The 57,020-nt window shown below is 70.4% G+C and carries 49 protein-coding genes and 6 pseudogenes (1 of these 55 running past the window's edge); 24 read left to right on the top strand and 31 right to left on the bottom strand.

Going from position 1 to position 57,020, the window contains the following annotated elements; translation table 11 throughout:
* Positions 1-764 carry the 3' portion of an amidase domain-containing protein gene (locus ACZ49B_RS12645; RefSeq protein ID WP_468304120.1) on the top strand. Its footprint begins 376 nt before the window's first position, so only the last 764 of its 1,140 coding nucleotides appear in the window; the start codon falls outside the window, past its left edge; the stop codon is at positions 762-764.
* Positions 765-832: 68 nt separating this feature from the next.
* On the opposite strand, the gene ACZ49B_RS12640 is transcribed toward ACZ49B_RS12645, so the two are convergent.
* The 7 genes from ACZ49B_RS12640 to ACZ49B_RS12610 all read right to left on the bottom strand — a co-directional run bounded on the left by ACZ49B_RS12640 (position 833) and on the right by ACZ49B_RS12610 (position 8,060).
* Positions 833-2,080, bottom strand: a complete 1,248-nt coding sequence (locus ACZ49B_RS12640; protein ID WP_468304117.1) for a serine hydrolase domain-containing protein — start codon at positions 2,078-2,080, stop codon at positions 833-835.
* Positions 2,081-2,491: 411 nt separating this feature from the next.
* The gene (locus ACZ49B_RS12635) at positions 2,492-2,653 is read right to left on the bottom strand and encodes a hypothetical protein (protein ID WP_468304114.1); all 162 of its coding nucleotides are present in this window, start codon (positions 2,651-2,653) and stop codon (positions 2,492-2,494) included.
* A gap of 49 nt (positions 2,654-2,702) precedes the next feature.
* Positions 2,703-4,535: a glycoside hydrolase family 15 protein gene (locus tag ACZ49B_RS12630; protein ID WP_468304111.1), complete on the bottom strand. Its 1,833-nt coding sequence runs from the start codon at positions 4,533-4,535 to the stop codon at positions 2,703-2,705.
* 198 nt (positions 4,536-4,733) lie between these two features.
* The gene (locus ACZ49B_RS12625; RefSeq protein ID WP_468304109.1) at positions 4,734-5,081 is read right to left on the bottom strand and encodes a hypothetical protein; all 348 of its coding nucleotides are present in this window, start codon (positions 5,079-5,081) and stop codon (positions 4,734-4,736) included.
* Positions 5,082-5,095: 14 nt separating this feature from the next.
* Positions 5,096-5,710, bottom strand: a complete 615-nt coding sequence (locus ACZ49B_RS12620; protein WP_468304106.1) for an RNA polymerase sigma factor — start codon at positions 5,708-5,710, stop codon at positions 5,096-5,098.
* A gap of 363 nt (positions 5,711-6,073) precedes the next feature.
* Complete coding sequence (locus ACZ49B_RS12615) at positions 6,074-6,847, bottom strand: alpha-ketoglutarate-dependent dioxygenase AlkB (protein WP_468304103.1); 774 nt, start codon at positions 6,845-6,847, stop codon at positions 6,074-6,076.
* Complete coding sequence (locus tag ACZ49B_RS12610; protein ID WP_468304101.1) at positions 6,831-8,060, bottom strand: hypothetical protein; 1,230 nt, start codon at positions 8,058-8,060, stop codon at positions 6,831-6,833. The genes ACZ49B_RS12615 and ACZ49B_RS12610 overlap by 17 nt, the downstream gene beginning before the upstream one ends.
* 249 nt (positions 8,061-8,309) lie before the next feature.
* Here ACZ49B_RS12610 and ACZ49B_RS12605 point away from each other — a divergent pair, with 249 nt between their 5' ends.
* The 3 genes from ACZ49B_RS12605 to ACZ49B_RS12595 all read left to right on the top strand — a co-directional run bounded on the left by ACZ49B_RS12605 (position 8,310) and on the right by ACZ49B_RS12595 (position 11,094).
* A complete protein-coding gene (locus ACZ49B_RS12605; protein WP_468304098.1) occupies positions 8,310-8,873 on the top strand; it encodes a DinB family protein in 564 nt (187 codons plus the stop codon).
* A gap of 311 nt (positions 8,874-9,184) precedes the next feature.
* Complete coding sequence (locus tag ACZ49B_RS12600) at positions 9,185-10,198, top strand: SPFH domain-containing protein (protein WP_468304095.1); 1,014 nt, start codon at positions 9,185-9,187, stop codon at positions 10,196-10,198.
* Positions 10,195-11,094: a hypothetical protein gene (locus tag ACZ49B_RS12595; RefSeq protein ID WP_468304092.1), complete on the top strand. Its 900-nt coding sequence runs from the start codon at positions 10,195-10,197 to the stop codon at positions 11,092-11,094. Before ACZ49B_RS12600 ends, ACZ49B_RS12595 begins: the two co-directional genes overlap by 4 nt.
* 154 nt (positions 11,095-11,248) lie before the next feature.
* Here the strand turns inward: ACZ49B_RS12595 and ACZ49B_RS12590 are convergent, their stop codons facing one another.
* Positions 11,249-11,590, bottom strand: coding sequence for a PRC-barrel domain containing protein (locus ACZ49B_RS12590; protein ID WP_327360613.1), 342 nt, complete (start codon positions 11,588-11,590; stop codon positions 11,249-11,251).
* A 288-nt stretch (positions 11,591-11,878) separates the two neighbouring features.
* On the opposite strand from ACZ49B_RS12590, the gene ACZ49B_RS12585 reads away from it, so the two are divergent.
* On the top strand, positions 11,879-13,297 hold the full coding sequence (locus ACZ49B_RS12585) for a cellulase family glycosylhydrolase (RefSeq protein ID WP_468304089.1): 1,419 nt from the start codon (positions 11,879-11,881) through the stop codon (positions 13,295-13,297).
* A gap of 353 nt (positions 13,298-13,650) precedes the next feature.
* Complete coding sequence (locus tag ACZ49B_RS12580; RefSeq protein ID WP_406375847.1) at positions 13,651-14,286, top strand: VOC family protein; 636 nt, start codon at positions 13,651-13,653, stop codon at positions 14,284-14,286.
* Here the strand turns inward: ACZ49B_RS12580 and ACZ49B_RS12575 are convergent.
* On the bottom strand, positions 14,276-14,422 hold the full coding sequence (locus ACZ49B_RS12575) for a GNAT family N-acetyltransferase (protein ID WP_468304085.1): 147 nt from the start codon (positions 14,420-14,422) through the stop codon (positions 14,276-14,278). The two genes, ACZ49B_RS12580 and ACZ49B_RS12575, sit on opposite strands and share 11 nt — an antisense overlap.
* A 55-nt stretch (positions 14,423-14,477) precedes the next feature.
* Entirely contained in the window at positions 14,478-15,617 is a 1,140-nt protein-coding gene (locus tag ACZ49B_RS12570) for a PucR-like N-terminal domain-containing protein (RefSeq protein WP_468304083.1), read from the bottom strand.
* Positions 15,618-15,703: 86 nt separating this feature from the next.
* Here ACZ49B_RS12570 and ACZ49B_RS12565 point away from each other — a divergent pair, with 86 nt between their 5' ends.
* From ACZ49B_RS12565 to ACZ49B_RS12540, 6 genes and pseudogenes are all read left to right on the top strand, one after another.
* The gene (locus ACZ49B_RS12565; protein ID WP_468304080.1) at positions 15,704-16,759 is read left to right on the top strand and encodes a ferredoxin reductase; all 1,056 of its coding nucleotides are present in this window, start codon (positions 15,704-15,706) and stop codon (positions 16,757-16,759) included.
* A 7-nt stretch (positions 16,760-16,766) separates the two neighbouring features.
* Positions 16,767-17,885, top strand: a complete 1,119-nt coding sequence (locus ACZ49B_RS12560; protein WP_468304077.1) for a fatty acid desaturase family protein — start codon at positions 16,767-16,769, stop codon at positions 17,883-17,885.
* A gap of 58 nt (positions 17,886-17,943) precedes the next feature.
* On the top strand, positions 17,944-18,108 hold the full coding sequence (locus tag ACZ49B_RS12555) for a DUF6207 family protein (RefSeq protein WP_468304837.1): 165 nt from the start codon (positions 17,944-17,946) through the stop codon (positions 18,106-18,108).
* A gap of 42 nt (positions 18,109-18,150) precedes the next feature.
* A pseudogene (locus tag ACZ49B_RS12550) lies at positions 18,151-18,594 on the top strand (aldo/keto reductase); the annotation flags it as partial.
* A gap of 153 nt (positions 18,595-18,747) precedes the next feature.
* Positions 18,748-19,068: pseudogene (locus tag ACZ49B_RS12545) on the top strand (transposase family protein); the annotation flags it as partial.
* Complete coding sequence (locus tag ACZ49B_RS12540) at positions 19,045-19,587, top strand: phosphate-starvation-inducible PsiE family protein (RefSeq protein WP_468304834.1); 543 nt, start codon at positions 19,045-19,047, stop codon at positions 19,585-19,587. The pseudogene ACZ49B_RS12545 and the gene ACZ49B_RS12540, both read left to right, overlap by 24 nt.
* Here ACZ49B_RS12540 and ACZ49B_RS12535 read toward each other — a convergent pair.
* From ACZ49B_RS12535 to ACZ49B_RS12485, 11 genes are all read right to left on the bottom strand, one after another.
* Positions 19,561-21,735 carry an FUSC family protein gene (locus tag ACZ49B_RS12535; RefSeq protein WP_468304074.1) on the bottom strand — a complete coding sequence of 725 codons (2,175 nt, stop codon included), beginning with the start codon at positions 21,733-21,735 and terminating at the stop codon, positions 19,561-19,563. The genes ACZ49B_RS12540 and ACZ49B_RS12535 overlap by 27 nt on opposite strands.
* A 157-nt stretch (positions 21,736-21,892) precedes the next feature.
* On the bottom strand, positions 21,893-23,026 hold the full coding sequence (locus ACZ49B_RS12530; RefSeq protein ID WP_468304071.1) for a hypothetical protein: 1,134 nt from the start codon (positions 23,024-23,026) through the stop codon (positions 21,893-21,895).
* Between the two features lie 131 nt (positions 23,027-23,157).
* Positions 23,158-24,909: an FAD-dependent oxidoreductase gene (locus tag ACZ49B_RS12525; protein ID WP_468304068.1), complete on the bottom strand. Its 1,752-nt coding sequence runs from the start codon at positions 24,907-24,909 to the stop codon at positions 23,158-23,160.
* On the bottom strand, positions 24,909-25,172 hold the full coding sequence (locus ACZ49B_RS12520; RefSeq protein ID WP_189733877.1) for a UBP-type zinc finger domain-containing protein: 264 nt from the start codon (positions 25,170-25,172) through the stop codon (positions 24,909-24,911). Before ACZ49B_RS12520 ends, ACZ49B_RS12525 begins: the two co-directional genes overlap by 1 nt.
* Before the next feature lie 64 nt (positions 25,173-25,236).
* Positions 25,237-25,695: a thioredoxin gene (gene trxA, locus ACZ49B_RS12515; RefSeq protein ID WP_468304064.1), complete on the bottom strand. Its 459-nt coding sequence runs from the start codon at positions 25,693-25,695 to the stop codon at positions 25,237-25,239.
* Positions 25,692-28,331, bottom strand: coding sequence for an ATP-dependent chaperone ClpB (gene clpB / locus ACZ49B_RS12510; RefSeq protein WP_468304061.1), 2,640 nt, complete (start codon positions 28,329-28,331; stop codon positions 25,692-25,694). The genes trxA and clpB overlap by 4 nt, the downstream gene beginning before the upstream one ends.
* A complete protein-coding gene (locus tag ACZ49B_RS12505; RefSeq protein WP_468304058.1) occupies positions 28,322-28,729 on the bottom strand; it encodes a chaperone modulator CbpM in 408 nt (135 codons plus the stop codon). The genes clpB and ACZ49B_RS12505 overlap by 10 nt, the downstream gene beginning before the upstream one ends.
* Positions 28,729-29,676: a DnaJ C-terminal domain-containing protein gene (locus ACZ49B_RS12500; protein ID WP_468304056.1), complete on the bottom strand. Its 948-nt coding sequence runs from the start codon at positions 29,674-29,676 to the stop codon at positions 28,729-28,731. The genes ACZ49B_RS12505 and ACZ49B_RS12500 overlap by 1 nt, the downstream gene beginning before the upstream one ends.
* A gap of 6 nt (positions 29,677-29,682) precedes the next feature.
* Positions 29,683-30,291: a nucleotide exchange factor GrpE gene (locus ACZ49B_RS12495; protein ID WP_468304054.1), complete on the bottom strand. Its 609-nt coding sequence runs from the start codon at positions 30,289-30,291 to the stop codon at positions 29,683-29,685.
* An 8-nt stretch (positions 30,292-30,299) separates the two neighbouring features.
* Positions 30,300-32,201 carry a molecular chaperone DnaK gene (gene dnaK, locus ACZ49B_RS12490; RefSeq protein WP_468304053.1) on the bottom strand — a complete coding sequence of 634 codons (1,902 nt, stop codon included), beginning with the start codon at positions 32,199-32,201 and terminating at the stop codon, positions 30,300-30,302.
* Positions 32,202-32,253: 52 nt separating this feature from the next.
* Positions 32,254-32,445 (bottom strand): hypothetical protein, encoded by a 192-nt coding sequence (locus ACZ49B_RS12485; RefSeq protein WP_468304050.1) that lies wholly within the window; start codon positions 32,443-32,445, stop codon positions 32,254-32,256.
* Between the two features lie 359 nt (positions 32,446-32,804).
* On the opposite strand from ACZ49B_RS12485, the pseudogene ACZ49B_RS12480 reads away from it, so the two are divergent.
* A pseudogene (locus tag ACZ49B_RS12480) lies at positions 32,805-34,579 on the top strand (PucR family transcriptional regulator).
* Positions 34,580-34,598: 19 nt separating this feature from the next.
* Here the strand turns inward: ACZ49B_RS12480 and uvrA are convergent.
* Entirely contained in the window at positions 34,599-37,067 is a 2,469-nt protein-coding gene (gene uvrA / locus ACZ49B_RS12475; RefSeq protein ID WP_468304047.1) for an excinuclease ABC subunit UvrA, read from the bottom strand.
* Positions 37,068-37,161: 94 nt separating this feature from the next.
* Here uvrA and ACZ49B_RS12470 point away from each other — a divergent pair, with 94 nt between their 5' ends.
* From ACZ49B_RS12470 to ACZ49B_RS12460, 3 genes and pseudogenes are all read left to right on the top strand, one after another.
* Positions 37,162-37,677 (top strand): terpene synthase family protein, encoded by a 516-nt coding sequence (locus ACZ49B_RS12470; RefSeq protein WP_468304044.1) that lies wholly within the window; start codon positions 37,162-37,164, stop codon positions 37,675-37,677.
* Positions 37,678-38,934: 1,257 nt separating this feature from the next.
* A pseudogene (locus ACZ49B_RS12465) lies at positions 38,935-39,102 on the top strand (methyltransferase domain-containing protein); the annotation flags it as partial.
* A 59-nt stretch (positions 39,103-39,161) separates the two neighbouring features.
* On the top strand, positions 39,162-39,338 hold the full coding sequence (locus ACZ49B_RS12460; protein ID WP_468304041.1) for a hypothetical protein: 177 nt from the start codon (positions 39,162-39,164) through the stop codon (positions 39,336-39,338).
* Positions 39,339-39,525: 187 nt separating this feature from the next.
* On the opposite strand, the pseudogene ACZ49B_RS12455 reads toward ACZ49B_RS12460, so the two are convergent.
* The 4 genes and pseudogenes from ACZ49B_RS12455 to ACZ49B_RS12440 all read right to left on the bottom strand — a co-directional run.
* Positions 39,526-39,825: pseudogene (locus tag ACZ49B_RS12455) on the bottom strand (SCO5918 family protein); the annotation flags it as partial.
* Between the two features lie 49 nt (positions 39,826-39,874).
* Entirely contained in the window at positions 39,875-40,279 is a 405-nt protein-coding gene (locus tag ACZ49B_RS12450) for a CBS domain-containing protein (protein ID WP_468304831.1), read from the bottom strand.
* 46 nt (positions 40,280-40,325) lie between these two features.
* Positions 40,326-41,809, bottom strand: a pseudogene (locus ACZ49B_RS12445) (DEAD/DEAH box helicase).
* A gap of 368 nt (positions 41,810-42,177) precedes the next feature.
* Positions 42,178-42,381 (bottom strand): cold-shock protein, encoded by a 204-nt coding sequence (locus ACZ49B_RS12440; protein WP_134068503.1) that lies wholly within the window; start codon positions 42,379-42,381, stop codon positions 42,178-42,180.
* A gap of 305 nt (positions 42,382-42,686) precedes the next feature.
* On the opposite strand from ACZ49B_RS12440, the gene ACZ49B_RS12435 reads away from it, so the two are divergent.
* The 4 genes from ACZ49B_RS12435 to ACZ49B_RS12420 all read left to right on the top strand — a co-directional run bounded on the left by ACZ49B_RS12435 (position 42,687) and on the right by ACZ49B_RS12420 (position 46,712).
* Complete coding sequence (locus ACZ49B_RS12435; RefSeq protein WP_468304038.1) at positions 42,687-43,334, top strand: MFS transporter; 648 nt, start codon at positions 42,687-42,689, stop codon at positions 43,332-43,334.
* A 213-nt stretch (positions 43,335-43,547) separates the two neighbouring features.
* The gene (locus ACZ49B_RS12430) at positions 43,548-44,696 is read left to right on the top strand and encodes an ABC transporter substrate-binding protein (RefSeq protein WP_468304036.1); all 1,149 of its coding nucleotides are present in this window, start codon (positions 43,548-43,550) and stop codon (positions 44,694-44,696) included.
* 265 nt (positions 44,697-44,961) lie between these two features.
* Positions 44,962-46,068 (top strand): sensor histidine kinase, encoded by a 1,107-nt coding sequence (locus ACZ49B_RS12425; RefSeq protein ID WP_468304033.1) that lies wholly within the window; start codon positions 44,962-44,964, stop codon positions 46,066-46,068.
* Positions 46,065-46,712 carry a response regulator transcription factor gene (locus ACZ49B_RS12420; RefSeq protein ID WP_468304030.1) on the top strand — a complete coding sequence of 216 codons (648 nt, stop codon included), beginning with the start codon at positions 46,065-46,067 and terminating at the stop codon, positions 46,710-46,712. The genes ACZ49B_RS12425 and ACZ49B_RS12420 overlap by 4 nt, the downstream gene beginning before the upstream one ends.
* Before the next feature lie 260 nt (positions 46,713-46,972).
* Here the strand turns inward: ACZ49B_RS12420 and ACZ49B_RS12415 are convergent, their stop codons facing one another.
* On the bottom strand, positions 46,973-47,125 hold the full coding sequence (locus tag ACZ49B_RS12415) for a hypothetical protein (RefSeq protein ID WP_468304027.1): 153 nt from the start codon (positions 47,123-47,125) through the stop codon (positions 46,973-46,975).
* Between the two features lie 73 nt (positions 47,126-47,198).
* Between ACZ49B_RS12415 and ACZ49B_RS12410 the strand changes: the two genes are divergently transcribed.
* A complete protein-coding gene (locus ACZ49B_RS12410) occupies positions 47,199-47,360 on the top strand; it encodes a hypothetical protein (protein WP_468304025.1) in 162 nt (53 codons plus the stop codon).
* 154 nt (positions 47,361-47,514) lie between these two features.
* Positions 47,515-48,120 carry a transposase family protein gene (locus ACZ49B_RS12405; protein WP_468304022.1) on the top strand — a complete coding sequence of 202 codons (606 nt, stop codon included), beginning with the start codon at positions 47,515-47,517 and terminating at the stop codon, positions 48,118-48,120.
* A 134-nt stretch (positions 48,121-48,254) separates the two neighbouring features.
* Here the strand turns inward: ACZ49B_RS12405 and zapE are convergent, their stop codons facing one another.
* From zapE to ACZ49B_RS12385, 4 genes are all read right to left on the bottom strand, one after another.
* Positions 48,255-49,316 carry a cell division protein ZapE gene (zapE, locus tag ACZ49B_RS12400; protein WP_468304019.1) on the bottom strand — a complete coding sequence of 354 codons (1,062 nt, stop codon included), beginning with the start codon at positions 49,314-49,316 and terminating at the stop codon, positions 48,255-48,257.
* A gap of 103 nt (positions 49,317-49,419) precedes the next feature.
* The gene (locus tag ACZ49B_RS12395; RefSeq protein WP_468304017.1) at positions 49,420-49,704 is read right to left on the bottom strand and encodes a PEP-utilizing enzyme; all 285 of its coding nucleotides are present in this window, start codon (positions 49,702-49,704) and stop codon (positions 49,420-49,422) included.
* Positions 49,705-49,767: 63 nt separating this feature from the next.
* Positions 49,768-50,295 (bottom strand): hypothetical protein, encoded by a 528-nt coding sequence (locus tag ACZ49B_RS12390; RefSeq protein WP_468304014.1) that lies wholly within the window; start codon positions 50,293-50,295, stop codon positions 49,768-49,770.
* Positions 50,296-50,373: 78 nt separating this feature from the next.
* A complete protein-coding gene (locus ACZ49B_RS12385; RefSeq protein WP_468304011.1) occupies positions 50,374-53,733 on the bottom strand; it encodes an ALF repeat-containing protein in 3,360 nt (1,119 codons plus the stop codon).
* 593 nt (positions 53,734-54,326) lie between these two features.
* On the opposite strand from ACZ49B_RS12385, the gene ACZ49B_RS12380 reads away from it, so the two are divergent.
* Both ACZ49B_RS12380 and ACZ49B_RS12375 read left to right on the top strand, forming a co-directional pair.
* Entirely contained in the window at positions 54,327-54,842 is a 516-nt protein-coding gene (locus ACZ49B_RS12380) for a hypothetical protein (protein ID WP_468304008.1), read from the top strand.
* Between the two features lie 308 nt (positions 54,843-55,150).
* Complete coding sequence (locus ACZ49B_RS12375; protein WP_468304005.1) at positions 55,151-56,791, top strand: trypsin-like serine protease; 1,641 nt, start codon at positions 55,151-55,153, stop codon at positions 56,789-56,791.
* The last annotated feature ends 229 nt before the right edge of the window (positions 56,792-57,020 follow it).

The raw sequence follows: 57,020 nt of genomic DNA, 5'->3' as shown, positions 1-57,020 counted from the left end.
AGGCGACCGTCGAGGTCACCGAGGACACCACGCTCACGTACAAGAAACTGCGCGGGGACGAGCCTGCCACGACCGACTTCCGGACGCGCTACGAACTGACCCTCACCAGCAAGCGGGGCGGTGCCTGGGAGCTGACCTCGATCAAGTCCCAGGACAACGGCCCCGTCGCGATCAACGAGCCCGTGGCCGCCAAGGCGAAGGTGGTCAAGGACGACGGCAATCAGTATCCGAACGGCACGCCCGCGTCCACCAAGTACCCCGCTCCGGCGAAGCCCAAGGCGAAGACCGGCGGTGCCTACGACTACGCGGCGATGTCGAAGTACGCGGAGAAGTACTGGAGCAGCTACAACCCGGCGTACCGCAAGTTCAACGGAGCCGGGGGCGACTGCACCAACTTCATCAGCCAGGCGCTGAAGGCGGGTGGCTGGAAGACCGTCCCGGGCTCCACGACGGACTACCGCAACTGGTCGTACGACAGCACCCGCCAGACCGACTCCTGGGTCGGCGCGAACGAGTGGGCGTGGTTCACGCTGTCCAACCAGCGGGCTGCCAACCTGGCCAACGTCTACCAGACGGACGTGGGTGACATCGTGCAGGTGGACTTCAACAGGGACGGGTCCAAGGACCACTCCATGATGGTGACGTACCGCAGCAACGCCGGAATGCCGTACCTCACGTACCACTCCACCAACACGTACCGCAAGTCGCTGGCGAGCATCATCGCGTCCTACCCGGACGCGATCTATTACGCCTACCGCACCTGACGGGTGCCCTTCGGCTTCTCCTGCCGCGGCGCCCCCGCGGCAGGAGAGGCCGGCCTCCCCAGGCCGGGTCAGCGGTCGATCGGACCGTTCCCCTGGCGGAGGAGGGAGTCGGCGAGCTTGCCGCCGGGGGTCGGGGGCGGGGTATTGCCGCAGAACTCCGCTTCGATCACGTTGACGTAGAGCGAGCCGTCCTGGAGCCAGTCGCCGTTGGCGTTGAACGTCAGCTGGTGGTCCCCCGCCCGCGTTCCCACCATCGCGGACAGCGAGCCGTTCGTACGTCCGCTCTTGCCCACCACCGTCACGCCGCAGGACAGGGTCGCGAACTCGACGCCGAGTCCATAGCCGAACCCCTCCCCCGCCGGCACCTCGTCGAGCATCTGCTCCATCTGAGCCGGGGGCAGCAGTTCGCCACGCATGAGGGCGCGGTGGAAGCGGTTGAGGTCGCCGCCGGTGGAGATGACGTCGCCGGCGGCGCCCAGCCAGGTCATGTTCTGTTCCGTGGCGTCGTGGATCTCGGCGTCGGGCTCGCTCCGGTGGAGTCGGGAGTAGCCGACGGGGTGCGGGGCCGGCATCTGCGGCGCGGTGCCGGGGAACGACGTTCCGCGCAGCTTCAAGGGGCGTATGACGCGGCGCGTGACCTCGTCGGCGTACGAACGGCCGGTCACCCTCTCGATCACCATGCCGGCGATCACGAAGTTGGTGTTCGAGTAGAACGGCGCCCTGTGCGGGTCGGGGCGCGGCGGGTACGTGAGGGCGATCGCGACGAGTTCTTCGGGCGTGTGGGAGTCGTAGCGGTGCTCCGGGAATCCGGGGCCGGCGGCGTCGTGCACGAACGCGGGGTCGTCGGTGTAGTTGGCGATGCCGCTGGTGTGGTTCAGCAGTTGGCGCAGGGTGATCGTGGTGCCGTCGTAGCCGTTGCCCCGTATCAGGCCGGGCAGCCACCGCTCGACCGTGTCGTCCATGCGCAGTCGCCCCTCGGCCTCCAGTTGGAGGAGGACGGTCGCGATGAACGTCTTGGTGATGCTGGCCCCGCGGAAATGGTCACCGGCCGAGCGCTCGCGACCCGTGGCCGTGTCGGCGTAGCCGGCCGTGTCGAACCACCTGGCCCTGCCGTCCTGGGTGTGCGCGGCCGCTCCGGGCAGGCCTCCGGACTCGACGAGGGCCCGCAGCGCTGCTCGCGTCGCGTCGTGCCCACCTCCCCGTTGCCCGGCGTTCGCGGCGTTCGCGGCGTTCGCGGTCGGAGCGAGCACGGCCGCGCTGACTACGGCGGCCAGTGTCAGCGCGAGCGAGGCGGTGCGTAAGGACCGCTGCTTCATGGGTGGGACCTCCGGAGTGCCGTGGGAGCGCCGGTGGTGCCCCCTGTGCCCGGAGAGACTCCCGACGGACGCCCGGGGTTGACTTCGCGATCGACCGGCCCTTCCAGTCCATCGTCAGGAGCCCTTCGAACGTGCCGTGTTCTGGGTGGCGCGGATCCCACGGCCCGTCGCCCGCGCCGCCGCAACACGGCGTCGGAGGTGAGCAGCCCCTCGACCAGGAGGGCTTCGCCGGCCGGCCGTCCCTCGGCGTGGGGAAGAGCGCCATCAGCCGGTCGGCGGCGACCGCGCCGGCCCGAGGGCCGAGGGCCGAGACGACGGCAAGCGTGAAGCGCGTTTCAGCGTGGTCGCTTCCTTGTCCACTCTGTTGCCTACGACTCTGTTGCCTACGACCGGCTGCGGGGCGGAGGTCGCTCAGACCAGCACGTCCTTGTAGAAGATGCTGGAACGCCGGTCGCCCTCCAGACCGGTTGCGAAGCCGAGGAAGAGGCGGGCCTCGCCCGCGTCGGTGCGGTAGACCGCCAGGCCCTTCGGCTCGCGGTGGTAGAGGACAGCGACATCGTCTCCGCCCGGCACGCGGTCCAGCTGTTCCGGGAGGCGCCGGAGGCCAGGTCGGCCGTGGGGCTCAGCCGAGGGCGCGGTCGAGGTTGAAGGCGGCGCTGATCAGCGAGAGATGGGTGAACGCCTGGGGGAAGTTGCCGAGTTGTTCTCCGCTGCGGCCGATCTCCTCGGCGTAGAGGCCGAGGTGGTTGGCGTAGGTGAGCATCTTCTCGAAGGCCAGCCGGGCCTCCTCCAGGCGTCCGGCGCGCGTGAGCGCCTCGACGTACCAGAAGGAGCAGATCGAGAACGTGCCCTCGGCGCCCTGCAGGCCGTCCGGGCTGGCCTCCGGGTCGTAGCGGTAGACCAGCGAGTCGGAGACCAGATCCGTGGTGAGCGCATCCAGGGTCGAGAGCCACTTCGGGTCGGTGGGCGAGATGAACTTGGCCATCGGCATCATCAGCACGGAGGCGTCGAGTACGTCGTCCCCCAGCCCTTGGACGAAGGCGCCGCGCTTCGCCGACCAGCCCTCCCGCATGATCTGCCGGTAGATCGCGTCCCGACTCCGCTGCCAGCGGGGAAGATCGGCCGGCAGGCCACGCCGGTTGGCCATCCGGATGGCCCGTTCGATCGCCACCCAGCACATCAGCCGTGAGTAGACGAAGTTCCGCCGGCCGCCCCGGGTCTCCCAGACGCCCTCGTCGGGCTGGTCCCAGTGGTCGCAGAGCCAGTCCACCACTGCGTCGACCTCGTCCCAGTGATCACTGCTGATGGGCTGGCCCCACTTGTCGTAGAGGTAGACCGAATCGATCAGCGCGCCGTAGATGTCCAGCTGGAGCTGCTTGGTGGCGGCGTTCCCCACCCGCACCGGAGCGGATCCCAGGTGCCCTTCGAGGTGAGGCAGCTCGGATTCGGGCAGGTCGGTGCGCCCGTCGATGCCGTACATGATCTGCAGCGGACCAGTGGGGCCGACGCCCCGCATGATGCCCCGGTCGGACAGGAAGCCCATGAATGCCTCGGCCTCCGTCGTGAAGCCCAGGCGGAGCATGGCGTAGATGGCGAAGGCGGCGTCGCGGACCCACACGTACCGGTAGTCCCAGTTGCGCTCACCGCCGACCCGTTCGGGCAGGCTGGTCGTCGGCGCGGCCACGATCGCACCGGTCGGCACATAGGTGAGCAGCTTGAGTGACAGCGCGGAGCGGTGCACCATCTCCCGCCACCGGCCGCGGTAGCGCGAGCGGCCCAGCCAGTGGCGCCAGAACCGGACCGTCGCCTCGAACTGCTCCTCCGCCTCGGCGCGCGGACAGGCCCGCGGGCGAACGTCGTCGCTGATCCGGTCGAGGGCGAACACCACGGACTCGCCTTCGAGGAGCTTGAAGTGCGACCGGACGTCCATGCCGTCGGACTCGAGCGGCGCGGTGGCGGACAGCGCCAACGACAGGGACGGCGACTCGAAGACGGCCTCGTGGGCTTGCGCGCGTACGGTGTGCGCTTCGGCGCCGTAGCCGAAGCGAGGGGCTATCCGCGCCTTGAAGGGAAGGGTGCCCCGCACGCAGATCACCCGCCGGACCAGCCGGTGCCGGGACGCCTCGCGCGACTCGTCGACGACCGGCATGAAGTCCTGGATCTCCGCCACACCGTCGGCGGCGTAGAACCGTGTGATCAGCACGTTGGTGTCGGGGAAGTAGAACTGTCGCGTGCGCGCCGGCACGTCGGCGGCCAGCTCCCACGATCCGCCTTTGTCGGCGTCGAGAATGGACGCGAAGACGCTCGGTGCGTCGAAGCGCGGGCAGCAGTACCAGTCGATCGTGCCGTTGGTCCCGACGAGGGCGGCGGTGCGAAGATCTCCGATCAGGCCGTGTTCGGAAATCGGCAGATAGCGTGCGCCATCCACTCCCCCGGATCCGTTCCCGGACTCCATGCCGGCCTCCCTCCTGTCTCGCCGTGAGCAGGTGCGGGAATCAAGAAGACCTTGTCCTTCATGGTAGAACGCCCGTGGATTCCGGCGCGGCGATCCGGAGAGCGATGCCGAACATTTGTTCGCATCCGGTCTGCCGCGGTACCGGCGCCGCCGCCGGGACTTGCAACCCGCGCAGCGGCGCCCGGAGCCAAGCGGGGTTCAACCGGTCTTCGGCTCGTCCGGGGTGTTCGCCGCCGGGTGCGCCTTGGTGAGTGTGCAGACGCCGTCCACACACTGGCGCTCCATACGGCCGCGCGAGATGGTCTGCGCCAGGCCGATCATCCAGCAGGTGGGGCAGCCGCGGAAGGCGATCAGGGCCAACGGCGCCGCCAGCAGTGTGGCCGGACCGGCGACGGGCACCAGGGCGATCGATCCGATGAGCAGCCCGAAGCCGATGGCGCCGCGCGCCAAGTGCCGCGGAACGGACGTGCCGGCGAAGTCCCTCTGCGCCGAGGACCGTGTCGTGGCCCGGGCCTCGGCGCCCGGCGCGGGCTTCGCTGTGTTCACGCTCTTGACGGTGTTCACGGTCGTGAGACTCCTCCGGCTGGTGGGTCGATGGCGGGATCGGGTGCCCGATCGGATGCATGGTCGGTCGCTGCCAGCGAGTGACGCAGTGCTGCGCGGGCTCTGTGCAGCCGTGATTTCATCGCGACGTTGCTCAGACCGAGCGCCTGGGCGACGGTCCTGCCCGGCAGGCCCTGCACGTCCCGCATGATCAAGACCTGCCGCTGGTCACGCGGAAGGGCGCTGACGGCGGCCGCGATCCGCTCCGCCTCCAGCCTGTGCAGCACCGCGTCCTCGGCGGACGATTCCGCAGTCGCCTCCGGTCCGGCCGCCGACGCCTCGTCGCTCCGCGGGGCGAGCAGCCGTAGCTGCCGGAGGCATTCGTTGCGCACGATCCGGAACATCCATGAGGCAAGCGCGCCCGTGGCCCGCAACGTGCCGATCTTCCGGTAGAGGATGATCAGCGCCTCCTGTGCGGCGTCCTCCGCGTCCTGCGGTGTGGCGCACAGCGAGATGGCGAACTTGCGCACGTGGGGCTGGGATTCCATGACCACGGTGGTGAGGGAAGCGACGTCGCCGTCCTGAGCGGCCTTGATCAGCCGCTCGTCCGGCCAGGGGAAACGTTGGTTCATCTGCGACTCATATCTGGAAGGCGCCCCGCGCGCATGCCCTGGTCAGCCTCGGCTCTTGTAACGCCGCGTGAGATGCCAGCCGCAGGCGCCCACGAGCAGGGCGCCGATGACTACGAGGCCAGTGACCATCATGGTGGTTCCTCCCGGTTCCGCCGGCCCCTTCGGCCGGTACACGGATAAGAGGCGGGGAGGTCCGGAGAGGATTCGCCTCCGACCGAAGTTTTTCCACTCCGACCGATGACGGGTGCGCCCCGAGCGGCTCCTCGCTCCGGGAGGGGTGGTGCTGGTGGCTTGTGCCCCGCACCTCGCCGCACTGGCCCTGGCCCTGGCCGTGAGCCTGGCCCGCCCCGAATGACACGGCCGTCAGACGGGCGGCATCAGATCGCTCTCGCTGACGGTGTACGTCAACGGGGGGTAGCCGAAGTCCGTTTCGTTGTTCTCGCGGCGTCGCAGGCGGTAGAACTCCTGCCGCTGTTCCTCGTCGGCCGACGTGAGGCGCGCACCCTGCGGGAAGTGCGCCTGACCGTCGTGGAACCGGAGGAGGGTCTTCGAGGTGCGGAAGGTCACCCCGAGCCACTCGTTCGCCGCTCCCTGGGCGGCGGGCGCGTCCAGGACGATCTTGTGCCGGAGCCGCCGGTTCGCCATGACGGAGAACACGACGACTCCGTTGTGGGCGAGGGGAACCTCGAAGCCCTCGCCACTCGACTCCTTCGACTCGAAGACCAACTTCCTCGGCGGGCCCGCCTCGGGACGTCGGTAGCAGGAGACGACGGCGATGTACGAGCCCTCGGCCAGATCGAGGGCCTGGTCGGAATGGCTGCCCATGGTGCGGTAGGCGTTCGTGTAGCTCTCGATGAGCGCGTTGTTGAAGCCGACCGGAAGCGCCGCACGCTCCTGCACCTGCCGCGCCAGCCGTTCGTGCACCGCCCGGAAGGCCTGCGTCGGGCTGCCGTACCGCGTGGTGGTGCGTACGAGGGGCACGGCGCCGCTCCCGTCGACCCTGGCCAGCGTGGCGCCCCGCCGGCCCTTCCCCAGGTCCTCGAGACGGGCCGAGGCGGACAGCTCCCCGAAGAGGTCCGCGTCGGCCGGAAGGGCGTAGGAGCGGACCTCGTCGGCGAGGTCAGACCCGCGGCGCATCGTAATCACCCGCGTTCATGCTGAAGAGGAACCGGTCGCCGTAGTCCATGGAGGACGTGGTCCTGTTCTCCTCGGCGTACAGCCTGCGCAGCTCGTCCGTCCCGGCCTGGGTGGGCGGGCCCAGCTCCACCAGGTCCCCGGGCGCTTTGAGGTACGTACGGCCGTTCTTGTGGACGGCTTCGGCGCTCGAACAGCGCACCACGTAGCCCAGGCGGGTCGGGAGCAAGGCCGCATCCAGCGCCGAGGGCCGGACCTCGTGCGTGTACAGGCGGTTGGTCGACAGCGGCATGAAGAACACGGAGCCGGGGTGGAGGGTCAGGCTGAACTCCTCGGGGAGCGCGGCCCCGTCACGTCCAGCGGCCGGCTCCTTGAGGCGGAACCGGAGCCTGGTCAGCCCGCTGACGCCCTTCAGCCCGTAGTCAAAGGCGTCTTCGGCCAGGGGCCGCAGCCGGTCGAGCCCGTCGTAGAAGGTGCAGAAGGCCATGATCCCGTCGACGGGCATGTCCTTGGTCTTGTCGGCATGGGCCGAGATCCTGGCCTTGGACTGCTTGCGCTCGGCGGTGGCCGGGGTGTTGTGGTAGATCTGCGCGAGGACGTGGTTCAGCGGCGCCTGGTTCCGGAACACTTTGGCGGCCTCGCGGTTCAGGGCCTCGACGATGTGCGTGTCCGTCGCGCGGAAGTTCTCGGTCGGCCCGGAGAGGTTCGTGGAGCACCGGAGCAAGCGGAAATGCAGCTCGTCGCCGTCCCGGGTGACGGGCGTCAGGTAGATGCCGCTGCGGTGGGCCGTTCCGGGCTTGGTGGACTCCGTCAGGGACTGGAACTCGTGCTCCGCACGGACCCGTCCGAAGTGATCGGCGTCGGGCGCGAAGAAGCGCGGGTAGTACACGCCGACCCCGTGCACGCGGCGGGGAACCCGCCCGGCGGCGACGAAAGCCCGGGTTCCGTCGAACTCGTCGCGGTGGCCGTGCGACAGCTCCCGGACGACGAACACCCCGGAAGCGCCGTTCAGGCAGCGGTCGTCGATCGCGGAAAGGTCGCCGCACAGGTAGACGTGCTTCCCGGTGAGGTCCGGCGAACCGGAGGCAAGGTCCTCCGGCGTGATCGTGGACCCGAAGAAGTCCCTGCTCAGGTCGTGGTGTTGCGCCGCCGGGGGCACGACCAGGACGTTGTTCCCCTCGTCGATGGAGGCTTCTGTCAGCCCTGTTGAGTGCATCGGACGGTACCTGTCCACCGAAGACGTCGCCATGATCACATCATCGCAGCCCTGGAGTGCGTCCGGGAAGGCAGCGCGATTCCGGTAGGGGCGCACCCACCGCGCCCTCAGCGACAGCGGGGCCCGCTCCTGGGCCATGTCGACACGAACCCCGCGCCGCCCACGGCCGGCAGGAGTCGGGGGGTGGGGCGGGCCCACCCCGGCCGAGCCTGCGGGCGGCCGGTGCGGGCCCGGCCTAGCGTGGGTCCCATGGCACTGGCACCGGACTGGAACACGCTCCTGGCCGAGCAGCTCGACTGGCACTGGCAGCACCAGCTGCGCGCCCGTCTGGACGGTCTTACCGACGACGAGTACTTCTGGGAGCCCGTACCGGACTGCTGGTCGGTGCGCCCGCGCGGCCAGGGGACGGCCCCCGTCCAAGGCGGTTCCGGTGGCTTCACCATCGACTGGGCGTATCCGGAACCGGTACCCGCGCCCGTCACGACGATCGCCTGGCGCCTCGGGCACGTCCTCGTCGGCGTGCTCGGGGCACGCAGCGCGTCCCACTTCGGCGGGCCGCCCGTGGACTACATGACCTACGCGTATCCGGCCACCGCGGCCGAGGCGTTGGAGCGGCTCGACGAGGCGTACGCGCGGTGGACCGACGGGGTACGCGGTCTGGGGGCCGAAGGGCTGGCGCGACCGTGCGGCGGGGCCGAGGGGGCGTACGCACAGGAGCCGATGGCGACGCTCGTCCTGCACATCAACCGCGAGATGATCCACCACTGCGCGGAGGTCTCCCTGCTCCGGGACCTCTACGCGCACCGCACCTGAGGCCGCCGGTTCGCCGGCCGCGCAGCCGCGGCCCGGCAGGCCGAACCCCTCGGAACGGATCTGCACGGGGCCACGTCGCCCTCCAGGACCGTGACGGGCTTCGCCACCCATGCCGGCATCCCCTCCACCACTGATCGCCGGCCCCGCACCGCGGGCAGTACCCCCGGCGTCGGCACGGCAGGCCGCCACATCCGCCGCGGCGGTACGCGGGCGGGTGGTCGACCCGGTCGCCCGGCCACCTTTTCTCGTCATCTTGACGATATGGACGGTTGCTCGTTATCGTCACCCTGACGAAATGAAGGGGGTTCGCCATGGCCGACATCACCCGGCGCTTTGGATGGCGTCATCTGCGCTCCGCGCCCACCGCTCACATCCGCCACCACAAGCGCGGCCGGCTCGTCCACGACGGCCGGGGGCTCAGCTTCTGGTACCGGTCACTGTCGGCGGCGCTGTCCGAAGTGCCGGTCGACGACCGGGAGCTCGCCATGGCGTTCCACGCCCGTACGGCCGACTTCCAGGACGTCACCGTGCAGGCCACCGTCACCTACCGGATCAGCGGACCGGCCGAGGCGGCGGACCGTCTCGACTTCTCCGTCGACCCGGACACCGGGAGCTGGCGCGGCGCGCCCCTGGAGCAGATCGCCACCCTCCTCACCGAGACGGCACAGCAGCACGCGCTGGACGTACTGGCCCGGACCCCGCTGGCCGCCGCCCTGGTGGACGGCGTCACCTCCGTACGGCAGCGGGTCGCCGACGGTCTTGCCGCCGAGCCCAGACTCCCCGACACCGGCATCGACGTGGTGGCCGTACGCGTCGTGGCGATCCGCCCCGAGGCCGAGGTGGAGCGCGCCCTGCGCACCCCGGCCCGCGAGCAGATCCAGCAGGAGGCGGACCGGGCCACCTACGAACGCCGGGCCGTCGCCGTCGAGCGCGAGCGCGCCATCGCGGAGAACGAGCTGGCCAGTCAGATCGAACTGGCCCGGCGCGAGGAGCAGTTGGTCGACCAGCGCGGAATCAACTCCCGCCGTGAGGCCGAGGAGCAGGCCGCGGCCGATGCCGTACGGACCGAGGCCGAGGCGGCGCGCAAGGTCCGCCTGGCCCGCGCGGAAGCCGAAGCGGCGCGCGAGACCGGCGCGGCGCGCGCCGAGGCCCAGGGCGCCTGGCTGCACGTGCACGGCGAAGCCGACGCGGGCACGCTGCACGCCATGGCGGCAACCCGGCTGGCGGAGAACCTGCCGCGCATCGAGAGCATCACGCTCTCCCCGGACCTCCTGACCGGCCTCCTCACCCGGCTCGGACGTCCGGACGGCGGGACGGGCGCGTGAGCCTGGCCCCGCGGGCGGTACTCGTGCACCGCACGACCGAGTACGAGGAGCTGCTCGCCCGGCACGGGACGCACGGGCAGGCCGCGTTCTTCCTCTCCAGCCGGGGCCGCTCGATCGCCGAGGTGGTCCGCCGCCACGACCTCGTGCAACAGGCGTTGCGCGAGGTGGCGGCGGCGGTGCCGCTCACCTGGCGCAGCTCGCGGGTGGAACGGGCGGACCTGGACCGCTTCCTGTTCGCCCCCGAGGACGTGGTGGTCGTCGTCGGCCAGGACGGCCTGGTCGCCAACACCGCGAAATACCTGCGCGGGCAGCCGGTCGTGGGCATCGACACCGACCCGGGGCGCAACCCGGGCGTCCTGGTCCGTCACCGCTGCGCCGACACGGCCGCCCTGCTGCGTGCCGCGACCGCCGCCGGGAGCCGGACGGAAGAGTTGACCATGGTCGAGGCCGTCGCCGACGACACCCAGCGCCTCCTCGCGCTGAACGAGATCTACCTGGGCCCGCCCGGCCACCAGACGGCCCGCTACCGCCTGGGCCCGGACACGGAGGACGGCGCCGGCGAGGCCCAGGCGTCCTCCGGGGTGCTGGTGGGCACCGGCACGGGCGCCACCGGCTGGCTGCGCTCGCTGTGGCTGGAACGCGGCAGCACCACCGAGCTGCCCGCACGCTCCGAGGCGCGGCTGCTGTGGTTCGTACGCGAAGCCTGGCCCTCGCCCGTGACCGGAACGACGAGGGTCGCGGGTGAACTGGGGCGGGGACAGGGGCTTCGGCTGACCGTCGAGTCGGACAGGATCGTCGTCTTCGGGGACGGGATGGAAGCCGATGCCCTTGAGCTGACGTGGGGACAGAGCGTACGGCTGGGCATCGCGGAGACCTCCCTGCGCCTGGTCACCTGACCACCCGCCCGGGTGAGTCGGGCCGCGGCGTCGTTCAGGGCCGACTGCCACGGGGCCGGGGCCGAACCCGAAGGCGACCGGTCGTCCGTGCGCGGGCCGAGCCGCCCACCACCCCGAGCGTGGCGCCGGTCACCGCGCGCGGTGTACCCCGGGCTCATCCTGCGTAGTACTTGCTGATCTCCTGGCGGTAGTCCGGGTCGCGCAGGTGGTTGTCGCGGTGGAACTCCGGAGCGGCCTTGATCTGGTCCTTCGTACGCTCCAGGTGGACCGTCTTGTTCTCCCTGTCCACGCGGAGGATCGTCCCCGCCGGAAGCAGGACCTCCTTGCCGAAGATCCACACCCCGGTGTCCACCACGATGTACGCGTCGGAGACCTCGCTCGAGTGCCTGTCGACCTTGCCGATGTGGCCGTCGACGGCTTCGACGCGGTACCCCGTCAGGTCCTCGCCCGTCGGATGGATGATGCCGGAACGGTAGGCCCACATGTCGTCGGTCATGCCGCAGCTCCTTCATGGTGTCGGCGTCTTCGTGTCGTGCTCCGTCCCGCCTGCCCCGTGAGCCGGACTCCATACGTCCGCTCCGCGCGTGCGGCGATGCCGTGCTCGGGACCCCGAGCGGTGCCGGCAGGAGGTCCGTGGGCACGGGCCGGGGAGGGACGGGGTGGGGCCCGGGTGGGAAGTTCCGCCAACTTCCAGAGATTCCTGGGAACTTGGGCTTCTCGCCAGTAACATCCGACCGCCCAGTAGCACGCCGTACGAGCAGTCGCCCTCGAAGGGGTCCCCCGCATGCGCCCGACCTCCCGCGTCGCACCCGTCGCCCTCGCCGTGGCCGCCCTGCTGTTCGGCGTCCTGCCCGCGCAGGCCCAGGCCCGGCCCGGCCGTGTCCCCGACCGGGTCACGGTCGGGGACCGTACCTTCATCACCGACGGCCAAGGCCGTGCGCTCCAGTGGCGCGGCTTCAACCTCGCGGACAAGAGCAGCCGCGGCGCCGACGCGTTCGCCGACATCCACGAGAGCGACCTCGCGGACATGTCCGCCCGGGGCTTCAACCTCGCGCGCCTCGCCTTCTTCTGGGACGACCTCGAGCCCACCTCGGGCCACTACGACCGCGGCTACCTCGCGAAGATGCGCCACATCCTCGACTGGGCGGAGCGCTACGACATCAAGGTCGTCCTCGACGCCCACCAGGACGTGTACGGGCCTCACTTCGGCTCCCGCGGCGTCCCCGACTGGGCCACCCGCGACGAGGGACTGCCGTTCACGCCGATCCCCGACGACTGGTTCTCCCAGTACTTCGAGCCCTCCGTGCAGACCGCGTTCGACCACCTGTACAAGGACTCGGACCTCCGCGCGGCCCACGCCCGCATGTGGATGACGGTCGCCTCCGCCCTCGGCAGGCATCCGGCGCTGCTCGGCTACGACCTGATGAACGAGCCGTTCGCCAAGTTCCTCGAAGGCGAGGACCTCCCCGCCGCCGCGGCCCGCTTCGAGGCCACCGAGCTCACGGAGCTGTGGAACCGCCTTGCCCGGGCGGTCCGCCTGGTCGACCGCTCGTCGTGGGTGTTCGTCGAGCCCACCGTCATCGTCGGTCTCGGCGTCCCGACCCGGATGGGCCCCATCGACGACCCGCACGCCGCGTACGCGCCGCACTTCTACGAGACCGCGATGGAAACCGGCGCAGACTACGACCCCGAGGGCACCTTCATCCCCGCCTACGAGGCTGCCATCAGCGACTACCCGGCCCGGAACCGCATGCCGGTGATCGTCGGTGAGTGGGGCGGCAACCCGTACGTCCCGCACGGGAGCCGGTTCGTCACCGACATGACGGCCTCCCTGGACCGCTTCTCCAGCGGCTGGACGTGGTGGCAGTGGTGCCGCGGCGGGGGCTACTGCTTCCTCGACCAGGCGGGCGCCGTGAAGCCGGGCGCCCGGCTGCTCGTCCAGCCGTACGCGCGAGCCGTCGCGGGCGACCCGCTCGGCTTCGCGTACGCCCCGGCCACCCGCACCTACACGCTCACCTTCCGCACCCGCGACGACGCCGGAGGGGCCACCCAGATCACCGTGCCCAAGGAGGCGTACCCGAGCGGCTACCGCGTCGACGTCCGGGGCGACAGGGCAAGTTGGGCCGGCCACGGCCAGACAGTCTCCGTACGCACCCGCGCCGGGGCCGGAGCCCTTTACGAGGTCACAATCAGCCCGAGGTAACCGGTTGATGGACGGCCTGCCAAGGGCGAGACGAGTCCCACGCTGCAACTCGTCGTCGTGCCCGCGGTCCTCGAATGTCGGATCGCCGTTGCGGGAGAGGACCAGCACCGGAGGCTCGGCGTGCTTGCCTGACGGGGAAGACGGGTGTGGATTCCGGCGTGCTGGTGACCACCGCGTCGACCCGCTCGTCCGTCACTGTCCCGGGGCCACCCGGACGCGGCAAGTCACCCAGGCCGGATCAAGAGTGGGTACGGCTGGAATCGATCCGCTCCACGGCTGAATCCACGCGAACGCGGCCGGGGCGGCGGGCGTGGCGTCGGGATTTGTACGGGTTGTCGGGTGATGATGGCGTAGTGCGACTTGATCACGTGTCCTATGCGGTGGCCCGCGACAGCTTCGTCTCGACCGTCCAGTGGATCGGATCGGCCCTCGGCGCCGGGTTCGTCGACGGGGGCGTGCACCCGCGATTCGGCACCCGCAATTTCATTCTCCCGCTGAGTGGCGGCACCTACGTCGAGGTCGTCACCACACTCGACCACCCCGCCGCCGACCGCGCACCTTTCGGCCGGGCGGTCGCGCGCCGCGCCGCCGAGGGCGGCGGCTGGCTCGGTTGGGTGGTCTCCGTCGACGACATCGCCCCGGTCGAGGCCCGCCTCGGCCGCACCTCGGCCGAGGGCCACCGTGTCCGCCCCGACGGGTTCGACCTGAGGTGGAAGCAGATCGGCCTGCTGGAACTGCTGGAGGATCCGCAGCTTCCCTATTTCCTTCAGTGGCTGGTCCCCATAGAGGAGCGCCCGAGCGCCGACCCGCGCACCTCCACCACCATCCACGGGGTCTCCATCGCCGGCGACGCCGCCTCCATCGCCGAATTCCTCGGCGAACCGGCCGACCACCCCCTCGACCAGATCGACGTCACCTGGGTCGAGGATGAGGAACCGGGCCTGGTCTCGGTCGAGTTCGCCACCGCCCACGGCCCGGTCACGATCTGAAGCCGAGTTTCTCGGCGACGGCACGCGAGCCGGTGTTCCCGGCCATGGCCCACCACTCGATGCGGTGCACGTCGAGGGTGGCCCAGCCCCGGTCGCACAGGGCCCGAGCGGACCGTATTCTCAGCGTCGATTGCATACACAGGCCATACTGGATCGCTCGCGGACGGGGTCGTGGACGGTCGAAGTACGCGTCAGTCGGCCCGAAGACCGACTGCGAGCGTCAGTTCAAGGACCCGGTGTGGCGATGCGAGATCCGGAAACAGCTCCCGCAGCTGCGACATCCGGTACCGGACGGTCTGGGGATGGACGAACAACGCCGCCGCCGCCTCGTCCCGCCTGCCCTGGTGCAGCAGCCACGCCCGCAACGTCTCCTCCAGCCGCCGTGCGGTCGCGACGGGCAAGGTCCGCAACGGTGCGAGGGCTCGGGCACGCAGGTCTGCGAACGCGTCCACGTCGGCGCTCAGCACCAGCTCGGGCAGGTGGTCCTCGGTGTCGCGGATATCGGAGGAGAGGGAGCGCGCGCGTGCGGCTCGTGCGTACGAGGCGGACGCACGAGTCCATGGCCGGGCCGGGCCGACCACGGCGGTGCGGTCGGTGAGCTGCCGCAAGAGATGTGATCGGTCGGCATCGGGGACGAGCAGCACACCGGTGGCGTCCGGCAGATCGTCGAGGACGAGGGTGCTCGGGTCGAGCACGCGGTAGGCGGGCCGGGCCTGTGCTGCGGGCAGCAGGACCGCGGTCAGCGAAACCGGAGGCTGCCACCCCGCCCGTTGAACAGAGGCCAGCAGCACGTCCGGGCTCTCGCCGGCGAGGAGGTCGCGGGCCAGGTGTTCCAGGTGGCGCTCGCGGTCCCGGCCCCGGGCGGCCAGTTCGTCGGCGTGGCCTGCGGCGCTCGCGGCGGAGAGCTCGTCGATGTAGGCGAAGGTCAGCTCGGCGAACTTGGCGACCTCGGCGGCGGGCAGACCTGCGGGTACGGCACCCGCTGCCAGGCATCGCCAGGCCACGCGGGCGCCGACGCGGTAGGCACTCAGCAGGGCGTCCATCGAACGGCCGTCGCGCACCTCGCCGCGGCCCAGCTCGTAGGCTGCGTCACCGGCGTCGCCGCCTGTGGCGTTCCCGCTCGCGCGGTCCAGGTAGTGCCCCAGGGCGGTGCGGACAGCTCGGCGGATGGTGGCGCCCATGCGACCCGAAAGGGCGTTGGCGTAGGGAGGGACCTCGTCGATGATCGCCTGGACGACCTCGTCGGCGGTGGTTCTCAGCGTGGCCCGAAGTGCGGTGACCGTCGTCTCATCCAGAGCCAGTTCGGTGACTCTCCGTAGTGGATCGCTCATGGTTTATTCCCTGTGAACAATTCAGCCGACCAGATTTACGTCCTGCGGTCAGGACTTTACGCCTTGAGGCACATCAAGCTGGAGTCATGACGAGTGCAGCCCTCCGCAGTAGGGCGTGGAAACTGCTGGAGATGGTCACGACGCCGCTGCTGCCGTCTGACTACCTCGACCTGGTCAGCCCGCTGCGTGCCGGCGCCGACCTGCGGGGGCGCATCGAGGCCGTGCACCCCGAGACAGGCGACGCCGCGACCATCGTGATCAGGCCGGGACGGGGCTGGCGCGGCCACACGGCCGGTCAGTACGTGCGGATCGGGGTCGACGTCGACGGGGTGCGCCTGTGGCGTGCCTACTCGGTCACCTCACCGACGGACCGCCGGGACGGCCGCATCGCGATCACCGTGAAGGCGATCCCGGACGGCAAGGTCAGCAACCACCTGGTCCGCAGGGCGAAACCGGGCACCCTGATCCAGCTCGACCAGGCAACCGGTGACTTCGTGCTGCCGGAGGCCAGGCCCGCCAAGGTGCTCTACCTGACGGCCGGCAGCGGCATCACGCCGGTGATGGGCATGCTGCGCGACACCGAGTTCGACGACGTCGTCATGGTCCACTCCGCACCGAAGCCGCACGACGTGATCTTCCGCAACGACCTGCACGACCTGGTCGCGGACGGGAAGCTGCGGCTCACCGAGGTGCACACCGACACGGACGGCATGCTCGACATCGCCCGTCTCGACGAACTCGTGCCCGACTGGGCCGAGCGCGAGACCTGGGCCTGCGGGCCCGCGGGCCTGCTCGACGCCGCCGAAGAGCTCTGGAGCGAACACGGCGTCCAAGAGCGCTTGCACACCGAACGCTTCCGCCCCAGCATCGTCGTCGCCGGTGACGGTGGCGAGGTCACGTTCAGCGCCACCGGCAAGACCGTCGACGCGGACGGCGCCACGCCGTTGTTGGACGTCGGCGAGGAGGCCGGCGTGCTCATGCCGTCCGGGTGCCGCATGGGCATCTGCTTCGGCTGCGTCACGCCGCTCAAGGCGGGCGCCGTCCGCGACCTGCGCACCGGCGAGATCACCGAGGCCGAGCCGGGCGTCCTCATCCAGACCTGTGTGTCCGCCGCGGCGGGCCCCTGCGACATCGAACGGTAGGAGCACCTTGACCGCCATCGACCCCACCGCCCACCTGACCGCGGAGCAGATCGAGGAGCTCGGCCGCGAGCTGGACGCGATCCGCGACGGGGTGATCGCCGGCCGCGGAGAGAAGGACGCCGCCTACATCCGTAAGGTCATCTCGGCGCAGCGCAAGCTCGAGCTGGTCAGCAGGGGCGTGCTGCTGTTCTCGATCTTCCCGCCCGCGTGGCTGATCGGCACCGCCGGGCTGTCCGTGGCGAAGATCATGGACAACATGGAGATCGGCCACAACATCCTGCACGGCCAGTGGGACTGGATGCGGGACCCGAAGATCCACTCCACCACTTGGGAGTGGGATCACGTCTCGCCGTCCGAGCAGTGGAAGCACTCGCACAACGAGCTGCACCACACGTACACCAACGTGATCGGCAAGGACAACGACCTCGGCTACGGCATCATGCGCGTCGACGAGGACCAGAAGTGGCACCCGTTCCACCTCGGCCAGCCGCTGTGGAACTTCCTCAACGCCTGTTTCTTCGAGTACGGCATCGCGGCGTACGACCTGGAGCTCGGCAGGAACCTGCACAAGAGCCGCCGCAAGAGCCCGGAGTTCCGCGCGCGGGCCAAGGCCGTGGGCCGCAAGATCCGCAAGCAGGTGCTCAAGGACTACGTGATCCACCCGCTGCTGTCGGGTCCGTCGTTCCTCCCCACGCTCGCCGCCACGTTCACCGCGAACCTGGTCCGCAACATCTGGTCCCACTCGGTGATCATGTGCGGGCACTTCCCCGAGGGCGTGCAGGTCTTCCAGCGCCGGTCGATCCAGGGCGAGACGCGCGGCCAGTGGTACCTGCGCCAGATGATGGGCTCGGCGAACATCAGCGGCAGCAGGGCCATGCACTTCATGACCGGCAACCTGTCGCACCAGATCGAGCACCACCTGTTCCCCGACCTGCCGAGCAACCGGTACGCCGAGGTCGCGGTGAAGGTGCGCGCACTGTTCGAAAAGTACGAGCTGGAGTACGTCACCGGGCCGCTGCCCAAGCAGGTGTTCTCCGCGTGGCGCAAGGTCTTCCGGCTTTCGCTGCCGAACAAGAAGCCCAAGGTCAAGATGCCGGACCGCGAGCAGGAGCTCGTCGCGGCCTGATTCCCGGTATTGGTTCAGATCTTTCGGCCGTACCGGCGCCGCCGCCGGGTTCGGTGAGATCCGTTGGGGCGGGCGGTGGGCGGCCGCGACATCAGACCGTACGACACGGGATCCGGGGCAGCCCGGTGTCCGGCTGCGCTGCCTGGACGTGCGCCGGGGGGCTCAGCACACAGCCCGCGGCGAGGTGTTGCAGTGCGCTGACCTGCCGTGGTCGGGCCGGTAGTCGGGTGCGTACGCGCACGCGGTTTGCCGACGGGCGGGCTGGGTGGAAGGCACGGCCTGTGACGTGGACACTGCCGGAACCTCTCCCTGCACCGGCGTGGCCCCGCCGTGCCGATCGAGGACACGATCGGCGCCACGGCCGAACTGGTCACCGAGGGCAAGGCGCCACATCGGCCTGTCCGAGGTCAGCGCCGCAGCCCGGCGCCACGCCTGTGCCACGGCCCCGGTCTCCGCGCTGCAGAGCGAGTACTCGCCGTGGACCCGCGGCCTGGAGCGGGAGATCCTCCCCACCACCCGCGCACTCGGTGTCGCACGCGTGGCGTACTCGCCCCTCGGCTGTGGCCTCCTCACCGGCGCCCTGACATCCCCCGACTCCCTGGCCGCCGACGACATCCGCCGCGACCAGCCCCGCTTCGGCGCGGAGAACCTCCCGGCCAACCTCCGCCTCGTCTCCCGCGTACGCGAACGCGCCGCCGACCTCGGCCGCACCCCCGCCCAGCTCGCCCTCGCGTGGCTGCCGGCCCAGCCCGGCACCGTCGTCCCCTGCCCGGCATGCGCCGCCGCACCCACCTCGACGAGAACGCCGGCGCGCTCGCCCTGGAACTCACCCCCGGCCAACTGCGCGCGATCGGTGAGGCAGCGGCCGAAGGGCGGGCACCCGCGCACCCGCCCGGACCACCTCAGCGGCGATCGTGCCTACAGCTCTCGGCGCAACCGCCGCTACCTGCGGCGCCGACAGACCAAGCACACCATCCCTGAGCCGAGGAATCAGCAGGCCAATCGCTTGCACCGTGGAAGCCGAGGCGGCCGGCCCACCAGCTTCGAGAATGACCGATACGTTGGCAGGAACGAAGTGGAGCGGCTGATCGGAAAGTTGAAGACCAACCGGCCGGTTGCCACGAGGTTCGACAAGCGGGCCCATGTCTTCTACGGCACTGTGACCGTTGCGGCCATACGCCTCCCGAAGACCGAGGGCGGGGGCCGGGTACAGGGCCTCCTGCAACTCCTCGAGGACGGCATCCACCTCATTGTCGCGGCGCTCCTCGTACTGCTCGCGGGGATCCTGACCGTCGGGGTCGTCCACGACGTCGTCAGGTCGATCCAGGGGCCGTACGAGGAGGAGGCGGTCGTTCTGTCCGCCCTGGACAACAGCCTTGTGTTGTTCATCGTGGCCGAGCTGCTCCACACCGTCCGCTTGACCATCAGGAACCAGACCCTCGACGCGGAGCCGTTCCTCGTCGTCGGCCTGGTTGCCGGCATCCGCAAGGTGCTCATCGTGACGGCCGAGGCGGAGAAGTCCTTCCGGTGGAATGTCGAGGGGATCGAACTGCTCGTCCTGGCAGGTCTGATCCTCGTGATGGCGACAGCGGCGTACGTGTGGCGTCGCTCGACGCGGCCGGGAGACTACTTCCCGCTCCAGGAGGCGCGGCGCGCTCCTCCGTCGCCGGAGCCGTCACCCACCCCGGTGGGCGGGTCCTGATCCGTCACCTTCCGCCGCCGCGGCCGCCCGTACCCGTTGCTCCTCGCGGGCGGAGCCGACGTCCCGTTCCAGGGGTGTACGGCTCACGGCCGTCGCGAGGTCCTCCAAGGCCCGCTTCTGCATTTCCGCCCCGCGCCGCACCACCGGGCTCCCGTCCCCGCCGGCGGCGCCCTCCCACGCGTGGAGCGCCTCCTCCACGCGCGCCCAGTCCGGATTCCTGTGCTCGCGCACGTCGACCGCCGCCTGCGCGGTGTCCGCCTCCAGGGCCTCGGCGAACCGTTGCGCCTCGGGGACGGGACGGCTGTCGTCCCGCGGGACGTGGCTCTCCATGAGCATCGCCGCCCGGTCGAACCCCTTGAGCGCCTCCTGCGCCTCCTCCGCCTCGCGCGACGTCAGGCCCCTGGGGCGGACCGGTTCCTGCCTTGCCCGGTCGTACGCCTCCTGCCAGGCGGCATGTGCCTCCCTGCTCGCCAGCAGTGCCCTGCGCAGGTCGCCGTGATGTTCGCGGGTCGGTTCGGCGTAGCTGCGGAGCACCGCGGCCGCGTAACGGCCCTCGGCGGCGAGCCAGTCCGCAAGCCGGCCCGGCAGCCGGGGTGTCTCCCATGCGGGGAACACCACGTACGCCAGCATCGCGAGGGCCCCGCCGAGCAGGGTGAGCACCACCCGCTCCGGGACCGTCTGCTCCCACGCCTGGCCGCCCATGCCGAGCAGGAAGACGACGTATGCGGCAGTGAAGCACTGGGAGTAGGCGTAGCCGGTACGGTTCAGCATGAACGACAGGCCCGCCGAGACCACCGCCAGCAGGCCGAACACCTGGGCGTCCGGGCCCAGGGCCCGCACCATCCCGGTGGCGAGCGCGACCCCCGCCAGGGTCCCGGCGAGACGGGCCACCGCCCGCGCGTACGTCTGGTGGAAGTCCGGCCGCAACACCATCACCGAGGTGATGGGCACCCAGTAGCCGTGGCCCACCGGTAGCCGGGCGGCGATCAGGTAGCCGAGCGTGGCCACCGCCGCCAGGCGGACGGCGTGCCGGAACACGGGCGAGTCCCGGCGGAGCTCACGTCGGACCGCCCGGACCACGACCGGGACCAGCCGGAACATGGTCGGGCGCACCAGGACCTGGGCGTCCGCCGGGACGGGCGGCGCGGGCGTCCTCCCGGGCGTGCCGCACCGGGCGATCTCCAAGGCCTCGCCGAGCAGTTCAACGAGCCGCTCGGCGGCCTGCCGCGCGGGGCCCTCCAGCACCTCGTGCTCCTCGTCGACGCACAGGGCGTCCGTGCTTCCGGGCGACACCTCGGCGGGAGTGCCGCGGCGGATCGAACGGGCGGCCGCATCCAGGACCTCGGCGGCCGCGTCGAGCAACTCCCTTGCCCGGTCCCGCCCGGGTCCCTCCGGCGGGGCGCCGACGTCCGGGTCGGCGAGTGCGGCGACGACCGGCCGAATGCGCTCGGCGAGTCCCCGGGGGCCGTGCAGGACGGAGGGACGGGTGCGGGCCTGCGACGGCGTCACGGCGGCCGCGTCCCGGGCCGTCATCAACGGTTCCGGGTCGAACGGGGCGGTCGGGTCGTGCCGCAGCCGGCGGGCGTAGTCCGCCACGGCGGCCAGGGCATCGGCGAGCGCGTCACGATGCGCCGCCCAACGGCGGATCGGGAACAGCAGGATCAGCAGGGCCTGCGCCACGCCCCCGAGCGCGATGATCCCGGCGTGCTCCAGAGCCCGCCCGACGCTCGTGGGCAGGGTGACGGTCACCAGCATGCTGCCGACCGTCGTCGCCGCGACGATCCCGGCGGTCGATCCGACGGCCCACGCCATCCCTGCGGCAAAGGCCCATACGGCCAGCAGTGGGAGGAACGTCGCGAGTCGCCCCGCGGCCAGATACCCCAGGAAGGTGCCGAGTGCCAGACCTACGCCCGCGCCGAGCGCGATGACTTTGCGGGGACGCCAGGTGCGCTGGAACGTGGCTGCGCCCGCGGAGTAGGCGCCGAGGGCGGCTGACGCGGCGTACGCCGGGGAGGCCAGCCACAGCGCCGGCCCGATGACGAGCGCCACCCCCACGGCTGTGCGCAGCGCGAGCAGGGGCTCAAGTCGCGCCTCCTCGATCGTGAGCCCGGATCGCACGACTTCCCGGAGGGCCCGCAGCCACGTCACGGGCAGGAGCCTAGCCCGACCCCGCTACCAGGTTGTGCCGGCCACGCCGCCGAGAACGTTGAGGGTGAGGCGGGGGTCCTCGTGGCCTTCGGGGGCGCCGATCGACCGGCGATGTCGTCGGGCCCGGGCGATCACCAACCAGCGACGCATCTCCGACTCAGGTCACCAGCTGGTCACCGTGGTCGCCTTGGAGCATGTGGCGACGTTCCTTTTCGCGCGTGGAATAGGCGGCTGCGCGGATCGCCTCGTCGCTCTCCAAGCCTGATCCCAGCGCGCCGGCCACCGTGGCGACCGAAGCGACGAACCAGGACAACGTCAAGTACTCCGTGGCGTGCAGCGGGGTTCCTGTCATGGAAGCGAACACCCGGTCGTTGAGGATGAACAGCGCCCACACCAAGTTGATGACCATCAAACCCACGTAGCAGACGAGCGCCCCGATACCGACGGTGAGGACCGTCGAGGTGTTGTAGAGCCGCGCCCTCTGCCTCGCCTCCGGCGAGCCCTCTGTCGATCGATGCCACAGCTCCCCGTCCACGATCAGCCAGCCGATCATGAGCCCGACGGACCCGACCATGGCGATCACGAGGCGTGGCGCGCTGAGGGCCCCAGAGAGGCTCCAGGTGGTGGAGTCCAGGGTGGCGATGGCCCCCGTGGCGAGGGCGGCCGCCAGGGCTTTCGACAAGCCCGATACCAACCGCCAGGGCCGGTTGGCGCGGACCATACCGACGAGCACCCGCAGGTAGCCGCGCGGCCCGCTGACGACGTATCGAAGATCGGCAGTCTCCTCGTCACCGACCTGGCCCTGATGGACAGGCGCGAGCCGACCGGCAAAAGGACCCAGAAGCGGCTGACTCGGCGGAAGCCCCTCAGCCCCGGTGGCCTGCGGATCCACCAAGCCGAGCACGGCTTCTTCCACCGCCCGCCGAGCCCTCGTCTGCAGCCGCAAGCCCCCCAGGGAAGGAAGGGACAGCAGCGCCAAGCCGTGTTCGTGGCTCAGATCGACTACGATCTTGCGCCCGTGTGAGTGCAGCGGAAGGTCGGTGAGGGCCACCACGATGTCCCAGTTCTCCGCACTTCCGCGGTCCATGATCCGGCGCATCAAAGTAGGCGGGTCCTCGGACCCTGAGGTGAATGGCTCACTGACCACCTTGACGTCGAACCGACGCCCCTGGCCCGCCTTTTCGGCGAGCCGATCAGGAAGTATCCGGGCGATGCGCTGAGCGATGTCCGTGGGCGCGTCCGGATCCGCCAGGAGAGCTACGACCGTAACGCCCCGCGACGACACCCGCACGACCGGACCATCCTCCTCGGCTGCCCTCCGCGATTGCAGGGGTTCACAGGATGCCCCGGGGTGAAGGCGAAGCCGTGGTGACACGCTGTTCTTACGGGTTGGGCCACCTGTGGGGTCCGACAGGGACAAGGTCAGCGCGAGGGCACGGACCTGCCCGCTACCGGCCGACGTCCTTCGGAGTCGGCGGTGACCAGGTTTCCCCTCCTTTCCCGGTGCTCGTGCACGAGGCGGATCGCCATGGCGCCTTCACCGGTCGCCGAGGCCACCCGTTTCACCGAGCCGCTCCTGACGTCGCCGGCGGCGAAGACCCCGGGCAGGGTGGTCTCCAGCAGCATCGGATCGCGGCCCAGTGAGGCCCACCGGTTCGTATCGGCCACCGCCCCGGCGTCGGCGCCGGTGAGGACGAAGCCCCTCTCGTTCAGGGCCAGCACGCCCCCCAGCCATTCCGTGCGCGGCCGGGCGCCGATGAACACGAACAGCGCCGCGGCCTGCAGCTCACGGCGCTCATGGCTTGCGTTGTCCTCCACCGTCAGCGACTCCAGCTTCTCCTTGCCGGCGACGCCCCGTACTTCGGTGTGGAGCAGCACCTCGATCTTGGGGTGCTGCTCCACCTGGTCCACCAGGTAGCGCGACATGTCCGCGTTGAGGTCGCTGCCCCGGACGAGGAGGTGGACCTCGGACGCGTGCTGGGCGAGGAACAGCGCCGCTTGTCCGGCGGAGTTCCCGCCGCCGACCACGGCGACCGGGTCGGCGCGGCAGAGGCCGGCCTCGTGGACCGTCGCCGCGTAGTAGACGCTGATGCCTTCCAGGCGGTCGATGCCGGGCACTTCGAGCCTGCGGTACCGCACGCCCGAGGCGAGCACCACGGCGCCGGCCCGAGCCCGGGAGCCGTCTGTGAACGTGACGATGTACTCATCGTCCTGCGGGGTGAGCGCGCTGACCTCCGCCGGCACCATCAGGCGGGCGCCGAACTTGTGGGCCTGGAGCACCGCGCGTTCGATGAGTTCGCCCCCGGAGATGCCGGACGGGAAGCCGAGGTAGTTCTCGATGCGGGACGAGGTCGCGGCCTGGCCTCCGGTGGCCACGGCGTCGACGGTGACCGTGGTGAGGCCGTCGGAGGCGCCGTACACGGCGGCGGCGAGTCCCGCGGGGCCCGCACCGACCACCATGACGTCGCACCGTTCGTTCTCGGGCGAGGGGGCGGGCAGACCGATGAGCCGGGCGAGTTCGGCGTTGCTCGGATTGCGCAGGAGCCGCTCCCCCTGCCAGAGGACCACCGGCGTCTCCTCGGGACGGATGGAGAACCGGCGCAGCAGCGCCTCGGCCTCCTTGTCCCTCTCCAGGTCCACCCACCGGTGGGGCAGCCGGTTGCGGGCCGCGAACTCGCGCAGCCGCAGGGTGTCCCGCGAGTAGCACGACCCCAGGATCCGGAATCCGGCGCCGAGGCCGATGAGCAGGTACCTGCGGCCCAGATACGCGCGGAGGATCAGGTCGCCGAGGACGGGATCGCTGCCGACCAGGGCGCGTTGCCGTTCCACCGGTACGGCCAGGATCTCGCCGGCCTCGCGCACCACGGCGGTGTTGAACGCCGCCTGGCCTTCCAGCAGTCCGAGTTCGCCCAGGAACCTGCCGGGTCCGTGGACCGCCACCGTCCGCTCGTCGGGGCCGCCCTGGTCGTGGAGGATTTCGACGGTCCCACTGAGGATCGCGAGGAACTCCCGGAACGGCTCGCCCTCGCGGTACAGCACCTCGCCCTCGGCGGTCCTGCGGCGCTCACCGTGCGCGGTCAGGTCCTCGAGCTGCTCCGGCGTGAGGCGGGGGAACGCCCCGTACCGGTCAGGTGTCTCGCGGACCGCACCCTTCTCGTGCTCGGCCGTGCTCATCAGACCAGGGCCTCGTGAACGTAGCACCAGCGCCAGTCCTCTCCCGGCTCGAAGGACTGCACGACGGGGTGACCGACGCTCCCCGCATGCCGTCTGGCGTGCTTGAGGGGGGAGGAGTCGCAGCAGCCGACGTGCCCACAGGTGAGACAGAGGCGCAGGTGCAGCCACGGCGAATGCTCCCTGAGGCACTCCTCGCAGCCCTCCGGGGTACGCGGCGTCACTGGGCGCACCATCGCCAGGTGCGGGTCGACAATCGTGGCCATGAGGGTTCCTTCCGTAAATGGGCCTGATCGGCCGCGGGCGACGATCTTCCTCAGCGCCGACGTCTCACCCTCCCGCAGTGGTCTGCCGGCCCGCCATCGCCTGCTCGACCCACGAGCGCAAGACGTGCGCGGGTGCCGCGCCGGCCTGTCGGGCGACCGTCTCGCCCCGGTCCAGGACCAGCAGGGTCGGCACCGCCTGCACCTCGAACCGCCGACTGAGCCGTGGGTTCTGGTCGACGTCGACCTTGACGAGCTTGATCTGTCCGGCGAGGTCCCGGGCGACCTGTTCGAGGGCTGGGCTGACCATGCGGCAGGGACCGCACCAGGTGGCCCAGAGGTCGACGACGACGGGCACCGTTGCGTTGTCAGCGACCTCGATGAAGTCGTCTTCGCCCGCGTCGACGACCCAGGGCAGGGCCTGCTTGCAGTGACCGCACTTGGGCCGTCCCTCGGCAGCCACGGGAATCCGGTTGGCGCGCCCGCAGTTCGGGCAGGTCACCGTCGTCGTCCGGGTGGTGTTCACGCCGCCCTCGCTTCCCGGTCACCCTCCTGCTGGTCGTAGGTGACCACCAGCTCTCCGTGCTCGGCGTCGACGCGCACCGTCGCACCGTCCTGGACGTCGCCGCGCAGCAGGGCCCGCCCGACCAGCGTCTCGACCTCGTGGGAGATGTAGCGCCGCAGCGGCCGGGCCCCGTACACCGGGTCGTAGCCCTGGTGGGCGATCATCTCCCGCGCAACGTCGGACAGTTCGACGGTGATGCGGCGCTCGGCGAGCCTCCGCCGCAGCTCGTCGAACTGCAACTCCACGATCCGCTCGATCTGCCGCTCACCGAGCGGCTTGAACAGCACGATGTCGTCGACGCGGTTGAGGAACTCCGGGCGAAAGTGCCCACGCAAATCGCCCATCACCAGGGCGCGGGCGTCGGGCTTGATCTCACCCTCGGCGGTGGCGCCGTCGAGCAGGTGCTCGGAGCCGATGTTGGACGTCATGATGATCACGGTGTTGCGGAAGTCGACGGTACGGCCCTGAGCGTCGGTGATGCGACCGTCGTCGAGGATCTGCAGCAACGTGTTGAAGACATCGGTGTGCGCCTTCTCGATCTCGTCGAACAGGACGACCGAGTACGGCTTGCGGCGCACGGCCTCGGTGAGCTGGCCGCCCTCCTCGTAGCCGACGTATCCGGGCGGTGCGCCCATGAGCCGGCTGACGGTGTGCCGCTCCTGGTACTCGCTCATGTCGAGGCGGACCATGTTCTCCTCGGAGTCGAACAGGGTCCGGGCGAGGGTCTTGGCCAGCTCGGTCTTCCCGACGCCGGTGGGGCCGAGGAAGATGAACGAGCCGATGGGGCGACGAGGGTCGCGGATGCCGGAGCGGGCACGGATGATGGCGTCGGTGACGAGCTTGACGGCCTCGTCCTGACCGATGACGCGCTCGCGCAGGATCTCGTCGAGGCGCAGCAGCTTCTCGCGTTCGCCCTCCTGGAGGCGGGCGACGGGGACGCCGGTCCAGGCGGCGACGATCTCGGCGATCTCCTCCTCGGTGACGACCTCGCGCAGCAGCCGGTTCCGCCCTTGTTTGGCGGCCAGTTGCTCCTCCTCCGCGGCGAGTCGGCGCTCCAGGTCGCGGACGCGGCCGTAGCGCAGTTCGGCGGCGCGGTTGAGGTCGTAGGCGCGTTCGGCCTCCTCGGCCTCGTGGCGGACCTGTTCCAGTTCCTGGCGCAGTTCCTGCACGCGGCGGATCGCCTGCCGTTCGGCCTCCCACTGAGCGTGCTTGGAGTCGGCCTCGGCGCGCAGGTCGGCCAGTTCCCTGCGGAGCTCCTCCAGGCGTGTTTTGCTGGCGGGGTCGGTCTCCTTGGACAGGGCGGCATCCTCGATCTCCAGCCGCGTGACGCGGCGCGTGATCTCGTCGAGTTCGGCGGGCATCGAGTCGATCTCGGTACGCAGCCTGGCGCACGCCTCGTCGACGAGGTCGATGGCCTTGTCGGGCAGGAACCGATCGGTGATGTAACGGTGACTGAGGGTGGCCGCGGAGACCAGCGCGGTGTCCTGGATCTTCACGCCGTGGAAGACCTCGAGGCGTTCGCGCAGTCCGCGCAGGATGGAGATGGTGTCCTCCACGCTGGGCTCCTCGACCAGGACCTGCTGGAAGCGGCGTTCGAGGGCGGCGTCCTTTTCAATGTGCTTGCGGTACTCGTCGAGGGTGGTGGCGCCGACCATGTGGAGTTCGCCTCGGGCCAGCATCGGCTTGAGCATGTTGCCCGCGTCCATGGCTCCTTCGGCGGCGCCTGCGCCGACGACGGTGTGGAGTTCGTCGACGAAGAGCAGGATCCGCCCTTCGGCGGCCTTCACCTCGGACAGTACGGCCTTCAGACGTTCCTCGAACTCGCCGCGGTACTTGGCGCCGGCGACCAAGGAGCCCATGTCCAGGGCGAACACCGTCCTGTCGCGCAGGCCCTCAGGAACATCGCCGCGGACGATGCGCTGGGCCAGGCCCTCGACGATGGCGGTCTTGCCGACGCCGGGGTCGCCGATGAGTACGGGGTTGTTCTTGGTCTTGCGGCTGAGGATCTGGGTGACGCGGCGGATCTCCGCGTCACGGCCGATGACCGGGTCCAGCCGCCCGGACCGAGCCTCGACGACGAGGTCGCGGCCGTACTTCTCCAGGGCCTCGTAGGCCACTTCGGGGTTGGCGGAAGTGACGCGCTGGTTGCCGCGGACCTGGGTGAGCGCGCTCAGGAACGAGTCCCGGGTAATGCCGGCCTGTTTGAGCAGTCGCCCGGCGGCGGTCGAAGAGCTCTCCTCGGCCAGGGCGAGCAGGAGGTGTTCCACGGACACGTACTCGTCCTTGAGGCGTTTGGCCTCTCGCTCGGCGGCGTCGAGCAGCTGGGCGAGGCGCTGGGTGACGAAGACCTGGCCGGGTGCCGCGCCGGGGCCGGTGACCTTCGGGCGACGGGAGAGTTCCTCGCGCACGGCCTCGCGCAGTCCCTTCGGCTCCTTGCCGGCCTGCTCCAGCAACCGCGGGATCAGACCGTCCTCCTGATCGAGGAGTGCGAGCAGCAGGTGTTCCCCGTCGACCTCGGTGTGCCCCATACGGCCGGCCGCGGTCTGGGCCTCCTGGAGTGCTTCCTGGGACTTCTGGGTGAGACGGTTCATGTCCATGGGGGTGTTTCACTCCTCGTGCCGCGGCCGCGCAGGGCGGCTTCGAGCAGGCTGATGCGGTCGAGCAGGTCGAGCACCAGGCCGATTGATGCGTAGTTGAGGCAGAGTCCGGTGCGCAGCCGCTGGATGCGGGCGAGTACCGCCGGGGCCGCGGGGTCGAACACCAGGTGCCCCGCGGCGTCGCGTTCGGCGTCGATCAGGCCGAGGGCGACGAACCGACGGATCAGATCGGGGTGGAGGCCCGAGCGACGGGCCACCGCGTCGAGGGAGAGCCTGGGGGCGGGCACGAGCGCGTACCGGACGGCCGTCGACGCGGTGAGGTCGGCGCCCGTTCGTACCGGACGGTTGCCCATGCCGGCCCGGCCGGGGCCTGACGCTCCCGCGGGTGGTTCGTTCATCACGCCCTCCTGGGGTCGTACGAGGAGGCGGCGGCGAGCTCCGCGAACAGTTCGCGCTCCCGGTCGCCGAGGGTGGGTGGCACCACGATGCGGAGTTCGGCGTACAGGTCTCCGTCCGCGCCGCGCGGGTTCGGCATGCCCTCGCCGCGCAGCCGCAGCCGCCGGCCGCTGGACGAGCCGGCGGGCACCGTGACCTTGGCCGTGCCGCCGCCGGGGGTGGGCACCGGTACGGTCGCACCCAGGGCCGCCTCCCAGGGGGCCACCGGTACCTGGACGTGCACGTCGCGGCCGTCCAGCCGGAACCGGGGGTGGGGCTGGATGCGCACGCGCAGGTACAGGTCGCCCGCGGCGGCGTCACCACTGCCCCGGCCGCCCTCACCCGCCAGCCGGATGCGCTGCCCGTCGGTGACGCCCGGCGGCACGTCGACCTCGTACCGCCGCGGCTGGCCGGTGGGGCCGGCGAGCGTGACGGTGCGGCGGCCGCCTCGGTACGCCTCCTCGACGGTGAGCGCCAGTTCGGCCTCCTGGTCCGCTCCGGGGACGCTCCCTCGGGCGGCGCCGGCTCCGAACATGGATCCGAGCAGGTCCTCGATGTCGATGCCCTCCGCTCCGAGGTCGTCGCCGAAGCCGGTGTAGCGGACACGAGGACCGCCGCCGCCTGCGGTCGTGCGACCGCGGAAGCCGCCGCCCGCTCCGGCCGCGGCCCGTTCGTCGAAGTCCTCGGGGATCTTGCGGAAGTCCTCGCCGAAGCGGTCGTAGCGGGCTCGGGTCTTGGGATCGGACAGGACGCTGTACGCCTCGTTGAGGTCCTTGAAGCGTTCTTCCGCCCCGGGGTCCTTGTTGACGTCGGGATGGTGCCTGCGGGCGAGTTTGCGATATGCCTGCTGGATCTCGTCCTGGCTCGCGGACCTCGACACCCCGAGCGCCTCGTAGTAGTCCCGCGCCATGACCGGTCACTCCCGCTTGGCGACGGTTACGGCGGCGGGCCTGAGCTGCCGCTCGCCGTCCCCGTAGCCGGGGCGCAGTACCTCGACCACCGTGCCCGGTGCGGCGTCCGGGTCCTGGACGACGCCGACCACCTCGTGCCGGGCCGGGTCGAAGGGGACGCCGGTCTCCGCGTGCCGCGGGTAGCCGAGCAGTTCGAGGACGTTCACCGCTTGGTCGCGTACGGCCAGGATGCCCTCCACGATCGCCCCCGGATCGGCGCCCGCGTGGGTCAGGGCCAGTTCGAGGTTGTCGAGGACGGGCAGGAAGGCGGCCGCCGTGCGAGCCCGCTCCACCGTCCGTTCGCGCTCCAGTTCCCTGGCGTGACGCTTGCGAAGGTTGTCGAGGTCGGCGAGTGCGCGCCGCCAACGGTCCTCCAGTTCCCGGATCGCGGTCGTGTACTCGTCCTCGGCAGGTGCGGGGCCGGCGGCATCGGGTCCCGGTTCGCCGTCCGCCGCTTCGGGCCGGGGCGGGCCCGGTTGGGGCAGATCCCCGCGAGGCGGGGGTCCGGCGCCTTCCGGGACCGGTTCGACCGGATCCGGCGCGGCCCGGTCGGGTTCCTGGGGGTAGGTGGGCATGGCGCGCCTCAACCCTTGTCGAACTCGGCGTCGATGACATCATCGTCACCGCCACCGCCACTCATGGGACCGCCGGTGGCGGCGTCCTGACCGGGACCTCCGCCCGCGGCGGCGGCGCCCTGATGGGCTGCCAGCCCGGCGAGCACCTGCTGGAGTTCGGAGGTCAGGGGCCGCACGCGTTCCACGCCCGCCTCTTCCTTGACCGCCGCCCGGGCGTCCGACACGAGCATCTCGCCGCGTGCCTTCTCGTGCGCGGGCGCCGCGTCGCCCAGTTCGGCGAGACGCTTCTCGACCTGGTACGCGACGGCGTCGAGTTCGTTGCGGGCGTCGACGGCCTCGCGGAGTGCCTTGTCCTGGCCCTGGTTGCTTTCGGCCTCCTGGACCATGCGTTCGACCTCACCGCGGTCCAGGTTGGAGCTCTCGCTGATGGTGATGCCCTGTTCCTTGCCGGTGTCCCGGTCACGGGCCTTGACCTCGAGGATGCCGTTGGCGTCGATGTCGAAGGTGACCTCGATCTGCGCTTCGCCCCGCGGCGCCGGCCGGATGTCGGTGAGCTGGAACCGGCCCAGCACCCGGTTGTCGGCGGCCAGCTCGCGTTCGCCCTGGAGGACCACCACATCGACGGCCGGCTGGTTGTCCTCGGCGGTGGAGAAGGTCTCGCTGCGGCGCACCGGAATGGTGGTGTTCCGCTCGATGATCTTCGTCATCACTCCGCCGCGTGTCTCCACGCCCAGCGACAGGGGGGTCACGTCGAGCAGCAGGACGTCCTTGACCTCGCCCTTGAGCACCCCTGCCTGGATCGCGGCCCCCAGGGCCACGACCTCATCGGGGTTGACGCTCATGTTGGGTTCCTTGCCGCCGGTCAGCCGGCGGACCAGGGTCTGGACTGCGGGGATGCGGGTGGACCCGCCGACGAGGATGACCTCGTCGATGTCGCTCTCGCCGACCTTGGCGTCGGCGATGGCCTGCTGGACCGGTCCCAGGCAGCGCTCCACAAGGTCGCCGGTGATCTGCTCGAACGTGGATCGCATGATCGAGTCGGTGAGGTGCTTGGGCCCGGAGGCGTCGGCGGTGATGAACGGCAGGCTGACCTGCGTCTGCGTCACCGAACTCAGCTCGGTCTTGGCCTTCTCCGCCGCCTCGAACAAACGCTGCAGCGCCTGCGCGTCCTGGCGCAGGTCGATGCCGTTCTCCTTCTGGAAGTCGTCCGCGAGGTGATCCACCAGACGCCGGTCGAAGTCGTCGCCGCCCAGGTGGCTGTCGCCGGCGGTGGAGCGCACCTCCACCACGCCGTCGCCGACGTCGAGGATGCTCACGTCGAAGGTGCCACCGCCCAGGTCGAAGACGAGGACGGTCTCGTGCTCCTTCTTGTCCACGCCGTACGCGAGGGCGGCCGCCGTCGGCTCGTTGATGATCCGCAGCACCTCCAGGCCGGCGATCCGTCCGGCGTCCTTGGTGGCGGTGCGCTGGGCGTCGTTGAAGTAGGCGGGCACCGTGATGACCGCCTCCGTGACCCGCTCCCCCAGCTGCTTGGAGGCGTCGTCCGTGAGTTTGCGCAGCACCTGCGCGCTGATCTCCTCAGGGGCGTACAGCTTGTCGCGCACCTTGAAGCGGGCCGCTCCGCCGTCGCCCTCGACGACGTCGTACGCCACCGCCCTGGCCTCGTCGGAGATCTCGTCGAAATGCCGGCCGATGAACCGCTTAGCCGAGTAGATGGTGCCCTTGGGGTTGAGGATCGCCTGGCGCCGGGCCAGCTGTCCCACCAGACGTTCCCCGGTGTCGGTGAAGGCCACCACGGACGGTGTCGTGCGGTTGCCCTCGCTGTTGGGCACGACGGACGGCTCTCCGCCCTCCCACACGGCGATCACCGAGTTGGTGGTGCCCAGCTCGATGCCCACTGCCTTGGCCATGAGGAACTCCTCCCGGTACGGCGCCTGCGCCGACTGTCCGGATCACGTTCGTTCAGGTACGGGTGGGACCTCTGCCAGTGGTCTGCATCCCGCCGATCAGCCCTGCGGCCTCGTCGGAGACTTCCCCGACGAGGAGCAGGGCGGAGACGACGGGGTCGAGCCGGTTCACTAGGCCGAACAGCGACCCGAGCAGGACACCGGGGCTCTCCGGCCACGGGAAACCCGTGGCCGGAGAGGTGGTCAACGGCGCGTGCGTCGTCCCAGTACGTCTTGTACGGGGCAACCGGCCTGCGGAGCTGCTCGGTCACCGCCCGGCGCTACCTGCCGGTGCGCGGACGGTTTCGAACACTCCCCAGGGTGGCGTGCCCAGTGGCTCCACGCCTGCGCCTGGCAAGTCGGAAAAGCACGGGTCCGGTCGCCCCACGAGTACGAGAGGCAGAATCCGAACCTCTCGTATGAGCCGACCCGACCAGCACCGCCGCTCGGCTGTAGGCTCGAAGAGAACGGAGTGATCCCATGGCCAGCAGCCGGCCGCACCATCCGTACCGCCGCCGCTGCGACCGGGAGAGAAGCCTTCCGCGGGACAGCGGCGGGCGGCTCCCCATGGCCGCGCGGAGAGGGTCCGTCCCACCCCGCGGCAGCGGGTGGCGCCCCACGGCCGCGCGGCGAGGGTCCCGCCCACCTGCTCCCACCCCGGCCGACCGTGTCCCCCACGCACTGATGACGCTCTCCAGCGCCCTGTTCGACCCCCTGGACGAAGGCGAGATCCTGGGCCTGGCCATGGACCACGTAGCCACCGCAGGGCCTTACGGCGCCGAGGCCGGATACCTCACGGTGGACGGCGCCCTGGTCCCCAGCCGGAGGAACGGGCAGGTCCACGCCCTGGCCGTGGACCGGAGGGTGCGGGAGCTGGCCGGGGAGGACGGCCCCGTGACCGTGCCCGGCCTGCCCAGGGCCCGGGCCCTGGGGCTGCGCGGGCACGAGAGGCTCCACGGCTACCTCGTGGTGACGTGCCGCTCCCGGCCCACCGAGGCCGAGCGCTTCCTGCTCTCCACGCTGGTCCGGCTCACCGCCGCTGCACTGTCGGTCGCCTGCGCACACCGCCGCCAGCGCGAGGACGCGCTGGAGCTGTACCGGCTCAGGGAGGAGCGGACGAGGAGCGGACAGCCCTCCAGGGGCAGCTGATCTCCGTCGTCGCCGAGCTGGGGTACCAGCGAGCCCTTCACACGCTCAAGGCCGACGTCGCCGCCTCGGGCGGCGGCGAGGAAGCCATCACCCGCGCACTGCACGCGCTCACCGGACTCCCGGCACTGGTCGAGGACCGCTTCGGCCGGCTGCGGTCCTGGACCGGTCCCGATCGCCCCGACCCCTATCCCGAACCGGACCCCGTGCACCAGGACGCAATGCTGTACGCCGTCGGCCGTCAGGCCGGGCCGGTGCGCGTGAAGGACCGGCTGGTCACCCTGGTGCGCCCGCACGGCGAGATCCTGGGCGTGCTGGCCCTGGTCGACGTCCGGCGCGAGGCCGACGATCACACCCTGCGCGCGCTGGAGGACGGCGCCGCGTCACTCGCCCCGGAGCTGGCGCACTTGCGCAATCTGGCCGAAGTGGAGTCGAAGCTGCACCGCGAGCTGGCCGACGACCTCCTGACAGGGACGGACGAGGCGAGCGCCTACGCCCGTTCCGAGGCAGTCGGACACGACCTGCACCGCCGCCACTACATCGTCGTGGTGCAGTGGTCGAACCGGACCGCGGACGGTTCCTTCGCACAGACCGTGGGCCGGGCGGCTTCTGCCGTGGGCATGCACTCGCTGCTGACCCGGCGTTCCGACCACGTGGTCCTGGTCGCCGACGACAGGCCGCACGCCCGCGCGCTGTACGAGGCGCTCGCCCGGGAGACCGGGACACGGTCCGGGACCATCGGGGTGAGCCCCCCTTGCGACTCCCTGGACGACATCCCCCACCGCTACCAGGAGGCGCAGCGCGCCCTGGAAGTGCGCCGCCACTCCCGCGGCGAGCACTACGGCACGACGTTCTTCGACGAGCTGGGCCTCTACCGCATCCTGGGACCCGGCAATGATTACCGGGAACTGGAGACGTTCGTCCACGAGTGGCTCGGGCAGCTGATCGACTACGACTCCCGGCACCACACAGCCATGGTGGAGACGCTGTCCCAGTACTTCGACTGCGGCGGCAACTACGACGAGACCGCCGAATCCCTCGCGATCCACCGCAGCACGCTGCGCTATCGGCTCCAGCGCATCCGCGACATCAGCGGCAATGACCTCGCGGACGTCGAGGACCGGCTCAACCTCCAGGTGGCGACCCGAGTGTGGAAGATCGTGCTGGGCGAACAAGCAGGAGAACGGCTTCGTTGAACGCGATGCGGCAGATCGATCACCCGCGCGCGAGCCGGGCCGCGAGGTAGGGCGCGGTGACGCTGCGGCGGGATTTCGCCACCTTGGCCGGCGGTCCTGACGCGACCACCCGCCCGCCCGCGTCGCCGCCGCCCGGCCCGAGGTCGATGACCCAGTCGGCGGTGGTGATCGTGTCCAGGTCGTGCTCGACGAGGACGACCGTGTTGCCGGCGTCGACGAGCCGGTGCAGCTGTCGCAGCAGCAGCGCCACGTCCGAGGGGTGCAGCCCCGCCGTCGGCTCGTCGAGCAGGTAGAGCGCGTGGCCGCGGCGGCCCCGCTGCAGTTCGGTGGCCAGTTTGATGCGTTGCGCCTCACCACCGCTGAGTTCCGTCGCGGGCTGCCCCAGGCGCAGGTACCCCAGTCCCACCTCGCGCAACGTCTCCAGACTGCGGGAGGCGGCCGGGACGGCGGACAGGAACGTGGCGGCGGCGTCGACGGAGAGCCCCAGCACCTCCGCGATGTTCTTGCCGCGGTAGGTGACCTCCAGCGTTTCGGCGTTGTACCGGGCGCCCCGGCAGGTCGGGCACGGTGCGTAGGTGCCGGGCAGGAAGAGCAGTTCCACCGCGACGAATCCTTCGCCCTGGCAGGTCTCGCACCGTCCTTCGGGCACGTTGAAGGAGAACCGCCCGGCCGAGTAGCCGCGCGCCTTCGCCTCGTCCGTCGCCGCGTACAGCTTGCGCACCGCGTCGAACATCCCCGTGTACGTGGCCAGGTTGGAACGGGGAGTCCGGCCGATGGGCCGTTGGTCGACCCGGACCAGCCGGTCGAACGACTCGACCCCCGACGCGTCCTGGACGTCGACCATCAGCTGCGCCTCGTCGGGTTCCTCGGGTGCGAGTCCGAGGTGGCTGCGGACGACCTCGGCGAGCACCTGCGTCACCAGTGTCGACTTTCCGGAGCCGGACACGCCCGTCACCGCCGTCAGTACGCACAGCGGTACGTCGACGGACACGTCGTGCAGGTTGTGGCGGGAGACGCCGCTCAGGTGCAGCCAGCCCTGCGGTGTGCGCGGGCGGTGGTCGAGCGGTTCGGCTCGCCCGAACAGGTACTGGCTCGTGGCCGACTCCGCCACCCGCTCCAGACCGGCGACGGGGCCGCTGTACAGCACGCGGCCGCCGCCCTCGCCCGCGCCGGGGCCGATGTCGACCACCCAGTCGGCCCGCCGTACGACGTCCATGTCGTGCTCCACGACGAACAGCGAGTTGCCCGCCGCCTTGAGACGGTCCAGCACGTCCAGCAGCGGTTCCGCGTCGGCCGGGTGCAGGCCCGCGGAGGGTTCGTCGAGGACGTAGGCGATGCCGAACAGCCCCGAGCGCAGCTGGGTGGCGATGCGCAGGCGCTGCGCCTCGCCGGGCGACAGGGTCGTCGAGCGGCGCCCGAGGCTGAGATATCCGAGGCCCAGGTCGAGCAGTACGTCGATCCGCGCGACCAGATCGCCGCAGATCCGGACCGCGGCCTCGGTCGTCTCCCCGGATCGGGCGGTCGACGTGGTGGCGTCGGCCTCGGACCGCCCCGCGACGGGCCGCAGCAGCCCCACGACCTCGGTGAGCGGCATCGCGTTGATCTCGGCGATGGAACGTCCGGCGAAGGTCACGGCGAGCGCCTCGGGCCGCAGTCCGCTGCCGTGACACTCGGGGCAGGGCACACTCCTGACGAACCGGAGCGCCCGTTCGCGCATCTTCTCGCTCTTGGAGTCGGTGAGGACGTGCATGACGTGCTTGCGGGCGCTCCAGAACTTGCCCTGGTAGCCGTAGTCGACGCGGTCCTCCTCCGGCTCGATGTACACGGAGGGCTGCTCGTCGGTGTACAGCAGCCAGTCCCGGTCCCTCTTCCTGAGCCTGCGCCACGGCCGGTCGATGTCGATCCCCAGGCCGCTCACGACACTGCGCAGGTTGGCGCCCTGCCAGGCGCCCGGCCAGGCGGCGATCGCCCCCTCGCGGATGCTCAGCGAGGGGTCCGGGACGAGCAGGTCCTCGGCGACGTCGTGCACGACGCCCAGTCCGTGGCACTGCGGGCAGGAGCCGGCTGCCGTGTTGGGTGAGAACGACTCGGCTTCCAGCCGTGCGGCCCGGGGTGGATAGGTGCCGGCGCGGGAGTACAGCATGCGCAACAGGTTGGACAGCGTGGTGAGGGTGCCGACCGTCGAGCGCGAGCTGGGCGACCCGCGTCGCTGCTGCAGGGCCACGGCCGGTGGCAGTCCGGTGATTTCCAGCACATGAGGTGCGCCGACCTGTTGCAACAGCCTCCGGGCGTACGGTGCCACGGACTCGAAATAGCGCCGCTGGGCCTCCGCGTAGAGCGTGCCGAACGCGAGCGAGGACTTGCCCGAGCCGGAGACGCCGGTGAAGGCGACCATCGCGTCCCGCGGCACGTCGACGTCGACGTTCCGCAGGTTGTTCTCACTGGCGCCCCGGACATGCACCAAGGGGTCGATCGCGTCCTCGTTCACCGTTCCTGACTACCTGATCGCGCCGGGAACCGCGCGACAGGCGCCGTCACCGTGGCCCCGCTCAACGAGCGTCCGGGTCGTTGGCTCCATTCGAATGGACCTAACAGCCGCGTGCGGACCTGAACGGCCCCACCGGCATGACGTCGGGGATACCGGCGCCCTGGATGGACGGGCGGGCAGGCAATGCGTCTGGCGCGACAGGGCCGGCGCCCACTGGCGCGCGTACCTCAACGGGCACGTCCAGGAAGCCGCCAACCGCAGCCACGGCGCCTTGATCAGCACTGAGGAGCATTTCCGACTGCATCACGACGCCATCGGCGTCCAGCCCACCCTCGACCTCGCAGAACGGATCGGCTACGACGAACTGCCCACCGCCCTGTTCGCCCTCAACGCAGTCTCTGCGCTACGCGCAGTGGCCGCCGAGATCGACTCCCTCCACAAAGACGTCTACTCACCCGCCAGAGAGGAATCAAGCTCGGACACGCACAACCTCCCGCTGATCCTCCGACGCGACCACGGATCCGACCGCGCCACCGCCTTCGCATGGCGCTCGGCATGCTGCACGCGCGCATCGTCTCGTCCGCGCGATCCGAGGCCGACGACCACATGAGTGAGGCTGGGCGGCAGCACTCGACAGACACCGACAGCGGCATGAATGTCGGAGCGGCTTACCCGAGTGACCAGTCGAACACCGCAGGCAGCCGCTGCATCCAGGCCATGCGACGAAACCTCTGACGACTACGCTCCGTACAACCCGTCGCACCGCGTCCGAGGCCCCCGCCCAGGACTCCTTCACGACCCCCGGAAACGATGAAGCGAGCTGACGAACTGTCACCAAAGTCAGCATTGGGTCAGCATTGGTCCTGGCAAAGCTGACCCCAGCTGGTCATACCTGGGAAACGTCGAGGGCACTGCGTGGGCCTTTCTAAATGGCCCGCTGGGCGATCTCCGTAGTCGCGGAGGCGGCCCGTCTCACCCACTTCGCGCGCTCGGTCACCATCGTCCACGGCAGCTTCATCCTGTGCGACGCCAAGGTCACGAATGATCAGGCGTCTACCGTGGGCGCGTCGGTCGGCTGGTCGATGTCGGCCCGGCGGAAGCGGCGACGGATACCCCTCGCGGAATGGCGCCGGCCGTCGCCGAGAACACCGCATCCGGGCCACACCACGTCGAGGGCGCCTTCCCGCAGAACGGCCAGGGGCAGTTCGTGTGCGAGCCGGCTCCCGCCTCGATTCCCCGCGGTCGAACCGCACCCTTTGCCGGAGTTCAACGCTGCGTAGTCAGCACCAAGTCAGCACGGGAGGGGGTGACAGGGGAGATGACGTGGGCTTTTAGTCAGCACGGGAGTCAGCACCGCACCGTCAGAGCGTGCCAAAGTGCGCATTTCGATGCGGCTTGGCGTGGGGAGCCGTGACGCCTCCGTCTGGGCTTGGGATGTCAGCGTAGGTGGCCCACACATAGGCCGGGGGGCAACTGTGTGGGCGCGAGACATACCCCGTTGACCTGGGGATTCCTACGGTGTGGCGACATCCAGTCGTTCCCGTCCCCGTCCGGAAGTGGTCCTCATGGCCTCCTCTGCCGCACCGTCTCCAAGTCCCGGTTCCATCAAGCGCATCGTCGCCGCCAGTCTCATCGGGACCACCATCGAGTGGTACGACAACTCATCCGATCCGAGCAATGACCTGCGGCTTCTCCGCCAACGCCCCGTTTGAACCAGCACCGAACCAGCACGGGAAACGGAGCACACTGTTCCCTCACCGCACCGGGCCGCAATGCCGCTCTCCGTGCAAGCTCATCGACGACGTAGTCACGGTCACTTTCTGTATACCAGGAAGCCGGAGGCAATCGCCCGCCGGGCCGTAGCGTCCTGGAGCTGGGCTGCGGGGCGGGCCATGAACTGGTCGAGCTGGAGCGGGCCGGACTGCGCGCCTTCGGCGTGGACTCCAGCGTCCTGATGCTGGAGTCGAGCCGCCAGCGGCTGGAGGCCCTCGCGCTTCCGGTCAGGCTCGCCGGCGCCGGCGCCGGCGCCCACCGGCTGCCGTTCGCTCCACCGACTCCGGCTTCACCAAGGTCGCCGGTATCACCGCGGCCCGGGTGTACGGCTTCGGCAAGGGCCCCAAGCCCACCTCGCCGAGCCCGGCCGCGCCGCCCTCCACCTACCTGCACGGCATCGTGGGCGGGGTGGACGGCATCTTCCGCTCCGACGACCTCGGCGCCACCTGGACCAGGATCAACACCACGAGGCGATCGGCGCCCGGCTCAAGGACATGACCGGCGACCGGCAGGTCTTCGGCCGGTCCTACATCGCCACCGACGGCCGCGGCATCTACTACGGAGCCCCGGCCGGCGTGCCGAACAACGGGACGCGGGGCGCCATCACCGGTCCCGGTGGCAAGTGCGTCGACGTGGCCGGCGACGACAACGGGACCAACGGCGCCCCGGTCATGTTGTGGGACTGTCCGAGCATCGCGGAGGCCTGCTGGAGCGGGCTGAGTACCGGTACGCGTGTGGGCACGGCGGCCCGGGGAATACCGCGGCAGGTGAAGCCGAGCTGGCTCATGGCGCGGAGGACTTCGCCCGCGCTGAAGTCGCGGCGGTCCTGGCGGGTGATGACCTGACCGACCTGCTTGAGGGGGTAGGTGCGGCGGCCGATGATCACGGAGTCGCCGATGACCTGCTCGGGCTTGACGCCCTTCATCGACGCCAGGACGCCGGTCTTGGTCAGGTCGAACGGGAAGCGGGCGATGACACAGCGCATGAATGCCTCACAGGAAGAAGGGGACGGGGTCGTGCCGCGGTGAGGCGGTTCAGCGGGCAAGGGCGAGGACGCCCAGAGCGCTTCCCTGCTCGTCGATGACGGGCAGGGCGGCGAGCCTGCGGTAGCGCATCGCGTGCTCGGCCTCGGCCATCGTGGTCCTGGGCGAGGTGAACGGCCCGCGGTCGCCGAGAACAGTGCGCAGGCGGACCTGGTCCGTGTACGCGGCGCTGTCGTGGAGGGCGGCGAGCTGGGCTTGGGTGACCAGTCCGGTGCACTCCCCGTACTCGTCACAGACGAGCAGGTGCCCGGCGCGGACGCTGGCCATGACGGCCATGGCCACTTCGACCGTCATGTCGTCGCATACCTGGGGGCCAGCCGCGTCCATGGCGTCGTTCACCGTGCGGGGCGCGGGGTTGGCGTGTGCCGGGCGGCGTTGCATCTGGACCAGCGTCAACACGTGCCTCCTGCAGAGGTGGGTCAGTTTCCGGATCTCTGGGTTGTCAGGCCGCCGCGTCGAAGGCGGACTGCCGCAGGCTCATGCGCTGGGCAGCCGAAGCGGGCCTGCGGCGGCCGCGTGAGCCTGCGCTGCGCTTGGGCCGCTCGGATACCGGCGCGGTGATGGTGACGGGGATGCCGGAGGGGGTCCGGGCGCCGGTGATCCGGTGGAGGGCCTCTTCCCCGGAGCGGACCTGGGTGGTCTGCGGGGTGATCCCGGCGGCCTGCATGAGGCGGGTCATCTCGCGGCGCTGGTTCGGGGTGACGAGGGTGACGACGCTGCCGGACTCTCCCGCGCGGGCAGTGCGGCCGCCGCGGTGCAGGTAGTCCTTGTGGTCGGTCGGCGGGTCCACGTTGACGACGAGGTCGAGGTGGTCGACGTGGATGCCGCGCGCAGCGACGTTCGTGGCGACCAGGACGGTGACATGTCCGGTCTTGAACTGTGCCAGGGTGCGGGTCCGTTGGGGCTAGGACTTCCCGCCGTGCAGCGCGGCGGCCCGTACGCCGCTGCTCAGCAGGTGTTCGGTCAGGCGGTCGACGGCGTGCTTGGTGTCCAGGAACATCATCACCCGGCCTTCGCGCGCCGCGATCTCCGTCGTCATCCGGTGCTTGCCGGCGCCGTGGACGTGCAATACGTGGTGCTCCATCGTCGTGACGGCGCCGGCCGAAGGGTCCACCGAGTGGACGACCGGGTCGGTGAGGTAGCGGCGCACCAACAGGTCGACGTTGCGGTCCAGGGTTGCGGAGAACAGCATCCGCTGCCCTTCGGGACGCACCTGGTCGAGCAGGGCGGTGACTTGCGGCATGAAGCCCATGTCGGCCATCTGGTCGGCCTCGTCCAAGACCGTGATCGCGACCTGGTCCAGGAGGCAGTCGCCGCGGTCGATGAGGTCCTTCAGGCGGCCCGGGGTGGCGACGACGATCTCCGCGCCGTTCCTGAGCGTGTTCGCCTGACGGCCGATGGGCATACCGCCCACCACCGTCGCCAAGCGCAGCTTCACCGCGCGGGCGTAGGGGGTCAGCGCCGTCGTGACCTGCTGGGCGAGCTCGCGGGTGGGAACGAGGACCAACGCCAGCGGCTGCCCGGGCTCTGCGCGCTGCCCGGCGGTGCGGGCCAGCAGGGCCAGGCCAAAGGCGAGTGTCTTGCCGGATCCGGTGCGGCCCCGTCCCAGGACGTCCCGCCCGGCGAGGGCAAGGTCGCGCCCTGGATCGGGAACGGGACTTTCATCCCTTCGGCGTCCAGGGCGGCCAGCAGCTGGGCCGGCATGTCCAGGTCTGCGAAGGCCTCGACGGCGGGCAGCGCGGGAGTGATCGTCTTCGGCAGCGCGAACTCACCCTGGATGGCGGCGGGACGTCGGCTGCCGTAGCCCGGCCGAGCGGAGGAGGTGAAACGGGCGGGAGCGCCGGTACGGCCTGTGCGGGGGGCGCCGCTCTGGCTGCCGGTGCGGGTGCGGGAATAGCGGTCGTTCGTGCGAGTGGTGCAGTCCATGCGAGACCTTCCTCGATACGGCACGTATCGAGGAATGGCCATTACGGGTATTCGCGAAAGCGGGCCGAAGAAAGACGGGGCAGAGCCGTGCCGCGAAAACAGCGGATAGGGCTTGCGGAGAGAGTGCCGCGCGGTGCGTCCAGGAGGCCGGATAAACGGCGGACGACTTACAGGCGACGAGGGGCGGGGCGGGCGACAATGTGAGAACGTATCCGCCAGGCCGGACAGTGAGGCGGGCCGGCGCGAAGCACCGTCGCCCGCCGCGCACGCGAAAACGTCGGGATCCGACGAGGCGTGCGAGGAGGAAAAGCAACGAGCTGGGGCCCGCACCCCAAGGTGCGGGCCCCAGCTGCGTGTACGCGTCAGCCTCAGGCGGGAACGATGTTCTCGGCCTGCGGGCCCTTCTGGCCCTGCGTGACGTCGAAGTTAACCTTCTGGCCTTCCTGAAGCTCACGGAAGCCGGAGGAGGCGATGTTCGAGTAGTGAGCGAAGACGTCAGCGCCGCCGCCCTCCTGCTCGATGAAGCCAAAACCCTTTTCCGCGTTGAACCACTTCACGGTGCCAGATGCCATATTAATCTCCTTTGGGGCAGTGCCCGCAATCACACTGTGCAATTGCGGAGTCGCCGCGATGATTGCCCCGACCGGAAAATCGGCGGAAATGCAAAGCGCATCCAGCGGGCGAAAGGACGCCACAAGGGAAGCGCTTGAATTTTTGCGAACCAAGACTGCAACTGAGTTGACAGTAGCACGCCGGAGCGACCCCCACACGTAAAGCTATTCCAGGCAGTTCCCTGAGGTAAAAACCCTCACTTTTATACGCGGCAAACTCTCACCTCGCGGCCGCAGATTTGATCCCCGAGTCCCTGGCGGCCTCGGTGAGCGCGCTCACCTACATCCTGGCCTTCGGCTCCGCCAAGGCGGTCGCCAACTTCTTCGCCGGCACCTTCCGCGACCGGTACGGGCACAAGCCCGTCCCCATCGGCGGCCGGCTCATCGCACTGCCCGTGCCCGCCGTGCTCGCCTGGGGGCCCACCTGGGGCTGGATCGTCGCCGCCCACATCCTGCTCGGCGCCTCCCAGGGACTGACCTGGTCCACCACCCTCGTCGTGAAGATCAACCTCGCCGGCCCCGAACGACGCTGCGTGGCCATGGGTTTCAACGAGGCCGCCGGATACGCCGCCGTCGCCGCCACCTCCATGGCCACTGGCGCCATCGCAGCCCTCGCCGGGCTGCGTCACGAGCCCTTCCGCCTCGGCGCCGCGCCGCGCACGCGGCCCTTGGTCTCGGCCTGTCGGTCTTCGCCGTACGCGAGACCCGTGAACGCGCCCACGCCGAAGCAGCCGTCCACTCCGCCCGGCACGGGACCGACACCCGCGTCCGACGCAACCGGCGACTCGGTGTTCCTCTCGGGCGCCGGCGGATCTCCGTCCGCAGTCGGGACATGCTGCCGACGCGGCCTGAGACCTTACGGCGAGGTGGACCTCCGTCTCCGTGAGTGTCACTCGATCACAGATGATCGGTGATCATGCGGTGGACGCAGCGCCCCGACCTGAGGTGACGTCAACCCCGGAGCTGGCAAGGACTGTTCAACCGTTCGGTTGAACGCGGGTTCCACCTCACGCACGTTTCTCGATCCATACGGACGACGCGGGGAGGCTCCCGGCGGAACCAGAATCACCACGAGCCACCGCGCCGAGAACCGCGCAGGTCCGCCCCATCAGAGAGGTCCCCCCAGAGTGTCCAGCTTCCTCAGCAGACGACGTGTCCTCACCGCCGGAGCCGCCCTCGGTCTCGGCGCTCTCAGCACGGTCGGCGCCAACGCGGCCCCCGCGGCCGAGTCCCGGAGCGCCACCGGCACCGGCACCGGCGCCGAAGAGAGCCGGACGCTCGACGAGCTGTACCGGGCCGCGCTCGCCGAGGGCGGCAGGCTCGTCCTCTACGCCGGCGGGGACACCGCGACCCAGCAGGACGGCACCAAGGCCGCCTTCCTGAACCGCTTCCCCGAGATCGATCTGAAGCTGATCGTTGACTACAGCAAGTACCACGACGTCCGCGTCGACAACCAGTTCGCGACCGACACCCTCGTACCCGACGTCGTCCAGCTGCAGACGCTGCAGGACTTCACGCGCTGGAAGGAGCAGGGCCGGCTGCTGCGGTACAAGCCGGCCGGCTTCTCCAAGGTCCACGACGGCTTCAAGGACCCGCAGGGCGCCTGGGTCGCCATCGGCGCGATCGGCTTCAGCTTCCTGTACGGCGTCGCCGCAGCCGGCTCGGACGCACCGCGGACCCCGCTCGATCTGATCGACCCGAAGTGGAAGGGGGGGATCGCGTCCTCGTACCCCCACGACGACGACGCGGTCCTCTACCTCTACAAGCTGTACGCGGAGCAGTACGGCTGGGACTGGGTGGCCGCCCTCGCCGCCCAGGACGTGCAGTTCGCCCGGGGCACCCACTCCCCCGGCCAGGCGGTCTCCGGCGGGGGGAAAGCGATCGGCATCGGGACCGCCGGCTCGCTCGTCCCGCGGGCCACGTCTCCCACCAAGTGGGTGGTCGCCGACGGTCACCCCTTCATGGCCTGGGGGCAGCGGGCGGCGATCCTCAAGCAGGCCGGCAACCCGACGGCCGCCAAGCTCTACCTGAACTGGCAGCTCTCGACCGCCACCCAGCAGGCCTCCTTCAACGGGTGGTCCGTACGCACCGACGTGACGCCCCCGGCGGGCCTGAAGCCCATCTGGGAGTACCCGAACGCGCACATCGACGGCTTCCCCCGGTTCATGGCCGACCGCGCCGAGGTCGAACGCTGGAAGCAGACCTTCGCCCTCTACTTCGGCGAGGTGAAGGGCGAGCCCACGCCCGGCTGGCCGGGGCTGCGTCCGGGCAGCTGACCGGCGGTGGCCCAGCCGATCCGCCCGCGCCCACACCGGACGGATCGGCTGGACCGCTCTTGACATGGCCCGTACAGACGGTCGATAGACTCGGGGACCTGTCCGATCGGACCAGTCCGCCCGAGGGGATCTGCCGTGCCCATCCGCGTTCCGCCGACCGTTCGCGGTGGTCGGCCCACCCTGGAACACGTCTCGCATCTCGTGTTCTTCCTGGTCGTCGGTGCCGCTGTGGTGCGGCTCATCGAGCTCAACGAACCGCTCTGCGGTGACGGTCAGCGGGCTGCTGGCACTGGCGTACGCGGGCGGCCTGGCCTGGTGGGACCGGCTCGGCCCGCTCGGTCGGCACGCCTGGTTCCCGACGTTGCTCCTGCTGTGGACCGTCCTCCTCCTCCGCACACCGCCGCCGTTGACGACCGCTTACGTCTGGTGTGCCGTCCCGCTCGCCTGCGCGGCCCTGCGCGTACTCGGCCGCCGCACCGCCGTGTTCGCAGCCGTCGCGATCACCTGCGTCCTCGTCGGAGCGCTGATCCGGTCCATGGACGGCCTCGACCCGGAGGCCCTCCTGGTCCCCGTGGCAGCCGTCTGGGGAACCGTTGCCCTCTACCGGGCCCAACAGCGGGACGCTGCTCAACGCCAGGCACTCGTCGAGGAGTTGAAAGGCACTCGGGACATCCTGGCGACCCAGCAGCGCGAGGCGGGCGCACTGGCCGAGCGCGCTCGGATCGCCGGCGACCTGCACGACACCCTGGCCCAGGAACTGGCCGGCAGCCTGATGCTGCTCCAAGCCGCAGAACGCGACTGGGACCGAAAGCCGAACACGGCACGCGCCCGCGTCCGCGCCGTGACCGACGGACTCGGCGTCAACATCGCCGAGACCCGGCGGATGATCCAGGACCTCACCCCGTCCACCGTCGCGGACACCGGCCTGGACGGCGCGCTGCGCCTGCTGTGCGTACGCTCCCAGGTGGACGGGACCGCGGCCCGGGTGCGGTTCAGATCGGTCGGGGAGAACCGGCCCGCCCTCGACGAGCACGCCGCCACCGCCTTGTTCCGGGTCGCGCAGAGCACGCTGGCGAACGTACGCGAACACGCCCGCGCCGTGAACGTCACGGTCACCCTCCACTGGCAGCCGAACGAGGTTCAGCTCGAAATGACCGACGACGGAACCGGATTCGACCTGACCGAGGTCTCCGTGCGCGTCTCGCTGCCCGGTCGCGGCTTCGGGCTCCCCGCCGCCCGGGCCCGCCTTCGCGAACACGGCGGTGACCTCGACGTCAGCAGCGCGCCGGGCCGGGGGACGACGGTCCGGGCCACCGTCTCCGCGCGGCCCCGGCATGCCGTCGCGCCCGTCCCCACGGCGGCCGCCGGATGACCGCCGGACAGCTCCGCGTGCTGATCGCGGACGATCACGCCGTGGTACGTGCCGGGCTGCGCGCGCTCCTGGAAGGCGAACCCGATCTCGAGGTGATCGCCGAAACCGGCAGCGGCGCGGAAGCCGTCCGGCTGACCTCGCAGTTGATGCCGGACATCACGCTGATGGATCTCCGGTTCGGGGGCTCGGGCGGCGGCATCGACGGCATCGAGGCCGTCCGGCGGCTCGCGACCGAGGCGCCGGGCGTGGCGGTGGTGATGCTGACCAGCTACGCCGGACGGGCCGATGTCGTACGCGCGCTGGCTGCCGGGGCGCGCGGTTACGTGCCTAAGGCCGGGCCACCCGAGGACCTGTTCCGGGCCGTCCGGGCCGCCGCCGCGGGCTCCGTGGGACTGGCGCCGGAGATCGTGGGTGAACTCGTCGGTCAAGTGGTCAGCCCGGCAAACGAGTTGAGCGGACGTGAGATCGAGGTCGTCGGGCTGGTGGCGGAGGGCCACAGCAACCGGGCCATCGCCGAGGCACTGTTCCTCAGCGAGGCCACCGTCAAGACCCATCTCGTCCGCATCTATCGCAAACTCGAGGTCGACAACAGGGCGGCAGCCGTGTCGGAGGCCGTCCGCAGGGGTGTTCTCGACCTCACCTGATCCCGGGCGAACGATCGGTTGCCGTAACCACGTACGGCTCGCCTGCCTGCGCGAATGCAGCAATCGCTCTGCGGAATCGCCACCAGCGGCGCCTCGGATGTCAGGCAGCCGGGCAGCGGCGGTCAGGGGATGAAGACGGCGAGCACCCACAGGTGGGGAACGGGCAGGTCGGGCAGGATCACGTAGTGGGCGATGGTTCCGGGCAGGGTGATCTCGCGGACGGAGTCGTCGAGATCATAGCGGTCGGCCTGGGGCCAGGATCAGGGGTCGCGGTTCGCCTGGTCGACAGCGTCCTGGAGGACCTTACGGTCCTGCACCGGCAGAGCGGTGCGGATCACGGCGGCGGTCGCGGCGGAGAAGCGGACCGGGTAGTGCTGGAACTGGAAGGCCTCAACGGCCGCGCCAAAGGCCACCGCATCGACATCGCCGACCCCCAAGAAGCGCCTCGCCCACGGCCGGGCCGCCCAGACAGTCCCGCTCGCCCTGATGATCCTCGTGATCAACCTGCAGATCCTGCACGACTGGACCCGCACCAGCAGCCCCGAACCCAGCAAGGCCGACGACGGTCCCGGCTACGACGGGCTCACCCCGATGCCGCTCACCACCCACGGGCTCCCCCGCCACCCGGCTGACAGAGCTATTGCATGAAGCGGATCAGTCCGGTTCGTGCGTCTCTTCCGTGACTGCGCGTCATGTCATGTTCTGGGGGCGGGAAGCAGTGCAGGCACGGTGCCGGTGATCATGTGGTTGTCGAGACCCATGAGAACCGAGCGAGACCGTGCCTGCCCCTTCATCATCCCCCATGGCCGTCGCGCTGGAGCAACTGGCCCGCGCCGAAGCCACATCGCCCCTGGCCGGGGCTGCCGGTCTGCGTCCCTTCTTGGACGCAGTGCCCGATCCACGCGACCGGCTGGGACGTCGGCATCCACTGACCGCGATGCTGTCGGCGGCAGCGGCGAGCGTACTGGCCGGCGCCCGTTCCCTTGCCGCGATCGGCGAGTGGATCAGGGGCGCACCTTCGTGGGCCGTCCGCGCGCTGGGCTTCGCCCCGGATCCGCTGACCGGGCAGGTGATGGTGCCGCACCCGGCGACCGTGCGCCGCCTGCTCGCGCGCGTGGACGGCGACGCGCTGGACGCCGCCATCGGCGCGTTCCTGTCCGCGCGGATGACAGCCGCCGGTGAACAGAGTCCGTTCCGGCCGATCGGCGTGGACGGCAAGGTCGTACGCGGCTCGCGCACCCAGACTGCCCCGGCGACCGCGCTCCTGGCCGCGATGGCGCACAGCGGCGAGGTCCTCGCCCAGCGTCAAGTCGCCGACAAGAGCAACGAAATACCCGCCTTCGCCCCACTGTTGGACGGCATCGACCTCACCCACGCCGGCAGCATCCGTCCGTACGACCGCTTCTGACGCGCAGTCGACCCCCTCGTGGCACGGCGGAACCCCCGCGTCCGCCGGGTCGGCGGCAGCGGTTCATTCTGCCAGCCTGACTGAACGCGTTCACTTCATTGAGGCGGCGCCGCAGTGCGGCCACGTGTCCTGGATCAGATCACCCGCTGGAGCAGCGCGAGGCGGCTCGCCGTGCGGTCCAGGTCGCGCGTCAGGGCCTGGTCGGCGGGGAGGGCGGCCAGCGGGTCGGAGCCGATGAGGACCAGCCGGACGTCCCGGTCGCAGGCGACGTCCACGAGGTTCGCGAACCGCTGCCGTCCGTCGGAGGAAGCCGCGGTCAGCGGGGGTACGCCGTCCAGGACGAGGGTGTCGAACCGCTCGGCGAGCGCCAGGTAGTCGGGGACCGCCGTCGTGGCCTCGCACAGCGCGTCGAAGCCGAACCAGACGAGTTCGCCGCGCACCGCGCGGGCGGGCAGCTCCCGCAGGTGGGCCTGGACCGCGGTGGCCTCCGCGGGCGCCGGGGCGGTGAGGCCGAGCGCGTCCAGAGCGGTGTGCCCGGCGGGCAGGCACAGGCCCGTCGTGAACCGGCGGCCGCCGCCCGTCGGCCGCGGCGCCGCGAGCCGGCGGAAGTCCACCGGACCCGTGACGTCCAGGACGTCCATCCGCTCCTCTATGAGAGTGATGGTCGGCTCGAACAAGTGGTGGTACAGCGGGTCCGGCATCAGCCCGGCGGGCGGGTAGTTGGAGGTGGTGACCAAGGTGATCCTGCGGTCCAGCAGCGTGCGGAAGAGGCGTGCGATCAGCATCGCGTCACCCGCGTCGTGCGCGTGGAACTCGTCGAAGACGAGGACCCGGCTGTCCCCGATCAGCTCGTCTAGGGCGCTGTCGACGGCGCTCTGCCCGTCGTGGCGGGCGCCCCGCCCGCCCACTCCGTCGTGCAGCCGCCGGAAGAAGTCGTGGAAGTGCAGGCGGCGTTTGCGCCCGGCCGGCAGGCCCTCGTAGAAGGTGTCCACCAGCCAGCTCTTCCCACGGCCCACCGGGCCCCAGACGTACAGGTCGCGGGGCGGTGCGGGGAACGTCCAGGCGGGGCGGGCGAGTTCGGCTGCCAGCCTGCACAGCCGCTCGACGGCGGGCTCCTGTGCGGGGGAGACGGAGAAGCCGCGACGCGCCGCGGCCTCGTGGAAATGGCGGCGCATGGCCTGGTCGTGCTGGGGCACCGGGCAGCTCATCCGTTCGTACGTGGGGTTTCGTCACCGTCGGAGCTCGTATCGGAGTCGTATCCGAATCGTGGGAGACGGTGTCGGGCTGTCGGCCGAGGGCTCAGACGGGATCGGGAGGGGCCGCGGTCGCCGCGTCCAGGACGTCCACCGTCCCGCGGCCGCCGTCCACCCGGATCCTGTCCCCCGTCCGGATCCGCGCGGTGGCGTTACCGCATCCGACCACCGCCGGAATGCCGAGCTCCCGCGCCACGATCGAGGCGTGCGAGAGGTTCGCGCCGACGTCCGTCACGATCGCCGAGATCCGCGTGAACAGCGGCGTCCAGCCGATGTTCGTCACCGTGGTCACCAGGATCTGGCCCGGCCGGATGACCTCGCCCTCCTCCACGGTGGCGACGACCCGTGCCCCTGTCCGCTGACGACGAAACGCCGGACTGCGGTGCTCCCTGCTTCAGCCCCGCCAGGCTTCCTCCACCGCCGCGCTGAGCCGGCGGCGCGTCATCCCGGAGCTCGGCCGTCCCAGGCGGCCGACCACCCGGGTCAGCCAGTCGGGGTCGCCGAGCCGGGGTGCTTCGTCCGCGGCGACGACCTGCGACAGCAGTACCTCCAGGAGGAAGGTGTCGAGGAGCGGGTAGGCGCGCGCGTGCCGGTCGAAGGTCAGCTTGCGGTCTTCGTAGGGGTGGCGGAGCGTCATGTCGAGGTGAGCACCACCACGCCCCTGCAAGGGACCGGGCAGGTTGCCGAGCATCCCCGCCAGCGTGTACTGCCCTGTACGCGGGTACCCGCGCCCGATGTAGACGCTGATCCCGAGCATGATCCGGGACCACGGGATCAACTTGCCGTCCTCGTCGCAGGCCTGCCGGTACAACCCCTCTGCACGGAATTCGACCCACGATCCGCCGGAACGGCCGGAGTCTCCGACCACCCAGACGTCTCCGGCCCGTTCGAGTGGCCCCAGGGCTGTACGCGTATCCACCATGGGCTCATCCGATCACATGGCCGGGGCCGGCGGCAAAGCGGCCGCCGGCCCCGGACGCGGTGTCTGCCTCTTACTCCTTTAGAAGAGGCTCAGGAGGCCGGTGACCGGGGAGATGAGGTCGTGGCCGAACTGCGTGATCTTCGTGGCCACAGGAGCCACCACCTTGCCGCCGACCTTGGCGAGCGCGCCGATCCACTGGGACTGGCCGAAGGTGATGAGGCCCAAGGCGGTGCCCGCGAGGGACGCCTTGAACTCGCTGCTCGTCCATCCGTAGGCGAATCCGTTGAGTACGGTGCTGATGGCGGACATTCCTACCGAGGCGATGCCGAATCCGAGGGCGACAGCCTCCAGGGGCGGGAAGAACAAGCCCGCGATACCGAAGCCGGCGGAGATGAAACCCTGGCCGATGCTGACGTAGTTGGTGGCGTTCGCCCACCACTTGACGTCCTTGTACCAGGGAACGTCGGGCTTGACGGTGTCGCTGTCGGTCGTGTCGGCCGGGTTCTTCCCGAGCCCCTTGGCCGTGCGTGCCTCCTCGGCCGCCTGCTTAGCCGCTGCCGTGATCTCAGCCGTCCGCTTGTCCTGGGCGATCTGGTGCGCCTGGCTCGCAGCGGCCGACGCCTCCTTCGCGTCCTTGCCGGCCTGAAGGGCGGAGGCGTGGGCGGAAGCGGCGGACGACTGGGCGGAGTTGGCGGAGGCGACCGCGCTGCGCGCGGAATCCAGGGCACGGCTGGCGGAGTAGTTCGCCGAGCGTGCGGCGGTGCGCGCGGCGGCGGCCGCCTGCTTGGCCCGGTCGGCCGAGGTCTGCGCGGACGCTGCCGACTTTTCGGCGTCGTTCGCGAACGTGTTCGCCTGCTGACGGGAGGTCTCGGCCTGCTTCGCCGACGCGACCGCCTTGTCGGCCCACTGCTGCGCTTCGTTGGCGGCGTCACGGGCGTTCGCAGCCGCCTGCTGGGCGCGGTGGGCGTTCTCCTCCGCCTGGTACGCGATCTTCGCGGCAGCCGCGATCGCGCCCTGCATGGCGGCGATGTGGGTGGCGGAATCGAAGTCGAGCAGAGCGGTCTTGTACTGGACCGAGGCGATGAAGTTGCGGCGAATCCACGCCGGGCCCTCCAACGCGGCCTGGGCGTGGGCCTTGGTGTACCGGCCACCCGAGGCGATGAGGGCCGCGGTGGCGACCGAGTCGTCCTCCCGCTGCGCCGCCTCGTGCTTGATGTTGATGAACTCGTACAGGGCCTGAGGGGTGCCGGCGTTCAGTGCCTCGGTCGCCGCCAGTTTCACCGCTTTGCCGGGGTTGCCGGCCAGGACGCGGCCTACCTGGACGCGGTTGTCCGTAGCGGCTGCCTGGATGGCACCGGTGACGAGGAACTGCGTGGCGGCTTGCGGGTCGGTACTGGCCACTGCCTTGGCCGCGGCATCGGCGATGTCCGGGGCGCAGGTTCGGGCGAGGTAGAGGCTGGTCTCCCGGTCGTCCTGCCGCTGGGCGATCTGCCGGTCGGTGTCGATCCATACGTGGATGTCGGAGTCCGTGCCGGCCAGGGCGAACCGTGCGGCCTCGAGGGACCAGGTGCCCTTGGAGCGCATCGAGGTGACGGCCGCCTTGCGTCCGAGGGCGGCGGCGAGGTTCGTGTCTCCTGCCTTGAGCGCCGATTCGGCCCGGGCTATGAGGTCCCTGTGGGCCTGCTCGTCCTGCGCGGCCTGGGTGCGCTTCTCGGTGAGCTCCGCCCGCTCCTGGTCCTCGATCAGCTTGAGCAGGCGGGTCTCCGCGACCGCCTGCTGGGCGTCCTGGTCGAGGCGCTGCCACTCGGCCTCGCGCGCGGCCTTCTCCACATCGACCGCCTTGCCGACGGCTTCGGTGGCGGTCTTCGCGGCCTTGCTGGCCTCGTTGGCGAATTCGGTCGACTTGTTCGCGTACTCCAGTGCCTGGCCCGCGTACTGGACGGCCCAGTCGGCGGCGGCCGCGGCCCTGTCGGCGTGGTCGGCCGCGTCGTTCGCCGCGTCGCGTGCGGTGCGGGCGGCGGTCGCCGCCGTGTTCGCGAGGGTCTGTGCCATTCCGGCGGCGTTGGTGGCGATCGTGGCGTTGGTGCTGGCGATCTGCGCCTCGCGCCGGGCCTCCGCGGCGTCCGCCTGGGCGGCGCCCGCGGCGTCGGCTGCCGCGGCCGAGGAGTTCGCGGCGCTGGCGGCGTTGCGTGCGGCCGACGCGGCGGAGGCTCCGGCCCCCGCGGCGTGCGACGCGGCGTCGGCGGCGAAATTGGCGGCGGTCGCCGCATTGCGCGCCTTGGACGCGGCGTTGCGGGCGGCGACGGCGGCCTCCTTGGCGGCAGCCGACTGGGAGGCGTCCTTGGACGCCGCGATGGCGGCGCCGTACGCCCGGGCCGCGGCGGAGCCGGCGGTGGCCGCCGCCTGGCTCGCCCCGGCGGCGGCGTACGCGGCGCGGCGGGAAGCCTGAACGGCGGCGTGGGAAGCGTTGGTCGCGACACGCGCGGCGTCGGCCGCACCCCGCGCGGCCTCGGCGGCGCTGCGGGCCGCCTTGCCCGACCTGGCCACGTCGTTCTGTGCCTGCTGGGCCTCGTACGCGGCCTTCTCCGCCGCGTCCTTCGCCTTCTGCGCGGCGTCTATGGCGCGGGCGGAGGCCTCCTCGGCCTGCTTCGTCATCGAGTCGGCCTTCTTGCCCTCGCGCTCGACGACCGCGACGAGTTCCTCGATCTTCGTGGCCTCCTGGTCACGGGCGCGTGCGATGTGCTGCCCCGTCTCCAGGAACCACTCGATGTCCGAGGCGGTACCGGACATGGCGCGGGAGGCGTACTTCTTCACCTCCGGACCGGCCTGGAAGGAGAGCTTGCCGACCTCGACGCGCATGTCCTCCAGGCGGGCGGTGTACTGCCCGTCGGTGAGGAACGTCTCCAGCGCGGCCTGGGTGCCGGCGTTCAGGGCCTCGTTCCCGGCGCGGTTCACGCCCTTTCCGCCGTTGGCCATCACGATGCCGGTGGCCACCCGCAAGTCCTCCGTGATGGCGGCCTTGAAGCCGCCCGCGAGGTAGGCGGTGATGGCGGCGTCGCCGCCGTTCATGGCGGCGCTGGCCTCACGCCGGATGCCCTTGCCACCCTGCGCCATGGATGTGGCGACGGCGACGCGGTTGTCCACCGCGGTCTCCGCGGGGAGCGTGACGGTCAGAAAGGTCTGGATGTCGGCGTCGGAGCCGGTCAGCGCGGCTTCCGCGGCGGCGCGGACGCCTTTACCGCCCAGCAGCCACGCCTTGACGACCTTGGCCCGGGGGGTGTTGGGCAGCCCGAACGGGTCGCTGCCGTCGCCTTCCGGCGGCGGAGTGTCGGCCCATGCGGCGGCGGGGTTGAGAACGAGGCTGGAGGTGGTGACGACAACCGTGGTGGCAGCGACGGCGGCGAGAACACGCCGCCGGCTCCAATAGGTGGTGTCCAAAACGGTCCTTCGGGATAGCGCCTGGCGGTCGACGCACAGACGGGAGCGTTTCGCCAGACAGCGAATTGTTTTGGCCGCGCCCATGCCCCCGGGCCCGTAAGGAAATCGGGCGGGGACACGACAGATGTTGATCGTGACCTTATGCGGCGAACAGCGTATTGAAAACCCGCAACACGCCGGAGAGCGAGTCGGCCTGATGCGTGGTCAGATTTGGAATCCCGCCTTCCGGTCAGGGGATTCGGAATTTGACCTTCCACTTCTTGACGCGAAGCATTCGGCGTGGCGCAAGTCACTCGCACCTTCGGTGGTTTGCCCCGATTTACACCCCGAATATCGTTGGACGAGGGTCGAGGGATAGTGCTTCCATACGGGAGCCGCGGGGTGTGCGGCTCACCTACCATTCCGTCACATCCCGTTCCCGGTCAGGGTTTACGGAACTCCGGCCGAGCAGTTACGATCCGGGCTGGGAGTGGGGGGCTTCCAGTGGGGGACGGGCTCGTGGAAGAGTCGTTTCCCGTTGGTCAAAAGACGTCCTTCAATCCAGCGTTGACGCATGCTTCGGGACTCCCCCGAAGCCGACGACTAGGACAGCGATGAAGGCACGTAAGGCAATTGTGCGAACTGTTGGCGCGGCCATGGGCGCGGGCGCCTTGGCGTGGTTCGCCATTGCGGGCGGCGTGACGGGCGCACCCGCCGCGGGCACCACCTCCATGAAGGCGATCGCCGACGAAGGCCCTGGCTACGCCGTCGAGGACTTCGCCTACCCGAACGCCGACAAGATCCTGGCGGAGCAGCACATCACGCTCAAGCGTGGCGATGGCCACATCCTCCTCGCCGACTGTGCGAGCGCGACCGACCTGATCGAGGTCTATGGCCGCAAGAACGAAAAGACCTGCTTCAAGGTCACCGGCAACAGCGGCTACCTGGCCCTGGAGATTCCGGCGGTCTACTTCATCAAGGGGAACAGCTACGCCGCCAAGGTGGAGATGTCGGCGGGCTCCCTGCAGAAGTCGTTCGACATCACGAAGAACGACTGGACCCCGGTCGGTGAGACCGCGGACGAGCAGGGCCGTGATTTCATGCTCATGGAAATCAGGACCTCCAAGTAGCACATCCTATGGCAAGCGATACTTTCCCTGTGCGGAGCCATCAACTCTGAATCCCTGATGCCCCGCGTACGGATTCGCTGAGCCGAATTTGATCTGCTCGCCTCCCCTGAGGCGCCGGATCGCCCCGGGAGATGCGTCGGCCTATCGCCGTTCGATCACCGTTCGTCTTTCGGTGGCGATCTCTCGAGGCGAAGAGTTGTCGACGAGACCCTTTGTCGCGCGACGCACAACGAGCGACAGCGGGAGAAGAAATCGCGGCAGCGCCCTCGCTCGCTTTTCTGCGCACCTGTTCAACCGAAGGAAGAAACATGCTTGCACACCGTCCGCGCTCGGCGCGGATGACGGGTCTCCTGGTTTCGGCGACCGCGGTTTCGGCGGGCTTGATCCTGCCTGCTCCGGCGATGGCGGTGACTGGTCCGGAGGCCGCTGCGGGTCAGTTCGCGTCGGTGGTGCGGCTGAATGTCGGTGACGAGGCCAACTCGCGTGGTTGCACCGCGACTCTGGTCGATGAGTCGTGGGTCGCGACGGCCGGGAGTTGTTTCGCGGCCACGCCCGGTCAGCAGGTTCCGGCGGGGAAGCCGGCTCTGAAAAGCGCGGTTACTCTCGGCGACGGGAAGGTCGTCGAGGTGGTGGAGCTGGCGCCCCGCACGGACCGTGACCTGGTTCTCGCGCGTCTGGCCGAGCCTGCCAAGGGTGTCGTGGGTGTCAAGCGTGCGGCTGCTGCTCCTGGTGCCGGTGCCGCCCTCACGGCGGTCGGGTTCGGGCGTACGAAGACGGAGTGGGTTCCGGACAAGCTTCACACGGGCGCGTTCACGGTCGACTCCGCCGCCGCGACCTCGCTGGCCGTCACCGGCAAGGGCACCGACGTCCTGTGCAAGGGCGACACCGGTGGCCCGCTCCTCAATGCGGCCGGTGAGCTGGTGGGTGTCAACAGCCGTTCCTGGCAGGGTGGATGCCTTGGCAGCGCCGTAACCGAGACCCGTACCGGCGCCGTCTCCTCACGGACCGACGACCTCGGCGACTGGATCCTGCAGGTGCGGTCCACGACGCCCGGCTGGAAGACCGAGGCCCTCGTGCAGGCGGGCACCAGCCTCTACCAGGGCATCCGCCTGGCCGACGGAACCTGGACCGGCTTCACCGACGTCCAGGCCAAGGCCGGGACCGTCCCCGGCGGCGTGCGTACGGCCGCCGTGGCCGGGATGGGCAGCGACACTCACGTGGTGGCGCTCGGTGGCGACGGGCGCCTGCGTCACACCATCCGCAAGGCGGACGGCAGCTGGGGCGCCTTCGGTGACCTCAGCGCCGAGGCCGGCGTCCTGAACAACATCACCCAGGTCTCCACCGTGTCCATCGGCAACGACCTCCACGTCGTGGTGGTCGCGGGCGGCAAGGTGTTCCACACCATGCGCAACGCCACGGGCAACTGGACCGGCTTCGGTGACGTCGCCGCCGCCACCGGCCCGATCGGCACCGTCACCTCCGTCGCCACGGCCAGCGCCGGGGGAGAGCTCCACGTCGCGGCCGTCACCGGCGGCAAGGCCTTCCACACCATCCGGCGCACCACCGGCCACTGGGCCGTGTGGGGCGACGTGTCCCAGGCCGCCGGCGCCACCGGTCCCATCACCTCCGTGGCGATGGCCGGGGCGGGCAACGACACCCACATCGTCGTCGCCACGGACAACGGCACCCACCAGTACCACTCCATGCGTTACGGCAACGGCACCTGGGCGCCCTTCGGTGACCTGAAGGACTACGTCGGCAACGTGACGGCCAAGTCCGTCGCCGCGGGCACCGTCGACGGCGAGCTCCAGCTCGCGGTGACCACCGGAGACAACCGGATGCTGTACGCGATCCGTCACATCGACCGCACCTGGGCCGGGGCCACGCCGGTCACCGCCCAGGGCATCACCGGAACCCTCGGTTCCATCTCCCTCGCCGGCACCCTCTGACACCCGAACTCGGCCCTCTGCGGCGCCGTATGGCGCCGCGGAGGCCGGCTAGCGGGTGCGCAGTGCATACTGAAGGAAGAAACATGCTTGCACACCGTCCGCGCTCGGCGCGGATGACGGGTCTCCTGGTTTCAGCGACCGCGGTTTCGGCGGGCTTGATCCTGCCTGCTCCGGCGATGGCGGTGACTGGTCCGGAGGCCGCTGCGGGTCAGTTCGCGTCGGTGGTGCG

It is taken from the genome of Streptomyces sp. NPDC031132 (assembly GCF_055570595.1).
Note: the sequence above shows the minus strand (reverse complement) of the source record. Positions and strands in the feature narration are given on the sequence as shown.

Bases quoted from the DNA above. Each gene is read 5' to 3' on its own strand.
- ACZ49B_RS12640 (WP_468304117.1), bottom strand. From the start codon at position 2,080: ATGAAGCAGCGGTCCTTACGCACCGCCTCGCTCGCGCTGACACTGGCC.
- ACZ49B_RS12630 (WP_468304111.1), bottom strand. From the start codon at position 4,535: ATGGAGTCCGGGAACGGATCCGGGGGAGTGGATGGCGCACGCTATCTG.
- ACZ49B_RS12620 (WP_468304106.1), bottom strand. From the start codon at position 5,710: ATGAACCAACGTTTCCCCTGGCCGGACGAGCGGCTGATCAAGGCCGCT.
- ACZ49B_RS12615 (WP_468304103.1), bottom strand. From the start codon at position 6,847: ATGCGCCGCGGGTCTGACCTCGCCGACGAGGTCCGCTCCTACGCCCTT.
- ACZ49B_RS12610 (WP_468304101.1), bottom strand. From the start codon at position 8,060: ATGCACTCAACAGGGCTGACAGAAGCCTCCATCGACGAGGGGAACAAC.
- ACZ49B_RS12605 (WP_468304098.1), top strand. From the start codon at position 8,310: ATGGCACTGGCACCGGACTGGAACACGCTCCTGGCCGAGCAGCTCGAC.
- ACZ49B_RS12600 (WP_468304095.1), top strand. From the start codon at position 9,185: ATGGCCGACATCACCCGGCGCTTTGGATGGCGTCATCTGCGCTCCGCG.
- ACZ49B_RS12590 (WP_327360613.1), bottom strand. From the start codon at position 11,590: ATGACCGACGACATGTGGGCCTACCGTTCCGGCATCATCCATCCGACG.
- ACZ49B_RS12585 (WP_468304089.1), top strand. From the start codon at position 11,879: ATGCGCCCGACCTCCCGCGTCGCACCCGTCGCCCTCGCCGTGGCCGCC.
- ACZ49B_RS12575 (WP_468304085.1), bottom strand. From the start codon at position 14,422: ATGCAATCGACGCTGAGAATACGGTCCGCTCGGGCCCTGTGCGACCGG.
- ACZ49B_RS12570 (WP_468304083.1), bottom strand. From the start codon at position 15,617: ATGAGCGATCCACTACGGAGAGTCACCGAACTGGCTCTGGATGAGACG.
- ACZ49B_RS12565 (WP_468304080.1), top strand. From the start codon at position 15,704: ATGACGAGTGCAGCCCTCCGCAGTAGGGCGTGGAAACTGCTGGAGATG.
- ACZ49B_RS12525 (WP_468304068.1), bottom strand. From the start codon at position 24,909: ATGAGCACGGCCGAGCACGAGAAGGGTGCGGTCCGCGAGACACCTGAC.
- ACZ49B_RS12520 (WP_189733877.1), bottom strand. From the start codon at position 25,172: ATGGCCACGATTGTCGACCCGCACCTGGCGATGGTGCGCCCAGTGACG.
- clpB (WP_468304061.1), bottom strand. From the start codon at position 28,331: ATGGACATGAACCGTCTCACCCAGAAGTCCCAGGAAGCACTCCAGGAG.
- ACZ49B_RS12505 (WP_468304058.1), bottom strand. From the start codon at position 28,729: ATGAACGAACCACCCGCGGGAGCGTCAGGCCCCGGCCGGGCCGGCATG.
- ACZ49B_RS12500 (WP_468304056.1), bottom strand. From the start codon at position 29,676: ATGGCGCGGGACTACTACGAGGCGCTCGGGGTGTCGAGGTCCGCGAGC.
- ACZ49B_RS12495 (WP_468304054.1), bottom strand. From the start codon at position 30,291: ATGCCCACCTACCCCCAGGAACCCGACCGGGCCGCGCCGGATCCGGTC.
- dnaK (WP_468304053.1), bottom strand. From the start codon at position 32,201: ATGGCCAAGGCAGTGGGCATCGAGCTGGGCACCACCAACTCGGTGATC.
- ACZ49B_RS12470 (WP_468304044.1), top strand. From the start codon at position 37,162: ATGGACCTAACAGCCGCGTGCGGACCTGAACGGCCCCACCGGCATGAC.
- ACZ49B_RS12440 (WP_134068503.1), bottom strand. From the start codon at position 42,381: ATGGCATCTGGCACCGTGAAGTGGTTCAACGCGGAAAAGGGTTTTGGC.
- ACZ49B_RS12420 (WP_468304030.1), top strand. From the start codon at position 46,065: ATGACCGCCGGACAGCTCCGCGTGCTGATCGCGGACGATCACGCCGTG.
- ACZ49B_RS12410 (WP_468304025.1), top strand. From the start codon at position 47,199: ATGATCCTCGTGATCAACCTGCAGATCCTGCACGACTGGACCCGCACC.
- ACZ49B_RS12405 (WP_468304022.1), top strand. From the start codon at position 47,515: ATGGCCGTCGCGCTGGAGCAACTGGCCCGCGCCGAAGCCACATCGCCC.
- ACZ49B_RS12390 (WP_468304014.1), bottom strand. From the start codon at position 50,295: ATGGTGGATACGCGTACAGCCCTGGGGCCACTCGAACGGGCCGGAGAC.
- ACZ49B_RS12380 (WP_468304008.1), top strand. From the start codon at position 54,327: ATGAAGGCACGTAAGGCAATTGTGCGAACTGTTGGCGCGGCCATGGGC.
- ACZ49B_RS12375 (WP_468304005.1), top strand. From the start codon at position 55,151: ATGCTTGCACACCGTCCGCGCTCGGCGCGGATGACGGGTCTCCTGGTT.